This is a genomic window from Pseudomonas defluvii (assembly GCF_001695625.1).
GTDB lineage: Bacteria > Pseudomonadota > Gammaproteobacteria > Pseudomonadales > Pseudomonadaceae > Aquipseudomonas > Aquipseudomonas defluvii.
Map to the genome: position 1 here is coordinate 1 of NZ_MBPN01000024.1, position 54,869 is coordinate 54,869.

General features: G+C 60.6%; 59 protein-coding genes and 1 pseudogene (1 of these 60 running past the window's edge). 25 read left to right on the top strand and 35 right to left on the bottom strand.

What is annotated here, in order from left to right; translation table 11 throughout:
- Positions 1-52: 52 nt before the first annotated feature.
- The 10 genes and pseudogenes from EKA13_RS28315 to EKA13_RS09050 form a co-directional block, all read right to left on the bottom strand.
- Positions 53-145: pseudogene (locus EKA13_RS28315) on the bottom strand (hypothetical protein); the annotation flags it as partial.
- A 109-nt stretch (positions 146-254) separates the two neighbouring features.
- On the bottom strand, positions 255-1,586 hold the full coding sequence (gene gltP / locus EKA13_RS09010) for a glutamate/aspartate:proton symporter GltP (protein WP_065759051.1): 1,332 nt from the start codon (positions 1,584-1,586) through the stop codon (positions 255-257).
- Between the two features lie 576 nt (positions 1,587-2,162).
- Positions 2,163-2,321, bottom strand: coding sequence for a DUF1328 domain-containing protein (locus tag EKA13_RS09015; protein ID WP_065759052.1), 159 nt, complete (start codon positions 2,319-2,321; stop codon positions 2,163-2,165).
- A gap of 30 nt (positions 2,322-2,351) precedes the next feature.
- A complete protein-coding gene (locus EKA13_RS09020; RefSeq protein ID WP_065759053.1) occupies positions 2,352-3,971 on the bottom strand; it encodes an EAL domain-containing protein in 1,620 nt (539 codons plus the stop codon).
- Positions 3,972-4,046: 75 nt separating this feature from the next.
- On the bottom strand, positions 4,047-4,823 hold the full coding sequence (locus tag EKA13_RS09025) for an N-acetylmuramoyl-L-alanine amidase (protein WP_065759054.1): 777 nt from the start codon (positions 4,821-4,823) through the stop codon (positions 4,047-4,049).
- A 90-nt stretch (positions 4,824-4,913) separates the two neighbouring features.
- Positions 4,914-6,887, bottom strand: a complete 1,974-nt coding sequence (locus tag EKA13_RS09030; RefSeq protein WP_065759055.1) for a GGDEF domain-containing protein — start codon at positions 6,885-6,887, stop codon at positions 4,914-4,916.
- A 28-nt stretch (positions 6,888-6,915) separates the two neighbouring features.
- Entirely contained in the window at positions 6,916-7,770 is an 855-nt protein-coding gene (locus tag EKA13_RS09035) for an endonuclease/exonuclease/phosphatase family protein (RefSeq protein ID WP_065759056.1), read from the bottom strand.
- 12 nt (positions 7,771-7,782) lie between these two features.
- Positions 7,783-8,412 (bottom strand): thiol:disulfide interchange protein DsbA, encoded by a 630-nt coding sequence (gene dsbA, locus EKA13_RS09040; protein ID WP_065759057.1) that lies wholly within the window; start codon positions 8,410-8,412, stop codon positions 7,783-7,785.
- 200 nt (positions 8,413-8,612) lie between these two features.
- Positions 8,613-9,230, bottom strand: coding sequence for a c-type cytochrome (locus tag EKA13_RS09045; RefSeq protein ID WP_065759058.1), 618 nt, complete (start codon positions 9,228-9,230; stop codon positions 8,613-8,615).
- A gap of 46 nt (positions 9,231-9,276) precedes the next feature.
- Complete coding sequence (locus EKA13_RS09050; RefSeq protein WP_065759059.1) at positions 9,277-9,567, bottom strand: c-type cytochrome; 291 nt, start codon at positions 9,565-9,567, stop codon at positions 9,277-9,279.
- Between the two features lie 194 nt (positions 9,568-9,761).
- Here EKA13_RS09050 and yihA point away from each other — a divergent pair, with 194 nt between their 5' ends.
- Positions 9,762-10,394: a ribosome biogenesis GTP-binding protein YihA/YsxC gene (yihA, locus tag EKA13_RS09055; RefSeq protein ID WP_065759060.1), complete on the top strand. Its 633-nt coding sequence runs from the start codon at positions 9,762-9,764 to the stop codon at positions 10,392-10,394.
- Between the two features lie 293 nt (positions 10,395-10,687).
- Here yihA and polA read toward each other — a convergent pair whose 3' ends face one another.
- Entirely contained in the window at positions 10,688-13,450 is a 2,763-nt protein-coding gene (polA, locus tag EKA13_RS09060; protein WP_065759061.1) for a DNA polymerase I, read from the bottom strand.
- Positions 13,451-13,524: 74 nt separating this feature from the next.
- On the opposite strand from polA, the gene EKA13_RS09065 reads away from it, so the two are divergent.
- Together EKA13_RS09065 and EKA13_RS09070 are read left to right on the top strand one after the other, a co-directional pair.
- Positions 13,525-13,809, top strand: coding sequence for a DUF2782 domain-containing protein (locus EKA13_RS09065; protein WP_065759062.1), 285 nt, complete (start codon positions 13,525-13,527; stop codon positions 13,807-13,809).
- A gap of 64 nt (positions 13,810-13,873) precedes the next feature.
- Entirely contained in the window at positions 13,874-14,824 is a 951-nt protein-coding gene (locus EKA13_RS09070; RefSeq protein WP_065759063.1) for a homoserine kinase, read from the top strand.
- A gap of 26 nt (positions 14,825-14,850) precedes the next feature.
- Here EKA13_RS09070 and EKA13_RS09075 read toward each other — a convergent pair whose 3' ends face one another.
- Complete coding sequence (locus EKA13_RS09075; protein WP_065759111.1) at positions 14,851-15,768, bottom strand: zinc ABC transporter substrate-binding protein ZnuA; 918 nt, start codon at positions 15,766-15,768, stop codon at positions 14,851-14,853.
- 66 nt (positions 15,769-15,834) lie between these two features.
- On the opposite strand from EKA13_RS09075, the gene zur reads away from it, so the two are divergent.
- The 7 genes from zur (at position 15,835) to EKA13_RS09110 (ending at position 21,465) form a co-directional block, all read left to right on the top strand.
- The gene (gene zur, locus EKA13_RS09080; RefSeq protein WP_065759064.1) at positions 15,835-16,317 is read left to right on the top strand and encodes a zinc uptake transcriptional repressor Zur; all 483 of its coding nucleotides are present in this window, start codon (positions 15,835-15,837) and stop codon (positions 16,315-16,317) included.
- Complete coding sequence (gene znuC / locus EKA13_RS09085; RefSeq protein WP_065759065.1) at positions 16,317-17,096, top strand: zinc ABC transporter ATP-binding protein ZnuC; 780 nt, start codon at positions 16,317-16,319, stop codon at positions 17,094-17,096. Before zur ends, znuC begins: the two co-directional genes overlap by 1 nt.
- Positions 17,089-17,871, top strand: coding sequence for a zinc ABC transporter permease subunit ZnuB (gene znuB, locus EKA13_RS09090; RefSeq protein ID WP_065759066.1), 783 nt, complete (start codon positions 17,089-17,091; stop codon positions 17,869-17,871). Before znuC ends, znuB begins: the two co-directional genes overlap by 8 nt.
- A gap of 144 nt (positions 17,872-18,015) precedes the next feature.
- The gene (locus EKA13_RS09095; RefSeq protein WP_065759067.1) at positions 18,016-18,729 is read left to right on the top strand and encodes a PA5502 family lipoprotein; all 714 of its coding nucleotides are present in this window, start codon (positions 18,016-18,018) and stop codon (positions 18,727-18,729) included.
- Positions 18,730-18,952: 223 nt separating this feature from the next.
- A complete protein-coding gene (locus EKA13_RS09100) occupies positions 18,953-19,960 on the top strand; it encodes a methionine ABC transporter ATP-binding protein (RefSeq protein WP_065759068.1) in 1,008 nt (335 codons plus the stop codon).
- Positions 19,960-20,631 (top strand): methionine ABC transporter permease, encoded by a 672-nt coding sequence (locus EKA13_RS09105; protein ID WP_065759069.1) that lies wholly within the window; start codon positions 19,960-19,962, stop codon positions 20,629-20,631. Before EKA13_RS09100 ends, EKA13_RS09105 begins: the two co-directional genes overlap by 1 nt.
- A gap of 60 nt (positions 20,632-20,691) precedes the next feature.
- Positions 20,692-21,465, top strand: a complete 774-nt coding sequence (locus EKA13_RS09110; RefSeq protein ID WP_065759070.1) for a MetQ/NlpA family ABC transporter substrate-binding protein — start codon at positions 20,692-20,694, stop codon at positions 21,463-21,465.
- Between the two features lie 46 nt (positions 21,466-21,511).
- On the opposite strand, the gene EKA13_RS09115 is transcribed toward EKA13_RS09110, so the two are convergent.
- From EKA13_RS09115 to EKA13_RS09135, 5 genes are read right to left on the bottom strand one after another with little or no spacing between them, the layout of a single operon-like run.
- Positions 21,512-22,144: an SCO family protein gene (locus EKA13_RS09115; protein ID WP_065759071.1), complete on the bottom strand. Its 633-nt coding sequence runs from the start codon at positions 22,142-22,144 to the stop codon at positions 21,512-21,514.
- Positions 22,141-23,040: a heme o synthase gene (gene cyoE / locus EKA13_RS09120; protein WP_065759072.1), complete on the bottom strand. Its 900-nt coding sequence runs from the start codon at positions 23,038-23,040 to the stop codon at positions 22,141-22,143. The genes EKA13_RS09115 and cyoE overlap by 4 nt, the downstream gene beginning before the upstream one ends.
- A complete protein-coding gene (locus EKA13_RS09125) occupies positions 23,025-24,107 on the bottom strand; it encodes a COX15/CtaA family protein (RefSeq protein WP_065759073.1) in 1,083 nt (360 codons plus the stop codon). The genes cyoE and EKA13_RS09125 overlap by 16 nt, the downstream gene beginning before the upstream one ends.
- 9 nt (positions 24,108-24,116) lie before the next feature.
- The gene (locus EKA13_RS09130) at positions 24,117-24,710 is read right to left on the bottom strand and encodes a hypothetical protein (RefSeq protein WP_065759074.1); all 594 of its coding nucleotides are present in this window, start codon (positions 24,708-24,710) and stop codon (positions 24,117-24,119) included.
- A complete protein-coding gene (locus EKA13_RS09135; RefSeq protein ID WP_065759075.1) occupies positions 24,676-25,416 on the bottom strand; it encodes an SURF1 family protein in 741 nt (246 codons plus the stop codon). Before EKA13_RS09135 ends, EKA13_RS09130 begins: the two co-directional genes overlap by 35 nt.
- A 60-nt stretch (positions 25,417-25,476) precedes the next feature.
- On the opposite strand from EKA13_RS09135, the gene EKA13_RS09140 reads away from it, so the two are divergent.
- Positions 25,477-25,680 (top strand): twin transmembrane helix small protein, encoded by a 204-nt coding sequence (locus tag EKA13_RS09140; RefSeq protein WP_065759076.1) that lies wholly within the window; start codon positions 25,477-25,479, stop codon positions 25,678-25,680.
- A 6-nt stretch (positions 25,681-25,686) separates the two neighbouring features.
- Here the strand turns inward: EKA13_RS09140 and EKA13_RS09145 are convergent, their stop codons facing one another.
- The 4 genes from EKA13_RS09145 to coxB all read right to left on the bottom strand — a co-directional run bounded on the left by EKA13_RS09145 (position 25,687) and on the right by coxB (position 29,978).
- Positions 25,687-26,574: a cytochrome c oxidase subunit 3 gene (locus EKA13_RS09145; RefSeq protein WP_065759077.1), complete on the bottom strand. Its 888-nt coding sequence runs from the start codon at positions 26,572-26,574 to the stop codon at positions 25,687-25,689.
- 12 nt (positions 26,575-26,586) lie between these two features.
- Positions 26,587-27,156, bottom strand: coding sequence for a cytochrome c oxidase assembly protein (locus tag EKA13_RS09150; RefSeq protein WP_065759078.1), 570 nt, complete (start codon positions 27,154-27,156; stop codon positions 26,587-26,589).
- 31 nt (positions 27,157-27,187) lie between these two features.
- Entirely contained in the window at positions 27,188-28,780 is a 1,593-nt protein-coding gene (gene ctaD, locus EKA13_RS09155) for a cytochrome c oxidase subunit I (RefSeq protein WP_065759079.1), read from the bottom strand.
- A gap of 70 nt (positions 28,781-28,850) precedes the next feature.
- Positions 28,851-29,978 (bottom strand): cytochrome c oxidase subunit II, encoded by a 1,128-nt coding sequence (gene coxB / locus EKA13_RS09160; RefSeq protein WP_065759080.1) that lies wholly within the window; start codon positions 29,976-29,978, stop codon positions 28,851-28,853.
- A gap of 363 nt (positions 29,979-30,341) precedes the next feature.
- Between coxB and EKA13_RS09165 the strand changes: the two genes are divergently transcribed.
- Positions 30,342-30,989: a hypothetical protein gene (locus EKA13_RS09165; RefSeq protein ID WP_065759081.1), complete on the top strand. Its 648-nt coding sequence runs from the start codon at positions 30,342-30,344 to the stop codon at positions 30,987-30,989.
- A 48-nt stretch (positions 30,990-31,037) separates the two neighbouring features.
- Here EKA13_RS09165 and EKA13_RS09170 read toward each other — a convergent pair whose 3' ends face one another.
- From EKA13_RS09170 to prlC, 4 genes are all read right to left on the bottom strand, one after another.
- Positions 31,038-31,757, bottom strand: coding sequence for a carbonic anhydrase (locus EKA13_RS09170; protein ID WP_065759082.1), 720 nt, complete (start codon positions 31,755-31,757; stop codon positions 31,038-31,040).
- Positions 31,758-31,873: 116 nt separating this feature from the next.
- Positions 31,874-32,932, bottom strand: coding sequence for a PA0069 family radical SAM protein (locus tag EKA13_RS09175; protein ID WP_065759083.1), 1,059 nt, complete (start codon positions 32,930-32,932; stop codon positions 31,874-31,876).
- Positions 32,933-33,021: 89 nt separating this feature from the next.
- Complete coding sequence (locus EKA13_RS09180) at positions 33,022-33,309, bottom strand: YheV family putative zinc ribbon protein (protein WP_065759084.1); 288 nt, start codon at positions 33,307-33,309, stop codon at positions 33,022-33,024.
- A complete protein-coding gene (gene prlC, locus EKA13_RS09185) occupies positions 33,306-35,357 on the bottom strand; it encodes an oligopeptidase A (protein ID WP_065759085.1) in 2,052 nt (683 codons plus the stop codon). The genes EKA13_RS09180 and prlC overlap by 4 nt, the downstream gene beginning before the upstream one ends.
- 99 nt (positions 35,358-35,456) lie before the next feature.
- On the opposite strand from prlC, the gene EKA13_RS09190 reads away from it, so the two are divergent.
- Positions 35,457-36,005 (top strand): gamma carbonic anhydrase family protein, encoded by a 549-nt coding sequence (locus EKA13_RS09190; RefSeq protein WP_065759086.1) that lies wholly within the window; start codon positions 35,457-35,459, stop codon positions 36,003-36,005.
- A 28-nt stretch (positions 36,006-36,033) separates the two neighbouring features.
- Positions 36,034-36,678 (top strand): HAD family hydrolase, encoded by a 645-nt coding sequence (locus EKA13_RS09195; protein ID WP_065759087.1) that lies wholly within the window; start codon positions 36,034-36,036, stop codon positions 36,676-36,678.
- A 27-nt stretch (positions 36,679-36,705) separates the two neighbouring features.
- Here the strand turns inward: EKA13_RS09195 and EKA13_RS09200 are convergent, their stop codons facing one another.
- Positions 36,706-37,791 carry an aminopeptidase gene (locus EKA13_RS09200; protein WP_176717413.1) on the bottom strand — a complete coding sequence of 362 codons (1,086 nt, stop codon included), beginning with the start codon at positions 37,789-37,791 and terminating at the stop codon, positions 36,706-36,708.
- A gap of 65 nt (positions 37,792-37,856) precedes the next feature.
- On the opposite strand from EKA13_RS09200, the gene EKA13_RS09205 reads away from it, so the two are divergent.
- Entirely contained in the window at positions 37,857-38,270 is a 414-nt protein-coding gene (locus EKA13_RS09205) for a PA0061/PA0062 family lipoprotein (RefSeq protein WP_065759088.1), read from the top strand.
- Positions 38,271-38,322: 52 nt separating this feature from the next.
- On the top strand, positions 38,323-38,733 hold the full coding sequence (locus EKA13_RS09210; RefSeq protein WP_065759089.1) for a PA0061/PA0062 family lipoprotein: 411 nt from the start codon (positions 38,323-38,325) through the stop codon (positions 38,731-38,733).
- Positions 38,734-38,736: 3 nt separating this feature from the next.
- Here EKA13_RS09210 and EKA13_RS09215 read toward each other — a convergent pair whose 3' ends face one another.
- Positions 38,737-38,970 carry a DUF1161 domain-containing protein gene (locus tag EKA13_RS09215; protein ID WP_065759090.1) on the bottom strand — a complete coding sequence of 78 codons (234 nt, stop codon included), beginning with the start codon at positions 38,968-38,970 and terminating at the stop codon, positions 38,737-38,739.
- Between the two features lie 182 nt (positions 38,971-39,152).
- Here EKA13_RS09215 and EKA13_RS09220 point away from each other — a divergent pair, with 182 nt between their 5' ends.
- The gene (locus tag EKA13_RS09220; protein WP_065759091.1) at positions 39,153-40,160 is read left to right on the top strand and encodes an LLM class flavin-dependent oxidoreductase; all 1,008 of its coding nucleotides are present in this window, start codon (positions 39,153-39,155) and stop codon (positions 40,158-40,160) included.
- Between the two features lie 73 nt (positions 40,161-40,233).
- On the opposite strand, the gene EKA13_RS09225 is transcribed toward EKA13_RS09220, so the two are convergent.
- From EKA13_RS09225 to EKA13_RS09235, 3 genes are all read right to left on the bottom strand, one after another.
- Positions 40,234-40,458, bottom strand: coding sequence for a DUF1161 domain-containing protein (locus EKA13_RS09225; protein ID WP_065759092.1), 225 nt, complete (start codon positions 40,456-40,458; stop codon positions 40,234-40,236).
- A gap of 113 nt (positions 40,459-40,571) precedes the next feature.
- A complete protein-coding gene (locus EKA13_RS09230) occupies positions 40,572-40,787 on the bottom strand; it encodes a dodecin (RefSeq protein ID WP_065759093.1) in 216 nt (71 codons plus the stop codon).
- A 72-nt stretch (positions 40,788-40,859) separates the two neighbouring features.
- Positions 40,860-41,759, bottom strand: a complete 900-nt coding sequence (locus tag EKA13_RS09235; RefSeq protein ID WP_065759094.1) for a LysR family transcriptional regulator — start codon at positions 41,757-41,759, stop codon at positions 40,860-40,862.
- A 111-nt stretch (positions 41,760-41,870) separates the two neighbouring features.
- Between EKA13_RS09235 and trpB the strand changes: the two genes are divergently transcribed.
- Together trpB and trpA are read left to right on the top strand one after the other, a co-directional pair.
- Positions 41,871-43,097 carry a tryptophan synthase subunit beta gene (gene trpB, locus EKA13_RS09240; RefSeq protein ID WP_065759095.1) on the top strand — a complete coding sequence of 409 codons (1,227 nt, stop codon included), beginning with the start codon at positions 41,871-41,873 and terminating at the stop codon, positions 43,095-43,097.
- Positions 43,094-43,906 carry a tryptophan synthase subunit alpha gene (gene trpA, locus EKA13_RS09245; protein WP_065759096.1) on the top strand — a complete coding sequence of 271 codons (813 nt, stop codon included), beginning with the start codon at positions 43,094-43,096 and terminating at the stop codon, positions 43,904-43,906. The genes trpB and trpA overlap by 4 nt, the downstream gene beginning before the upstream one ends.
- A 58-nt stretch (positions 43,907-43,964) precedes the next feature.
- On the opposite strand, the gene EKA13_RS09250 is transcribed toward trpA, so the two are convergent.
- Positions 43,965-44,300 carry a DOPA 4,5-dioxygenase family protein gene (locus EKA13_RS09250; protein WP_065759097.1) on the bottom strand — a complete coding sequence of 112 codons (336 nt, stop codon included), beginning with the start codon at positions 44,298-44,300 and terminating at the stop codon, positions 43,965-43,967.
- 114 nt (positions 44,301-44,414) lie between these two features.
- On the opposite strand from EKA13_RS09250, the gene EKA13_RS09255 reads away from it, so the two are divergent.
- Positions 44,415-45,986, top strand: a complete 1,572-nt coding sequence (locus EKA13_RS09255) for a SulP family inorganic anion transporter (RefSeq protein WP_065759098.1) — start codon at positions 44,415-44,417, stop codon at positions 45,984-45,986.
- On the opposite strand, the gene aroE is transcribed toward EKA13_RS09255, so the two are convergent.
- A complete protein-coding gene (aroE, locus tag EKA13_RS09260; RefSeq protein ID WP_065759099.1) occupies positions 45,983-46,807 on the bottom strand; it encodes a shikimate dehydrogenase in 825 nt (274 codons plus the stop codon). The genes EKA13_RS09255 and aroE overlap by 4 nt on opposite strands.
- A gap of 68 nt (positions 46,808-46,875) precedes the next feature.
- Positions 46,876-47,805: an oxygen-dependent coproporphyrinogen oxidase gene (gene hemF / locus EKA13_RS09265; RefSeq protein ID WP_065759100.1), complete on the bottom strand. Its 930-nt coding sequence runs from the start codon at positions 47,803-47,805 to the stop codon at positions 46,876-46,878.
- A 134-nt stretch (positions 47,806-47,939) separates the two neighbouring features.
- Between hemF and EKA13_RS09270 the strand changes: the two genes are divergently transcribed.
- Entirely contained in the window at positions 47,940-48,917 is a 978-nt protein-coding gene (locus tag EKA13_RS09270; RefSeq protein ID WP_065759101.1) for an NADPH:quinone reductase, read from the top strand.
- Between the two features lie 99 nt (positions 48,918-49,016).
- Here the strand turns inward: EKA13_RS09270 and tsaC are convergent, their stop codons facing one another.
- Together tsaC and dprA are read right to left on the bottom strand one after the other, a co-directional pair.
- Complete coding sequence (gene tsaC, locus EKA13_RS09275) at positions 49,017-49,574, bottom strand: L-threonylcarbamoyladenylate synthase type 1 TsaC (protein ID WP_065759102.1); 558 nt, start codon at positions 49,572-49,574, stop codon at positions 49,017-49,019.
- A 37-nt stretch (positions 49,575-49,611) separates the two neighbouring features.
- The gene (dprA, locus tag EKA13_RS09280) at positions 49,612-50,715 is read right to left on the bottom strand and encodes a DNA-processing protein DprA (protein ID WP_065759103.1); all 1,104 of its coding nucleotides are present in this window, start codon (positions 50,713-50,715) and stop codon (positions 49,612-49,614) included.
- Positions 50,716-50,947: 232 nt separating this feature from the next.
- Here dprA and def point away from each other — a divergent pair, with 232 nt between their 5' ends.
- The 4 genes in view from def to trkA are tightly spaced (at most 58 nt apart) and all read left to right on the top strand, a layout consistent with a single transcriptional unit that may run on beyond the window.
- Complete coding sequence (def, locus tag EKA13_RS09285) at positions 50,948-51,454, top strand: peptide deformylase (RefSeq protein ID WP_065759104.1); 507 nt, start codon at positions 50,948-50,950, stop codon at positions 51,452-51,454.
- Between the two features lie 58 nt (positions 51,455-51,512).
- A complete protein-coding gene (gene fmt / locus EKA13_RS09290; protein ID WP_065759105.1) occupies positions 51,513-52,445 on the top strand; it encodes a methionyl-tRNA formyltransferase in 933 nt (310 codons plus the stop codon).
- Positions 52,442-53,752 carry a 16S rRNA (cytosine(967)-C(5))-methyltransferase RsmB gene (gene rsmB / locus EKA13_RS09295; protein ID WP_065759106.1) on the top strand — a complete coding sequence of 437 codons (1,311 nt, stop codon included), beginning with the start codon at positions 52,442-52,444 and terminating at the stop codon, positions 53,750-53,752. Before fmt ends, rsmB begins: the two co-directional genes overlap by 4 nt.
- Before the next feature lie 23 nt (positions 53,753-53,775).
- Positions 53,776-54,869, top strand: partial view of a Trk system potassium transporter TrkA gene (gene trkA / locus EKA13_RS09300; protein ID WP_065759107.1) — the 5' portion only. 280 nt of this gene lie beyond the right edge of the window; 1,094 of the gene's 1,374 nt are visible here — the first part of the coding sequence; its start codon is at positions 53,776-53,778; its stop codon lies off the right edge, out of view.

Here is a 54,869-nt window from a genome sequence, read left to right on the forward strand (position 1 = left end):
CGGTGCCTGCTCACGCGCCTGGCTGGCAACGCCATACAGCTTGACGCCAAAGGGCAAAGATCCCGGCGTTGCCGCCCACTAACCATTGCGCCAGCGCCGACACGGCAGCGACCACGAAAAATCCAAGCCAGAGGCCGTTGAGCATCAGTTATTCCCCCACACAGTGGGCCGAATGATAGCGGGCCAGGCTGGGGGCACGCCAGAAAAGCAAAAGCCCCGACACGTCGGGGCTTTTAATCAGATCATGCAGCGACTTACTTGGTCGCCACTTTGCCGACAGGTACTGCTTCCTTGCTGCGCCAGTGCGGCAGCGAGTTCCAGTAGCGCTGGCCTTTGGCATCGTCGTACATGCCTTCCCAGCGAGCGATAACCAGTACCGCCAGAGCGTTGCCGATCACGTTCAGCGCGGTACGGGCCATGTCCATGATGCGGTCTACACCGGCGATGAAAGCCAAGCCTTCCAGCGGAATACCGACACTGCCCAAGGTGGCCAGCAGTACCACGAAAGATACGCCCGGAACGCCAGCAATACCTTTGGAGGTGACCATCAAGGTCAGTACCAGCAGCAGTTGCTGGCTGATCGAAAGGTCGATGCCGTAGAGCTGAGCGATGAAAATCGCAGCAATGCTCTGGTACAAGGTCGAACCGTCGAGGTTGAACGAGTAGCCAGTCGGGACGACGAAGCTGCAGATGGCCTTCGGTGCACCGTAGGCTTCCATCTTCTCGATTACGCGCGGCAATACCGTTTCAGAGCTGGCAGTGGAGTAAGCCAGAACCAGCTCATCCTTGAAAATGCGCATCAGCTTCAGGATCGAAAAGCCGAACAAACGAGCGATCAGGCCCAGCACCATGAAGCCGAAGAAGGCAATCGCGAAGTAAACCAGCAGTACCAGCTTGGCCAGCGGCAGCAGCGAAGCAAAGCCGAAGTTGGCAACAGTGACCGCGATCAGCGCAAACACACCGATTGGCGCGTAGTTCATGATCATGTGAGTGACCTTGAACATGGCTTCGGACACGCCCTGGAAGGTTTTCACCAACGGATCACGGATATCCGCCTGCAAGCTCGAAAGGCCCAGACCGAAGAGCACGGAGAAGAAAATGATCGGCAGCATTTCACCGCGCATCAGCGCTGCGAAAATGTTCGACGGAATCAGGTTGAGGATCGTCTCGATGAACGCGTGCTCATGCTGCACTTCAGCAGCGGTTGCCTGGTACTTGGAGATATCCACCGTACCCAGCGTGCTCATGTCGATGCCGGCGCCTGGGTGGAACAGGTTGGCCAACAGCAGGCCGACCACGATCGCGATGGTGGTGACCACCTCGAAGTAGATGATGGTTTTCAGGCCAATACTGCCCAGTTTTTTCGCATCGCCAACCCCGGCGATACCCACGACCAGTGAAGAGATCACGATCGGGATAACAATCATCTTGATCAGGCGAATGAAGATGTCACCGGCTGGCTGAAGAACGTTACTGATCCACCATGCCTTTTCTGCACTGAAATGATTCAGCACTGCACCGATTGCAATCCCGAGAATCAAACCGATGAGGATCTGCCAAGCGAGGCTTAGTTTTGCCTTCTTCATGTCGTTACCCTTTCTTCAAGTGGTCACGGGCATTGCGCTGAAAACCCCGACCTAGAGCTATTGAAAGCCTTCAAGAGTCGATTGATCGCAGCAGGCAATAGCGCCGTAGAAGGTCACCGCAGGCGAGCGAAAGAACGCTCGGGTCAGCGAAAAAAGGCGCAACTATTCCGACGCGAGAGGGTAACGTCTAATGCCGTAAACGATTGCCCTATGCCGAATCGGCATGATGATTAAGGCTAAAAACGAACGTCTGAAAGGGTTGAAATAGAGGCGTTCGGAATTCCGAAGATGGCCAAAGCGCCATATTTAGGCCAATTCAGCCATATCCGCTTGGGTGATGAATGCCGTTGTTCGACAATCCGAATGCGTGAAACGCCCCAAATTTGTCGGAGGGGTCAGCTAAAAAAATATCGATGTACGGTCAACAAGACACACACTTCGACATCCGCTGTAGGAAACAACCCAAAAAAGCCGAAGTGATGCCCATTACCTCTACAGGCATTTCGGATATCCACTCAGTACCCGGGCCAACACTGAAACGTACAGAACCCTAAACAGAGCGCCTGACTGGCTTCGTCATCCACGTCGACCGAAAAACAGGGACACAGCGAACAGCACAAGGAAAATGATGAAGAGGATCTTGGCGATGCCGGTCGCTGCACCCGCGATACCACCGAAGCCCAGTACAGCAGCGACAATGGCGATAATCAGGAAAGTAATAGCCCAACTCAACATGATGATTCTCCGTCGTATATTGGAGGAGGTTCAGGCCTCATCATCGATCCGTCGCGGCCCCCTGCGCCGACCTCGGGTCACCAACTCGGCAAATTGCCTGGCGCTGAGGGGGTGCGCAAACAGCCAACCCTGTCCGTAGTTCACACCCTCGCTGTTCAGCAACAGCGCCTGATCCTCATACTCGATACCTTCGGCGATAACCCGCAACTGCAAGGCATGCGCCATGCGAATGATATGCGGCGCAACCCCGCTACTGGCGGCATCGTGGCCCAGAGCATCGATGAACGCCTTGTCGATCTTCAGGCAGTCGACCGGCAGTGTCTGCAGGTAGGCCAGGCTGCAGTAGCCCGTGCCAAAATCATCGATCAACACTTGGTGACCAACCGAGCGCAGTGCTTGCAGGTTATCCCGTGCGACTACCACATCAATCAGCCCGCGCTCAGTCACCTCGAAAGCGATCTGGCTGGCCGCGACGCGGTGCAGTGCCAGTAAACGAGCAGCCACACGACCAATGCGTGGCACCATCACATCGCACGCTGCCAGGTTAATCGAGATGTACAACTGAGGGTTGGCGCGCAACAACTGCCCCAACTGCTCCAGCACGCGCTGCAACACAAAGTCGGTGATCTGGCGAATTTGGCCGGTGTTTTCCGCCAAAGGAATGAATAAGTCCGGACTGGTCAACGTGCCATCGGGATGGCGCCACCGTACCAGCGCCTCGGCCCCCACGCATCGTCGGCTGTTGAGTTCGAGAATTGGCTGATAGAGCACCTGCAACTCACCTCGCCGCAACGCCCCCTGCAGCTCCGAACTCATTGATTGACGTTGACGTACCAGCTGCAGTACCAACCAGCCGATGCACCAGGCCAGCAGCAGGCTACCTGGGAACAACAACCAGATGACGCCATTCATTTTCAGCGGCAGGCTGGTTTTGGGGGTAATCAGCACCAGTTGATAGTCCGGAGACTTGGTCGGCATCCGATAGACCAGATGATCGGGCAACTCCAGCATGGCGTTTGCAACGTCGAGTGCCCCATCAGAGGAGGGTGGCCATGCCTGCGCCGGCCCCAACACGGGTACTGCGCGCATGCCGTTGTCGAGCACCACCAACAGGCTGCCGCCTGGTGGCAGATCAACAACATCGCTCAGGTGCCCACGAGAAGTCGAGATACGGAAATGCCCACGCCCCAGCATCAATGCCGCCAGGTTATCGTTCGGTTCGGCACTGGTGTTCAACCAATAGCTGTAGGTCGGCCCCTGAATGTCCGGGGGCCGTACAGGCTCTGTGCTGTGCTCGCCCAAGCGGTTGGAGCAGCGGGTGTCTCCATCTATATAGGCGGCTTCAAAGACAAAGCGATTGTTGAAGCCAACCTGCTGCAAGGCTGCCAACATCTGCGGAGTGCACCCTCGCAGCGGTTGAGCCTGAAGATGATCCACACCTTCACGCAGCTGACTGAAGATCTGCTCCAGCCGCTCCAGAAAGCGCTCCCCCTTCGCATTCATCTGCTCGCTTTCACTTTGCTGAATCTGGTGCATGGCCACACCAAGGCTGGCACTCAGCAACAGGATCGCACTGGCCGAGGCCGCGAGAGCGGCCAGTAGCCAGGGGCGAAGGAAAAAGCTGCGCAACGCGGCGAAGGCAGATGACATCAGGCGATATCCCGTTGAATACCACAAGGTATAGCAACTGCCTGACGAATCAGCCTGCCCGTTGGGCGGCGCCCATCAGCGGGAGCGGTTGAGCACCTGCAAGATTGCCGCCGTCTGCGCATCGGGCACGCCATCAAAACGTTGCGGGCGGAATCGCATCTGGAAGGCAGCCAACACGTGCCGGGTACTGACATCATTGACCCCGGTTTGCTCGATGGCATAGCCGAAACGTGCCAGTTGCTGCTGGTACCAGGCAATACTCGGCGGGCTCACATCGAAACGGGCACGCTGCTGTGCAACGGCAGCGGCATCAGGCCATACACCAACACCGGCATCGGCCAGGCGCTTCCAGGGAAACAGAGGGCCGGGGTCGAGTTTGCGTGATGGCGCTATATCGCTATGCCCAATGATATGCCGTGGGTCGATGTTATTGCGTTTTACGATGTCCTTGAGCAACAGGATCAGCGCCTGTATTTGCGCCTCGGAGTAGGGGTGCCAGACACGTCCAGACGGTGTATCGGTAAAACCTGGGTTTACGATCTCAATGCCAATAGAGCTCGAGTTGAGCCAGGTACGCCCCTGCCATTGACTGTCACCGGCGTGCCAGGCACGGCGGTTCTCGTCTACCAGTTGGTAGATGGTCGCTGGTTTATCACCGATCAGGTAGTGGCTGCTGACTTCACCATGGGTCAACAACGCCAGTGAACGCTCCAGCGAAGCGTTGGTGTAGTGCAGGACAACAAACTGGATACGACTGTCCTGGTTGACGGATGGGTGGCTTCGGTCAATCTGGAGGGTGTTTGCACAACCGGCCAGAGACAGAAGCAGCAGGGCGCAGAAGAAGGCTTTCATGGCAAGAGGGCACATCTATGGGTATCAGTAATGCAATAGCATAACGTACCCTCTCTAGCGATGGCGCAAACGGTGATAACTATATAGTGCTCATCCTTGTTCGACGCGGTTACGGCCTTGGTGCTTGGCGCGATACAACGCCTCGTCGGCGCGCTTGAGAGCAATGTCGCTGCGCTCTCCATCACGTAGCGCAGTGACGCCTATCGAGAGGGTGATCGTTACCCGCTCGCCCTTGAAGTGGAATGGGCAGGCCTCGACCGCCGCCCGCAGGATTTCGGCCTGCTGGCATCCACTGAGCAGATTGCTCTGCGGCATCAACAACACAAACTCTTCACCACCAAACCGGGCGATAAAGTCACGCCCGCGCAAGCGCTTGCGCAGTTCGTTGGCAACGATCTTTAGCACCTTGTCGCCAGCGAGATGCCCGTAGTTATCATTGATCCTTTTGAAATGGTCCAGATCAAGGATCGCGACCAACAAGTGACCACCCTGTGCCTGCCAAGCCTGCATCTCACGCTCCAGATGCTCGGACCAGGCCGCACGGTTTGGCAGGCCGGTCAGCGGGTCGATCAAGGCCTTCTGCCTCTGCTCTTCCAGGTGCTCCCGATAGCCTTGGGCTTCCTGCTCCATATGCGTAACCCGTTCAGCCAAGCCACGCAACCGCTCGGCCATTTCCTGTTCACGCTGATCGCGCTGCTGCTGGTGTATGTCAATCGTTCCCAGCAATCCTTCCAGTCGGTTATCCAGAATGTGTTTGAGGCTTTCCAGATCCGCAGCCCCCTGCACGCTGCTTTGCAGGCCATCAACCTGTTCACGCAACTGGCTATCCAGATCGCGGGCAGCTGTCCGGCTATCGGCATGCCCTTCACTGGCTTCCTGCAGATGACTCTGGAAAGACTCAAGGCGTTCATTGACCTGCTGCAGATAGGCTTCAAACTCATGCTGGCCGCTGCTGGTGATAGCCAGCATGAGCACGACCAGATCGTCCAGGACCGGCAACAGCTCATACCAGTTCAGGCCATGCTGCAGGCGCTCGCGCATGGATTGCGCCTGGGCCTTGTGCCGCTCGGGAAGCGTCAGATCATCCAGCAAGCCCAGCAGGGTCTCTTCAATATGACTGGCGACCGAACTGTAGCTAGGCTCGGTGTTTTCGGGCAGTGCGTACGCCTCTTCGGCGGGCGTGGCCTGATCCTCCGGGATATCGGCAGCGAGCGGTGGAGCATCGGCCCCGGTCTCCGGTGCTTCAGGACGCTCAGGTTCAGATGCTGGCTCCGCTGCCAATGCCTCAAGCGGCGCAGCGACTGGAGGAGAGGGCACCTGCACAGGCTCGGCGGCCGCGGGTTCGACCTGCACGGACGTCACCGCCTCGCTGGCCGCCTCGGCAACGGGCTCAGGCAGCGGATGCAGCTCATCTGCATCAACCTCGGCAGGCGATGCAACAGGCGCTGATTCAACAACAGCGGCCTCGAACTCAACCTCAACGGCCTTAGAGGCTGTGCTGGCAACCGTTGTCGGTACTGCGGGCGCCTCTGATGCCGCTTCGCGGTTACCGAACAACCGTTGCAAAAAACCTGGGCGGCCGGCTTCCTCTGGCTTGTCCAGCGCAGCAATCGCCTGGCCTTGCAAGCTACTCAGCTCGCCCAGCAGCAAAGGCATCTCACGAGGCTGACTCGCGCGAGCATCCAGTTGTTTGGCAAATTTTTTCAGTGGCCGAGTGACCTCACTCGGCAACGGCAACGCTTGCAACTGGCCCACTAATGCCGCCAACGCTGTGCCGATCTGTGCCGTTCGGGTTTCCCGACGCTGCTCGGAGTCCAATACGGCTTTTTCCAACCGCGGAATCAAGCCTGCCAGTGCAGCGTCCATATTGTCGGTGCGGATGACATCGCGCATCTCTTTCATGCACTTATCAACAGCCAGATCGCTGCCTTCGGCCGCCAATGTGCTGCGTACCAAGCCCCGGCGCAGAAGGTCAAGGCGAGCTTCCCAGCGGCGCTCGAGCTTTTCTTGTTGCTCAATACTCTTGAGGTATTTCTCTTTCCAGCGCTGGGCTTCTTCGGTCATGCCTGATTTCGCAAAGGAGTAGGGGCAGTTAGCTCACGGCCGGAAGCGTATCCATCGCAAGGGCATCAGGCAAACGAATCTCAACCGCGACCGGAAGATGATCGGAAATGGGCTGGGCAAGCACCTCGAAGCGCTCCAGCGTGAGGCTGGGGCTGAGCAAGATATGATCAAGACAACGCTGCGGTCGCCAACTGGGGAACGTGGCTTGCACCTGCGGGGCAACCAAACCGAGATCACGCAATGGCGAGTGTTCCAGCAGGTCGCTGGCATGGGTATTCATGTCGCCCATCAATACCTGATGACGATAACCACCAATCAGTTCACGAATGTAGGCGAGTTGACGCGCACGGGTCCGTGCACCCAGCGCCAGATGCATCATCACCACTACCAACGCATCGTCCCCTTCACCAAAACGCACCAGAATCGCACCACGACCCGAAGGACCGGGCAGCGGATGGTCTTCCAGCAACTGCGGCTTCAAGCGACTGAGTACGCCATTGCTGTGCTGAGCGAAACGGCCAAGGTTGCGATTGAGCTGTTGATACCAGTAAGGGAAGGCACCCAGTTGCGCCAGGTACTCGACCTGATTGACGAAACCTGAACGCAAGCTGCCACCATCGGCCTCCTGCAGGGCGACGAGATCAAAGTCGCTGAGCAGGTCACCAATTTTCTGCAAGTTACCGGCACGGCCGGTGGTAGGCAAAAGGTGCTGCCAACTACGCGTCAGATAGTGGCGGTAGCGCTCGGTACTGATCCCCACCTGGATATTGAAACTGAGCAGGCGCAGACGACCGTCCTTCGGGAGGCTACTGGTCTGCAAATGGTGTTCGTTGACCTGCGGATCATGCAGGCCAACACACCGTTCAGTTTTCCAACGCCGCATGGCAATCGCCGCTTACTGGGCGGCGCGCTCCTTGGCAATCAACTGGTCAGCCACGTTGATGGTTTCCTCTGGACCGCCGGCAGAGCCCAGGTCAAAACGGTACTTACCGTTGACAACCATGGTCGGAACACCGCTGATTTCATATTTTTTGGCCAGATCGCGAGCTTTCTGAACCTGGCCCTTGATCGCAAAGGAATTGAATGTCGCCAGGAACTTGTCCTTGTCGACGCCCTGAGTCGCTAGGAAGTCGGCCATTTCCTCAGGCTTGGTCAGACGCTTGTGTTCCACTTGGATCGCGTTGAATACAGCACTGTGCACCTTACCCTCGACACCCATGGCTTCCAGGGTCAGGAACATCTGGCCATGGGCATCCCAGGCGCCGCCAAACATGGCAGGTACGCGCACAAAGTTGACGTCCTTTGGCAGCTTCTCGACCCATGGGTTGATGGTCGGCTCAAAGCTGTAGCAATGCGGGCAGCCGTACCAGAACAGCTCCACCACCTCGATCTTGCCAGGCACAGCAACCGGCACAGGATTGTTCAGCTCGACATACTTACCGTCTGCAGGCGGCTCGGCGGCCTGGACGGACATGCCAAAGACGCTGGCGGCGACCAACGCGGCGCTGAGAATCAGATTACGCATGCTTTACTCCTGAGCAGTGATGAGTCGCCACAACGCGACCTGCCTTCAGACAGATCGACACAGGCCTGAGTTCGATAGTGTAACGGTAGCAGGTACAAAAAAGGGCGGCCCTAGCCACCCTTTTCATGCTTTCGCAGCTGCATTAACGGCACGTTAACATTGCGAGAGATGTAGCCCCGCACAACGTTACGCCGCAAGGATCAGTGCAGACCCTGAATGTAGCTCGATACTGCCTCGATGTCCTTGTTGCTCAGCTTGGCAGCGATGGAACGCATGGTCATCGCGTCGCCGTCGTTGGTACGGTTGCCTTCACGGAAGTCGGTCAATTGCTTGGCGACGTACTGCGCATGCTGGCCACCCAGGTGCGGGAAACCGGCAGCAGCCAGGCCAGCGCCATTAGGCGAGTGGCAACCGGTGCAGGCTGGCATGCCTTTTTCAAGGTTGCCACCGCGGAACAGGGCTTCACCGGCCGCGACCAGTTTTGGATCGGCGGCGCCGACACTGCCTTTCTGGCTAGCGAAGTAGGCCGCGATATCTGCCATGTCCTGATCACTCAGGTTGGTCAGCAGACCGGTCATTTCCAGCACGGTGCGCTTACCCGACTTGATATCATGCAGCTGTTTCTCCAGGTATTTCTCACCCTGGCCAGCCAGTTTCGGGAAGTTCGGCGCCATGCTGTTACCGTCTGGACCGTGACAAGCGCCACATACAGCAGTTTTGCCCTGACCGGCAGCGGCATCGCCAACAAGATTGCCAGCGGCATTTGCAGCGCCGGTGACGCCCAAGGTCAACAGCAGACTCACGAGTAGTTTGTTCATCAGCTAATCCAACTACGGCTAAGGGTGAAAGAGTTATGTATCGATACTATCGGATCATCCACTGAATGATCGCCCGGTAGTCTTCGGCACTGCAGTCCATGCACAATCCACGCGGCGGCATAGCCTTGAAACCCTGGGTGACATGCACCACCAACGTCTCCATACCCTGCGCCAGTCTCGGTTCCCAGGCTGCACGATCACCTGGTTTCGGTGCCTGTGGCAGCTGACCGGCATGACACGCCGCGCATGCGCGGTTGTACAACGCCTCGGGATCCTGTGTAGCCTGAGCGCTGAAAAACGGTACCAAGACAACGGTAACCAACAGCCATTTCGTCATGCGAACGACCTTTCAGGGCTGGGGGCCTGCACTGCGTTCTAACGCGCAAGCTTGAATCGGGTCCCCCCGTGAACCTCATCCTACGCTGGGATAAAGCGCACACAAAATCTGCGGCATTATATACTCCCGTTATCGAAACGGAAACGACACCCCTTGCCGAGCCTGCCTCGGACAAGCCCCCAAGCGGATACCCCATGCACGTAAAAAACCCCATTCTCGGCCTCTGCCAACAGGCCAAATTTGCGCTCAGCGCCGCCAAAGTCGACCAGTGCCCAGACGACCAGGGCTATGAAGTGGCCTTTGCCGGGCGCTCCAACGCCGGCAAGTCCAGCGCCCTAAACACGCTGACCCACGCCAGCCTGGCACGCACCTCGAAAACACCCGGTCGCACCCAGTTACTCAATTTTTTCAGTCTGGACGAAGAACGGCGTTTGGTCGACCTGCCAGGCTATGGCTATGCAAAGGTCCCGATCCCGCTCAAACAGCACTGGCAGCGCCACCTGGAGGCCTACCTGGGCAGCCGCGAAAGCCTGCGGGGCGTGATTCTGATGATGGATGTGCGTCACCCCATGACCGACTTCGACCAGATGATGCTCGACTGGTCAGTGGCCAGTAACATGCCGATGCATATTCTTCTGACCAAAGCCGACAAACTCACCTATGGCGCGGCAAAAAACACCCTGCTCAAGGTGCAAGCGGAAATCCGCAAGGGCTGGGGCGAAGGGGTGACCATTCAGCTGTTCTCCGCCCCTAAGCGCCAAGGGCTGGAAGAAGCCTACGGCGTTCTGGCGAACTGGATGGAGTTGGCCGACAAGCCCGCAGAATAAGGGCCAGGCGCCAAACGCAAGGCAAAAAAAACCCCGGACTTCGTATGGGGAGGGGGAAGTTCGGGGTTCAAGTTCCGGACCGCTAGGGCGGGGTCCAGATATCTGCCAACACTTAACACAACATAGGAGCATCGAAGGGCTTCACCACCCATTCAGTTACTCTGAGTCGTGGTTCACCCAATTAGTTCCGGGCGTTTAGAAACTATTTGCGATAGCACATAGAATCTCCACGACTAACGGCGTGTAACCAGCCAAAAAGCCGCGACGATATGCCGCAGCTTTTTCAGGGCTATTTAGTGCGCTTCATCCCAATTCGAGCCCACACCTACCTCCACCAGCAGCGGAACATCCAACTGCGCGGCGCTGCTCATGTACGGACGGATCTGTTCACGCACCTGTTCGACCAGGTCTTCACGTACTTCCAGCACCAATTCATCGTGAACCTGCAGGATCACCCGAGCATCCAGCCCGGAATCGTTCAGCCAGTTGTCTACCGCTACCATGGCCCGCTTGATGATGTCGGCTGCAGTACCCTGCATTGGTGCGTTGATCGCCGTGCGCTCCGCGCCTTTGCGCAGTGCCGGGTTCTTTGCATTGATGTCCGGCAGGTACAGGCGGCGACCGAACAGGGTTTCGACAAACCCTTGCTCGGCAGCCTGAGCACGCGTGCGCTCCATGTACGCCAGCACGCCTGGGTACTGTGAGAAATAGCGGTCGATATAGGCCTGGGACTGCTTGCGATCGACACCAATCTGCTTGGCCAGACCGAAAGCGCTCATACCGTAGATCAAACCGAAGTTGATCGCCTTGGCACTGCGCCGCTGGTCGCTTGTAACGTCTTCCAAGGCAACGCCGAAGACCTCGGAGGCCGTAGCCCGGTGAACGTCCAGGTTGTGCCGGAACGCATGCAACAGGCCTTCGTCCTTGGCCAGATGAGCCATGATGCGCAACTCGATCTGCGAATAGTCCGCAGCCAACAGACGGTAACCGGGTGCAGCAACAAACGCCTGGCGAATACGCCGCCCCTCTGGGGTGCGAATCGGAATGTTCTGCAGGTTTGGATCACTTGAGGACAAACGACCGGTGGCCGCCACGGCCTGATGATACGAGGTATGGATACGCCCGGTGCGCGGGTTGATCTGCTCGGGCAGACGGTCGGTGTAGGTGCTTTTCAACTTGCTCAGCGAGCGGTACTGCATCAGCACCTTGGGCAGCGGGTAGTCCTGTTCGGCCAGTTCCGCCAGCACGGCCTCAGCCGTGGAAGCCTGGCCCTTGGCGGTCTTGCTGAGGATCGGCAGGCCGAGCTTTTCGTACAGAATCACCCCCAACTGCTTGGGCGAACCCAGGTTGAACTCTTCACCCGCGATCGCAAAGGCTTCACGCTCCAGCGCGACCAGTTTCTCACCCAGCTCCAGGCTCTGGGCACCGAGCAGCTTGGCATCGACCAGTGCACCCTGACGCTCGATCTTCGCCAGCACCGGCACCAGCGGCATCTCGATCTCGTTCAACACCGGCAGCACGCTCGGTGTCTTGGCCAAGCGTGCCTGCAATGCCTGATGCAGACGCAACGTCACATCGGCATCTTCGGCCGCGTAGGGACCGGCCGTTTCAAGCGAAATCTGGTCGAAGGTCAGTTGCTTGGCACCTTTCCCGGCAATGTCCTCAAAGGAAATAGTGGTGTAGTCCAGGTACTTGAGCGCCAGGCTGTCCATGTCATGACGGGTCGCGGTGGAATCCAGCACGTAGGACTCCAGCATGGTGTCGAAGGCCACACCACGCAGCGCGATACCGTTTGCCTGATCACCGCCAATCGCGCAATTGGCCAGAATATTCATGTCATATTTGGCGTTTTGGCCGACTTTCAGCGTATTCGGGTCTTCCAGGATCGGCTTGAGCGCCAACAGCACGGCGTCTCGATCAAGTTGCTCGGGCACGCCCATGTAGGAGTGAGTCAACGGCACATAGGCCGCCTCAAAGGGCTCCACAGCAAACGACACACCGACAATTTGCGCCTGCTGAGCATCAAGACCTGTGGTCTCGGTGTCGAAAGCAATCAGCGTGGCCTTCTTCAGTTTTTCCAGCCAGACGTCAAAGCGCGCCTGGTCAAGGATGGTCTCATACTTCACTTCGACCGCTGGCTGCTCTGCCACCTCGGCAACCGCCACGCCTTCACGCTTGGCCTCACGCTGAAGCTCCTCGACCCAGCTCTTGAACTCCAACTCGGTGTACAGCGCCAGCAAGGCTTCGCGGTCGGGTTCACCACACACCAGTGCATCAACCTCGATATCCAGAGGGACGTCGAGCTTGATCGTCGCCAGTTCATACGAGAGGAACGCGGCATCGCGATGCTCCTCAAGCTTGGCCGGCAGGGTCTTGGCCCCACGGATAGCCAGGCTGGGTACCTTGTCGAGGTTGTCGTAGAGATCGCGCAGACCGCCACCAACGCCGGTCAGCAGGCCCAGCGCGGTTTTCTCGCCCACCCCTGGAACGCCAGGAATGTTATCGACCTTGTCACCCATAAGAGCCAGGAAGTCGATGATGTGTTCGGGACCGACGCCGAATTTCTCCTTCACGCCAGCCACGCCCAGCACACTACCGGTCATGGTGTTGACCAGCGTAATGTGGCCATCGACCAGTTGCGCCATGTCCTTGTCGCCTGTGGAGATGATCACCGGGCGTCCGGCAGCCGCACTGCTGCGGGCCAGGGTGCCAATCACGTCATCGGCCTCGACGCCCTCCACACAAAGCAGCGGATACCCCAGTGCACGCACGCTGGCATGCAGCGGTTCGATCTGCACCCGCAAGTCATCCGGCATACTGGGCCGATTGGCCTTGTACTCGGCGAACATTTCGTCGCGGAACGTGCCGCCTTTTGCATCGAAAACAACTGCAAACAGGCTGCCTGGATACTGCTTGCGCAGGCTCTTCAGCATGTTCAGCACGCCCTTGACCGCACCGGTTGGCAGGCCCTTGGAGGTGGTCAGTGGCGGCAGCGCATGGAAGGCGCGGTACAGGTAGGAAGAACCGTCCACCAGGACGAGGGGAGCTTGGCTCATGAGCAGAATCAACCTTTTCGGCGGGCCCGGCGCTAGAATGTCCGGATCATTGACGACAAAGGGACAAGGTTATCATGCGCACACTAAATCGCCTGTTGCTGCTAGGGCTCCTGGCTACTCCGTTCGCGGCGATGGCTGCGGATGATGCACCATCGCCCGATCCGGAAGTCACCATTCGCCAGGAAGGCGATAAAACCATTCAGGAGTACCGCCAGAATGGTTTTCTGTATGCCATCAAGATTACCCCCAAGCATGGCAAACCCTACTTCCTGGTTCGCGCCGATGGCACCGAAGCCAACTTTATCCGCTCAGATCAACCGGACATGCTGATTCCATCCTGGAAGATTTTCGAGTGGTAACACGCGACCTCTAACATCAACCCGGCACTTCCTGGCCGAAGTGCCCGAACGAGCAGTTTTGACCATGTCTGTGTTCACCCCTTTGACCCGGCCTGAGCTGGAAACCTTTCTGGCCCCTTATGGCCTGGGCCGCCTTCGGGATTTCCAGGGCATTGCCGCCGGAACCGAAAACAGCAACTTCTTCGTCAGCCTCGAACAGGGTGAGTTTGTGCTGACGCTGGTCGAGCGCGGGCCAATCCAGGACCTGCCGTTCTTTATTGAACTGCTGGACGTCCTGCACGAAGCCAACCTGCCTGTGCCATACGCATTGCGGACCACGGACGGCGTGGCATTGCGCGAGTTGGCCGGCAAGCCGGCCTTGCTGCAACCGCGACTGCCAGGCAAGCACATCAAGGAGCCGAACAACCAGCATTGCCATCAGGTTGGCGAACTGCTTGGCCACCTGCATGTGGCGACCTGCGAGCATGTGCTGGAGCGTAAAACCGACCGCGGCCTGGACTGGATGCTGCAAACCGGTGCCGAGCTGATGCCGCGCCTGAACGCGGATCAACGCCAGCTGCTGCAAGCCTGCCTGGAGGAAATCAGAACGCACCACGCGCAGATCATGGCCTTGCCGCGCGCCAACCTGCACGCAGACCTGTTCCGTGACAATGCGCTGTTCGAAGGCACGCACCTGACGGGCCTGATCGACTTCTACAACGCCTGCTCCGGGCCGATGCTCTACGACCTGGCCATTACGCTGAACGACTGGTGCTGTGACGATGCCGGGCAGCTCGACGGTGCGCGCTCCAGGGCGCTGCTGGGTGCCTATGCGGCACTGCGCCCCTTCACGGCGGCAGAAGCGCAACTCTGGCCGGTCATGCTGCGGATAGCCTGTGTACGCTTCTGGCTGTCCCGGCTTATTGCGGCAGAGTCCTTCGCGGGCATGGATGTATTGATTCACGACCCTGCCGATTTCGAAGTGCGCCTGGCAGCGCGTCAGCAAGTCAGCGTGGCGTTGCCGTTCGCGCTCTAAGCCGGTTATTGCACGGAGGCGGCTGTCTAGAGCGCCTCCAGGCAACCCGCCAGGTCATTGCCAAGCTTCTCCAGCACCTGCTCATAGCCCTGGGCGGTCACTGGGGTATTGCCCCCTAGTGCATCCAGTTCGGCCAGACGTACCGGCAAGCCGGCCGTCAAGGTCTCGGCCAGTCGTGGGCGCAGCGGCGGCTCACTGAAGACGCACGTCTTGCCGACTTCCTGCAAACGCTTGCGCATGGCAGCAACGTGCTGGGCACCGGGCTGCACTTCGGCGGCGACACTGAATACGCCAGTATGCTGCAAGCCGTACGCCGCCTCGAAGTAATCAAACGCTTCGTGGAAAACAAAGTACGGCCTGCCGGAAACACCCGCCAATCGAGCCTTCAAGCGCAGGTCGAGGGCATCCAGGCGCTGCTCGAACGCGCTCAGGTTGCTCTGATAGCGGGCAGCATTGGCCGGATCGGCGGCCACAAGGTCAGCCGCCATTTTCGCGGCGATCACCCGGGCATTGGCCGGTGCTAACCACAGGTGCGCATCCAGGCTACCCGGACGATGATCGTGATCATGCTCGTCCGTCGACTCGTGGGAGTGGCTGTCTTCGCCAAAATGGCGCAACTGCAACCCCGGCACAGCCTGCAAGGCCACGCTGGGCTTGTTGCGGCTGCTCAGCACGCGCGGCAGAAAACCTTCCATATCAGGGCCAATCCAGTAAAGCAGGTCGACCTCGGCAACCCGCCGCACGTCCGAGGGACGAAGGGCGTAATGGTGAGGCGAAGCGCCCGGTGGAAGCAGCACCTCGGGCGTACCAACACCGTCCTGGACCGCAGCCGCAATCAACTGCAGCGGCTTGATGCTGGTCAATACACGGACCTCGGCCTGCGCTGGCGCCAAGACGACAAGACTGGAGACAAAAGCGACAAAAAGGGCAAAAAATCGGGACACGATAGCCACTCAACGGTTCAGGAACAGGTAACATAATAACGTCTCTCACAAGAACCGTCGCTGCTCATGCCTACTACACCGCTGGCCAATCGCCCCCACGACCACTCCCACTGCGTCCACAGCGCCCTGGCCGAGGCCGACGCGCTGTGTGTCCGCCAGGGCCTGCGCCTGACCGCCTTGCGTCGACGCGTGCTGGAGTTGGTCTGGCAGAGCCATAAACCCTTGGGCGCCTACGACATCCTGGCCGTGCTGAGTGAGCAAGACGGTCGCCGCGCCGCGCCACCGACGGTGTACCGGGCACTGGATTTCCTCCTGGAAAACGGCCTGGTTCACCGAATTGCGTCGCTCAATGCCTTCATGGGCTGCAGCCATCCAGAGCATGTCCATCAAGGGCAGTTCCTGATTTGCCGCGAATGCCATGTCGCGCTCGAACTGGAACAGTCGTCGATCAGCGATGCCATCGTTGCCAGCGCCAAGGAGGTCGGTTTCACGGTTGAAACGCAGACCGTCGAAGTGGTTGGGCTCTGCGCCAGTTGCCGGAGCGCGTGATGAGCAATGCCCTGATTCGCCTGGAGCAGGTGAGCGTCGGCTTCGCTAGCCAGTCGGTGCTCGACAACATCGACCTCAGTGTCGAGCCTGGCCAGATCGTCACCCTGATCGGCCCCAACGGCGCAGGCAAAACGACCCTCGTACGCGCGGTGCTCGGGCTGCTCAAGCCCGACAGCGGCAAAGTCTGGCGCAAACCCAAGCTGCGTATTGGCTACATGCCACAGAAGCTGCACGTCGATGCGACCTTGCCGCTTTCGGTTCTACGGTTTCTGCGCCTGGTGCCCGGCGTAGACCGCAATACAGCCTTGGCAGCCCTCAAGGAAGTGGGTGCCGAGCAGGTGATCGACAGCCCTGTCCAGAGCATTTCCGGCGGTGAAATGCAGCGCGTACTGCTGGCCCGGGCGCTGCTGCGCGAGCCCGAGCTGCTGGTGCTCGATGAACCGGTACAGGGCGTCGACGTGGCGGGCCAGGCCGAGCTGTACAGCCTGATCACCCGGCTGCGCGACCGCCACGGTTGCGGTGTACTGATGGTCTCCCATGACCTGCACCTGGTAATGAGCACCACCGATCAGGTTGTCTGCCTGAACCGGCATGTCTGCTGCTCCGGGCATCCCGAGCAAGTCAGCGGCGACCCGGCCTTTGTCGAGCTGTTCGGCAACAACGCGCCAAGCCTGGCGATCTACCACCATCACCACGACCACGCCCACGACCTGCACGGTTCCGTGGTTGCCCCGGCCAAAGCCGGTCATGTACACGGAGACCACTGCAAGCATGGCTGATTTTCTGCTCTACGCCCTGCTTGCAGGTTTGGCGCTGGCGCTGGTTGCAGGCCCCTTGGGATCGTTCGTGGTCTGGCGGCGCATGGCCTACTTTGGCGACACGCTGTCCCACGCAGCACTGCTGGGTGTGGCACTGGGCTTCGTACTCGACATCAGCCCCGCCCTGGCGGTTACGGTGGGTTGTCTGCTGTTGGCGTTGCTGCTGGTCACCCTGCAACAGCGCCAGCCGCTAGCGTCCGACACCCTGTTGGGGATTCTCGCACCCAGCACCCTGTCCCTCGGCCTGGTCGTGCTCAGCTTCATGCACGATGTGCGAATCGACCTGATGGCCTACCTGTTCGGTGATCTGCTGGCGATCAGCCCGGGCGATCTTGCCTGGATACTCGGCGGCAGCAGCGTGGCCTTGCTGCTGATCGTGGCCCTGTGGCGGCCCTTGCTGGCCGTGACCGTCCACGAGGAGCTGGCCATGGTCGAAGGCTTGCCGGTGGCCGCGTTGCGCCTGGCCCTGATGCTGCTGATCGCGGTAGTCATTGCCGTGGCCATGAAGATCGTCGGCGTGCTGTTGATCACATCACTGCTGATCATCCCGGCAGCCGCTGCCCAGCGTCACGCCCGCTCACCCGAGCAGATGGCCCTGGGTGCCAGCCTGCTAGGCGTGGTGGCAGTATGCAGCGGGCTCGCCCTGTCCTGGTTCAAGGACACGCCGGCCGGGCCGTCAATCGTGGTCTGCGCTGCAGTGCTATTCTTGATTAGCCTGGCGCTTCCCCGGCGCTGAACGGCGGCGCAGTCGCGCAGGGTACAACCACAGAGGTTGCACCCTGCGACATTTTAATCGCGCATACACTCTGAAGAGTTATTTTCGAGTCAGCGAGCTGGGTGTAGACTTGCTCGTTTTTTGCGCAAATAGAGAGTCGCAGGAATGAAGCCGTTCGCCTCCCGTTATCTGCTCCTTGCCGCGTTTTCCCTGGCCTTGGCCGCATGCTCAAGCAACCCGGCGCAGAGCACCGCCGTGCCTGCGGCGCCAGACGCCTGGCAGCAGCTGGAACAAAGCATCGCCAGCAGCGAACTGGCCACCGCCGAAGATCAGCTCGCAGCGCTACAAACTCAAGCACCGGGCGACAGTCGCCTGGAGCAATATCAGCGGCAACTGGCCGAAGCCTACCTGCAACGCAGCCAGATCGTACTGCAGAAAGGTGATGTGAATGCTGCCGCCACAGCCCTTAGCCGCGCCCGTGCGCTGATGCCCAAGGCGCCAGCACTGACCGGCGGCGTCAACGGTGCCATTACCCAGGCGCGAAGAGCTGAGCTCGACAAGGCTGAAGCCGCCCTCAAGGCCGCGGAAGCACGCCCTGCGGCCAAGCTCATCGACCCGTCTGCGGCCAGCACGGTCATCGCCCTGAAGATTGGCAAGATGAGCGAACTTCGCCGCCAACTCGATGATATTGCCAGCGATACCGTCAACTATGACTGCGACGTGCTGTTTCAGGTACCGCGCAAGCAGGACTATCCGTGGCTTGCCACCCTGCTCAGCAAACGCGTACACAAGCTTGCACCTGACTTCGCGCTGCAGCAGCGCCATGAGATACACCGCAATCAGCCGGCCCAGGTCGTACTGACACCGCGCCGCCCCTAAGACCAGCTGCCGGGCCGCCCCTCGGGTATCCCGGCCGGCTCCGGGCCCGCCCAGGCTCACGGACCGTCTTGGCAAGCATTTCGCTCAACTGACCACTGATCGCGTTATTCCCGTATCGTTGGTTGTTTACGAAATAAATGCTAAGAACCTCTATGTGAACAGGCTAAAATGCGCGCCCGGCCATCCGCTGACCCTAATTCATGCGCCCCACAAGGTTCGCTACGTGATCGAGTTTCAAAACGTCCATAAAACCTACCGCGTTGCCGGTAAGGATATCCCCGCCCTGCATTCGACCGACCTGCGTGTCGAGAACGGGCAGGTATTCGGCCTGATCGGCCATTCCGGTGCAGGCAAAAGTACCTTGCTGCGCCTGATCAACCGCCTGGAAGCCCCTAGCGGCGGGAAAATCATCGTCGACGGTGAAGATGTCACCGCGTTCAATGCCAACGAGCTGCGCCGCTTCCGGCAACAGGTCGGGATGATCTTCCAGCACTTCAACCTGCTGGCGTCCAAGACGGTTGCTGACAACGTTGCCCTGCCATTGACCTTGGCCGGTGAGCTGTCGCGCAGTGAAATCGACACCCGCGTCAGCGAGCTGCTGGCCCGTGTCGGCCTGAGCGAACACGCCAGGAAATACCCGGCGCAACTGTCTGGCGGGCAAAAGCAGCGCGTTGGCATTGCCCGCGCCCTGGCGACCAAGCCGAAGATCCTGCTGTGCGACGAAGCCACCAGTGCCCTCGACCCGCAGACCACCGCCTCGGTGCTGCAACTGCTGGCCGAGATCAACCGTGAGCTAAACCTGACCATCGTCCTGATTACCCATGAAATGGATGTAATCCGTCGCGTCTGCGATCAGGTGGCCGTGATGGACGCCGGGCAGATCGTCGAGCATGGCCCGGTGGCAGACGTGTTCCTGCACCCCAAGCACCCGACCACAAAGCGTTTCGTTCAAGAAGACGAACAGATCGACGAAAACGAACAGCGCGACGACTTTGCCCATGTACCGGGCCGGATCGTGCGATTGACCTTCCAGGGCGATGCCACCTATGCGCCGCTGCTGGGTACCGTCGCCCGTGAAACCGGGGTGGACTACAGCATCCTGGCCGGACGCATCGACCGCATCAAGGACACTCCCTATGGGCAACTGACCCTGGCCATCACCGGTGGTGATATGGACGCGGCGTTTGCCCGCTTCCACGCGGCTGACGTTCATATGGAGGTACTGCGTTAATGGACGCCCTGAATTTCTTTGCCAACGTCGACTGGAGTGAAATCTGGTTGGCCACCGTCGACACCATGACCATGCTCGGCGGTTCGCTGTTCTTCACCGTGCTGCTCGGCCTGCCGCTGGGCGTGCTGCTGTTTCTCTGCGGCCCGCGCCAGCTGTTTGAAGAAAAGCGCGTGTATGCGCTGTTGTCGCTGATCGTCAACATCCTGCGTTCGCTGCCGTTCATCATTCTGCTGATCGTGATGATCCCGATCACTGTACTGATTACCGGCACCTCGCTGGGCGTCGCCGGGGCCATTCCACCGCTGGTGGTCGGAGCCACACCGTTCTTCGCGCGCCTGGTGGAAACCGCCTTGCGTGAAGTCGACCGGGGCATTATCGAAGCCACGCAAGCCATGGGTGCCACCACGCGACAGATCATCGTCAACGCGCTGCTGCCAGAAGCTCGGCCAGGTATTTTCGCGGCAATCACCGTCACCGCCATCACCCTGGTGTCGTACACCGCCATGGCCGGCGTCGTCGGCGCTGGTGGGCTGGGTGACCTGGCTATCCGCTTTGGCTATCAGCGGTTCCAGACTGATGTCATGGTGGTCACCGTGGTCCTGTTGCTGGTACTGGTTCAAGTACTGCAGAGCGTCGGCGACAAACTGGTTGTGCATTTTTCCCGTAAATAACCCCATGGGTCGGCCATGCCGACACCCGGGGGCCGTAACGGCCCTCACAAGGAGTGATGAATGAAAAAACTGCTTGCTGTTGTCGCCGCCGTTGCGGCCTTCTCTGCCCAGGCGGCCGAAACCCTGACCGTCGCTGCGACCGCCGTGCCGCACGCCGAGATCCTTGAGTTCGTCAAACCGAGCCTGGCCAAAGACGGCGTGGACCTGAAAGTGAAGGTCTTCACCGACTACATCCAGCCTAACGTACAGGTTGCCGAGAAGCGTCTGGACGCCAACTTCTTCCAGCATCAGCCGTACCTGGATGAATTCAACAAGGGCAAGGGCACCAACCTGGTCAGCGTCGCCGGCGTGCACCTGGAGCCACTGGGCGCCTACTCGAGCAAATACAAGAAGCTGGACGAGATCCCGTCGGGCGCCAACGTGGTGATCCCTAACGACGCCACTAACGGCGGCCGTGCATTGCTGCTGCTGGAGAAAGCGGGCCTGATCAAGCTCAAGGATGCCAAGAACATCCTGTCCACGCCGAAAGACATCGCCGAGAACCCGAAAGGCCTGAAGATCCGCGAACTGGAAGCCGCGACCCTGCCGCGTGTCCTGACCCAGGTCGACCTGGCACTGATCAACACCAACTACGCGCTGGAAGCCAAGCTGGACCCAGCCAAGGATGCGCTGATCATCGAAGGCAGCGACTCGCCTTACGTCAACATTCTGGTTGCCCGCCCGGACAACAAGGACTCCGACGCCATGAAGAAACTGGTTGGCGCACTGCATAGCCCAGAGGTGAAGCAGTTCATCCTTGATAAGTACAAAGGCGCTGTCGTACCAGCGTTCTAAGTCCTACCTGCTGGAGCCGGTTTGACCGGCTCCAGCACATCCCCCCTCAATCACGCTTGACCAACCCCGGCAACTGGACAATCAGTTTCTGGTTGTTGAAGGGCGCGCGAATGAAACCACGTTGCTTCCCGTCCGGCCCCAGCAGGGCCAGGTTGCCGCTGTGGTCAACCGTGTAGTTCGGCTTGCTGGTGTCGGCCGGAATGAACGGAATGCTCAGCGCATTGGCCAGCTTCTGGGTCGTATCCAATGAGCCTGTCACGCCACGAAACTCCGTATCGAAGTACCCCAGGTACTGCTTGAGCTGAGTTGGCGTGTCGCGGTTCGGATCAACACTGACCAGAACCACCTGCAAGCGCTCGGCCGCTTCTTTTGGCAATTCGCTCTTTACCTGACGCAGTTGCGCCAAGGTGGTCGGGCAAACGTCCGGGCAGAAGGTGTAGCCGAAGAACAGCAATGACCATTTGCCTTTCAACTGGTCCATCGTCACAGGCTGGCCATTCTGGTCGGTCATTTCCAGCGCAGGCACACTGCGACTTTGCGGCAACAGAATGATCCCGGCATCAATCAGCTCGGCGGGGTTGGCCTGGCCTTTGGTAGTGATCACTTTGTTGATGGTAAGCCCCAGTACGATGGCAACCAGGGCAACGAGGATAAAGACTGTTTTCTGGGTTCGGGTCATAGGTTCAACAGTAGGTAATGGTCTACAAGCAGCGCGATGAACAACAGGAACAAGTAGTAGATAGAGTACTTGAAGGTCTTGATCGCCGCGTGCGGCCGACTGCCACGGTACAACACCCACGCCCACTGCAGGAAGCGCGCGCCCAACAGCAGGGCACAACCGAGATAGAGCGGCCCACTCATATGGATGGCATAGGGCAGCAGGCTGACCGCCAGTAGCATCAAGGTGTAGAGCACGATGTGAACCTTGGTGTAGTGCTCGCCATGGGTCACGGGCAGCATGGGAATATCTGCCAAGGCGTACTCGTGCTTGCGGTGAATGGCCAAGGCCCAGAAATGCGGCGGGGTCCAAGCGAAGATGATCAGTACCAGCAGCAGGGGCTCAGCACTGAGGTGCCCACTGACGGCCACCCAGCCCAGCAACGGTGGCGCCGCACCGGCCAGGCCGCCGATAACAATGTTCTGCGGTGTTGCGCGCTTCAGAAAGCCGGTATAGATCACGGCATACCCCAACAGTGAGGCCAGGGTGAGCCAAGCGGTGAGGGCATTGGTAAAGGTCAACAGCAGGACCATGCCCAGCACGCCGAGCAAGAGGGCAAATGCCAGTGCGGCGGTAGGCGCCACGCGTCCCGCAACCAGCGGACGTTTATGGGTGCGGGCCATCAATGCATCAATGCGCCGGTCCAGCACATGATTGACCGCTGCCGCTGCACCCGCACAAAACGCAATTCCGAGATTGCCAAAGATCAGCACCGTCCACGGTACGCCTGCCCGGGTGGCCAGAAACATGCCGACCAGCGAGGTGATCAGCATCAGCAGCACAACCTTGGGTTTGGTCAACTCAAGGTAGTCACGCCAACCTGCCTGGCTACGACCCTCAGTCAGAAGCGTTGCCATGGATTATCCCCCAGATAGTGCACAACGCCCCCGGCACTGAGAGGCCGCAGTCGCCATTCGCGGCCCACACGACGCACTTTCGGTTGAGCCACACGGCGGGTGCTGTAGTTGACCAGAACCAGGGTCAGAAGCAGGGCTGCCCCCCCGGCGTTATGGGCCACGGCCACGGCCAATGGCAGGTGGAGCAGCACGTTACTGATACCCAGGCTGATCTGTACCGCCAGCACCGCCAGCACCAGAGCCGCCAACCGCGTGAGGCCAAACCGGCGCAATTGCCAGGCCAGTGCCAGCAGGGTACCGGTCACCAACAAGGCGCCGAGGCGGTGAGTAATATGGATGGCCGTACGCGCATCGCTGTCCAACTGCCCACCCAGGTAATTCGGACCGATATGCTGGGTCAGGTGGAAACCATTGGCGAAGTCAGCCGTCGGCCACCACTGGCCATGACAGGTAGGCACATCGATACAGGCCATGGCCGCATAGTTGGCACTGACCCAGCCACCCAGGGCAATCTGACCTATCACCATCACTAACGACAAGGCCGCAAGACGGCGTAAACGCACGGGCAAAAGCGGTAGCGGGGCAAACGCGTGTGACAGGCGCAGGCTCAACAGAAACAACAGGCCAAGGGTGGTGAAACCGCCCAGCAGATGCGCCGTCACGACCTGCGGCCACAATTTGAGGGTGACGGTCCACATGCCAAACGCCGCCTGTGCCACCACCACCCCCAGCAGCACCAAGGGCAGTTTGAAAGGCTGGCCATCGCGCCCATGACGACGGATCGCCTGCACAGCAAGCATCGAAATCACCAGCGCCAGGGTCCCGGCAAAATAGCGGTGGATCATTTCGTTCCAGCCCTTATGGGCCTCCACCGGCACATCGGGATAATGCAACTCGGCATGCGCCAACTGCGCTTCGGTCTTCGGCACGCTGAGGAAACCGTAACAGCCCGGCCAGTCAGGGCAGCCAAGCCCGGCATGGGTCAGGCGGGTATAGGCACCGAGCAAGATGACCACCAGTGCCAACAACGTAGCAAACACTGCAAGGCGATAACCGGGTCTGGCCATGACCATCTCCTAACCAATGTTAGAAAGCTTCAACAACTGGCGCAGGTCGTTGAGCACGTCCTTGCCGTTGGCCCTGGCGTCGTAACGCAGCACCAGGTTGCCGTGAGGATCGATAATCCACAGTTGAGCGTCCGGTTTGCCCTGGCTCATCCGGCCATACTGGGCAAGGTCCAGCGGGTAGCGCTGCAGTTGCGGGTATTCACGTGCAAGCTTGGCCTGATAGTCCGATGCCAACGCTTGTCCGACGGCCAAGGCATGGCTTGCGCGGCTGGCATCGCGCCCCAGGCCAATTTGAATCTGCCGGGCCAGATAGACCAGTTGCTGGCAGTCCATGGCGCAATCATTCGGCGCGCTGACCAATAGCTGCCAGCGTTGCTCGTCAGCCTGCACGCCAAGGTCGGCGCGGCTCTGACCATTGCCGATCAGCTCCCCGTGGTAGATACGGCTGTCGGGCACCCAGAACTGAAACTTGTACATGCCGGTAGCGAGAATCATCGGCCCGATCGTCAGCAACAGGATCAACAGCAGTTGCAACCGACCACGACCACGCCCTTGCGGAGCCTTGAGGTCAGAGGTGCTGGATGGATTCATGACGGTCCCCATGGCGTTTCTCCTTGTTGTTATGCCAGCCGAAGTAGAGGTAGAGCGCGATCAAGGCCAGCGCCAGGGCAAACCACTGCACGGCGTAGCCCAGGTGTTTTTCCGGGCCCATGACAACCACCGGCCAGTCCAGCCTGAAGGCTGCCGGACCAGGCTCAAGGCGTAATTCGTGGGCAAAACCTTCGCGTTGCAGTTGTGACCAGAACTGCGTGGCGTCTACGGCGGTCACCAAATGCGGCCAGGCACCGCCCTGTGGATCGACCTGCAGTTGAAATGCCGCACCGGGCGACACATAGACCCAAGCCTCCAGACTCAAGGGTTGATCCGGCGTGCTGAAGGACACGGGCGTACGTCGATCAGGCCACGGCAACCAGCCACGGTTGACCAGCAGCCACAGCCCACTGGGCTGGTCATGGAACGGTTGCAGCACCTCGACGCCCGGGCGGCCATCACGCATCCGGTTATCCAGCAACAGGCTGTACTGCGCGTCGAAACGGCCATAGAGCCTGACCCGCCGATAGGCTGCATCCTCAATCAGCGGCAACCGCGCAGCGGCCACCGGATCGGCGCTGCGGCGCTCGGCATACGTGGCCAGCAACTGACGCTTCTGCTCGGCACGGCTCAATTGCCAACAGCCAAGCGCCACCAGACCGGGCAGTAGCAAAAGCACTACCAGGGTCGGCAGTACACCGGGCCGGAACGGCTTCACCCGGCCACCCCACGGTCAGTCGCTATACTGAAAGTCATCGCATCCCCCCGGAGTTTCGCCATGCTAAAAGCCGCGATTGTCCTGATGCTGCTGGCGACCATCGCCAGCCTGTTCAGCGGCCTGGTCTTTCTGGTCAAGGACGAAGGACACTCGACCCGCCTGCTCAAAGCACTCACCATTCGGGTGAGCCTGGCCGCCGCCACCCTGCTGCTCATCACATGGGGCCTCTATAGCGGCCAACTGGTTTCCCACGCCCCTTGGTAAGCCCGACTAAAGCACGTACACGAAGATAAACAGACCCACCCAGACCACATCGACGAAGTGCCAGTACCAGCTGGCGGCCTCGAACCCGAAGTGCTTGTCGGCATTGAAGTGCCCACGCAGGATGCGGATGAACATCACCAGCAGGATCACCGTGCCCAGTGTCACGTGGGCACCATGGAAACCGGTGAGCATGAAAAAGGTTGCGCCGTAGATCCCCGACCCCAGTGTCAGACCGAGCTCGGTGTAGGCCTCGTGATACTCGTAGGCCTGCAGTATCAGGAAAGAGATCCCCAACAGGATGGTCAGGCCAAGCCACAGTTTGAGCGGTCCACGATGGTCCTTCCTCAACGCGTGGTGAGCGATGGTGACAGTGACACTCGAGCTGACCAGCAAGATGGTGTTGATCAGCGGCAGATGCCAAGGGTCGATGACCTCCCTGGGCGGCGGAAACAATTTCGGATCAGGGGTCTGCAGCAGCGGCCAGGCAAACTCGAAGTTTGGCCACAGCATGTGTGTCACGCCCTTGGCGCCATCACCGCCCAACCATGGCCCGGCCAGCGTGCGCACGTAGAACAATGCGCCGAAGAAGGCGAGGAAAAACATCACTTCAGAGAAGATGAACCAGGACATTCCCCAGCGGAATGAGCGGTCCAGTTGTGGGCTGTATAGCCCCGCTCGACTTTCCCTGACCACCGAACCGAACCAGCCAAACAGCATGTAAGCCAGAAACAGCGCCCCGACGAAGAAAATCAGCGGCCCATGGGAATCAGGACGACCAGCCTTCATGTCGTTGAACCAGGTACCCAGGCCGAACACAGTGATCAACATCCCGATCGTGGCAATGATCGGCCACTTGCTCTGCGCCGGTACGTAGTAGTGCTGATGTGAAGCCATGGGGTGTTCTCCTTATCGAGCGCCCTGGTAAGCCTGGCCGGCCACCTGAGCCACCGGCGGCTGACGAGCGGTGATATCGAACAGCGTGTACGCCAGTGTCAGGTGCTTCACATCCTTGGGCAGGTCACGGTCAACAATGAACCGCACCGGCATTTCGATGCGCTCACCCGGTTGCAACACCTGCTGGCTGAAACAAAAACACTCGGTCTTGTGGAAATACGCCGCCGCCTCGGCCGGCGAAATACTCGGAATCGCCTGGGCCGTCATCGGCCGGTTGCTGGGGTTGCGGGCCACGAAAATCATCTGGTTCACCGCGCCAGGATGCACATCCAGCTGATCGGCCTTGGAGTAGAAGTCCCAGACCATGTCGCTGGCATTGGTCGACATGAACTGCACCTTCACCGTACGGCTCGGATCACTGACCTGGCTGCCCTCGTACTGCCCGCCGGTCTTGCCGTTGATGCCGAAGGCCTTGCACATGACGTCGTAGATCGGCACCAGGGCAAAACCAAAGACGAACATCACCACCGCCAGCAGCATCAGCCGGACGATCAGTGTCCGCATGGCGAGTTGCCCGCTCATGGCTCGCTCCCTGAACCGCCCAAAGCGCTGTTCATTTGACCTCCGGCGGGGTCACGAACGTGTGGTAAGGCGCAGGCGAAGGGATCGTCCACTCCAGGCCGTCCGCTCCGTCCCAGGGTTTGGCCGGGGCCGGTTTGCCGCCCCGAATGCACTTGATGACGATGAACAGGAAGAAGAGCTGCGTGGCGCCGAAGGTGAACGCACCAATCGAGGAGATCATGTTGAAGTCGGCGAACTGCAGGTTGTAGTCCGGAATCCGCCGGGGCATGCCCGCCAGGCCAACAAAGTGCATCGGGAAGAAGGCCATGTTCATGCCAATGAACGACAGCCAGAAGTGCAGCTTGCCCAGCGTCTCGTCATACATGTGCCCGGTCCACTTCGGCAGCCAGTAGTAGGCCGAGGCGAAGATCCCGAAGATCGCCCCCGGCACCAGCACGTAGTGGAAATGCGCGACCACAAAGTACGTGTCGTGGTATTGGAAGTCCGCCGGGGCGATGGCCAGCATCAGCCCGGAGAAACCACCGATGGTGAACAGAATCACGAAGGCCACGGCAAACAGCATGGGCGTCTCGAAGGTCAGCGAGCCCTGCCACATGGTGCTCACCCAGTTGAACACCTTCACCCCGGTAGGCACTGCGATCAACATGGTGGCGTACATGAAGAACAGCTCGCCGACCACCGGAATACCGACCACGAACATGTGGTGCGCCCAGACAATGAAAGACAGGAAGGCAATCGCGCCGGTGGCGTAGACCATCGAGGTGTACCCGAACAGCGGTTTGCGCGAAAAGGCCGGAATGATCGAACTGACCGCGCCGAAAGCCGGCAGGATCATGATGTACACCTCGGGATGGCCGAAGAACCAGAACACGTGCTGGAACAGCACCGGATCGCCACCGCCAGCGGCGCTGAAGAAGCTGGTGCCAAAATGGATGTCCATCAGCATCATCGTCACCACCCCGGCCAGCACCGGCATCACGGCGATCAGCAAGAACGCGGTAATCAGCCAGGTCCAGACGAACAACGGCATTTTCATCAGAGTCATGCCGGGTGCGCGCAAGTTGAGAATGGTCGCGATGACGTTGATCGCCCCCATGATCGAGCTGATACCCATCAGGTGGATAGCGAAGATGAAGAAGGTCACACTCTCTGGCGCATAGGTGGTCGACAGCGGCGCGTAGAAGGTCCAACCGAAGTTCGGTCCGCCACCCGGCATGAACAGGGTCGAGACCAGCAACAGAAAGGCCGCGGGCAACAGCCAGAAGCTGAAGTTGTTCATCCGCGGCAGCGCCATGTCCGGCGCACCGATCATCAGCGGAATCATCCAGTTGGCCAACCCGACGAAGGCCGGCATCACGGCACCGAAGACCATCACCAGGCCGTGCATGGTGGTCATCTGGTTGAAGAACTCCGGCTGGACGATCTGCAGACCCGGCTGGAACAGTTCGGCGCGGATCACCATGGCAAACGAGCCGCCCAACAGGAATGCGCAGAAGCTGAACCACAGGTACATCGTGCCGATGTCTTTATGGTTGGTGGTCAGCACCCAACGCATCAGGCCCTTGGCCGGGCCGTGGGCGTGGTCAGCGCCGGCATGACCGTGGTCGTCGATCACTGCACTCATGTCCTGTCTCCTGCAATCCGCTGTACGTGGCTGGCCACGCGGCCAACGCGAGTTCCGACGAAGGGCCGGTTCATTGGCTTTCTGCCTGCTTGAGCGCCAGTACATCCTTGGGTGTGACCATGTCGCCCTTGTTGTTGCCCCAGGCGTTGCGCTCGTAGGTCACCACCGCAGCAATATCCACTTCCGACAGCTGCTTGCCGAACGCAGCCATCGCCGTGCCGGGCTTGCCGTGGAACACGATATTCAAGTGCCCCTCCTTAGGCCCGGTGGCGATTTTCGAGCCCTTGAGCGCCGGGAACATCGGCGGCAGGCCTTGCCCCTCGGCCTGGTGACAGGCCACGCAGGTGGTGTGGTAAACCTTGTCGCCGCGCTCCACCAGTTCCTGCAGCGTCCATTCCTTACTGGTCAGCTCCTTAAGCTTGGCGCTCTCAGCCTTGCGTTCGGCCAGCCAGGCATCGAAGTCGGGCTTGGACTTGACCTCGACCACGATCGGCATGAAGCCATGGTCCTTGCCACACAGCTCCGTGCATTGGCCCCGGTAGATTCCGGGCTTCTTGACCCGGGTCCAGGCCTCGTTGACGAAGCCCGGAATCGCATCACGCTTCACGGCGAAAGCCGGCATCCACCAGGAGTGAATGACATCGGCTGCGGTCACCAGAAAGCGCACCTTGGCGTCGACCGGCAGCACCAGCGGCTGATCCACTTCGAGCAGGTAATGCTCGTCCTTGGGTGACTTGTTATGGATTTGATCGGCGGGCGTGGCCAGGTTGCTGAAGAACTCGACATCCTGGCCCAGGTACTTGTAATGCCATTTCCACTGGTAGCCGGTGACCTGAACATCCAGGTCTGACTCACTGGCATCGTAGATATCGATCAGCGTTTTCGTGGCCGGAATGGCCATGGCCACGAGAATCAGAAAGGGCACTACGGTCCAGAGGATCTCCACCCAGGTGTGCTCATGGAAATGAGCCGGCTCCTGCCCGGTGGAACGACGGTGGATGATCATCGACCAGAACATCGCGCCGAAGACCACCAGGCCGATGATCACGCAGATCCAGAAGATGGTCATGTGCAGGTCGAAGACTGCGTTGCTGACCTCAGTCGCACCCGGCGCCATATTCACAGTCCAGGCGGCGTGTGCCTGACCGAATACCGACCACAACAGGAGGCCCATCCAGACATGTGGATGTCGCATCATTGCGGGTTCCCCTTATCGTTCTTGTTATCCCGGAGGCATGGACCTACGGCTAAGGGTACGGCGGCCAAGACTGCACACTTTGGGGCCGAGCCCCTGCTGCAATGCAGTCGGGCCTCGTCAGCCAATCACTTTCAACCGGAGTATAGACAGCGACCCTGACCGCGCAATCGACAGGAAAAATTCAGCACAAGGGGCAAATGATCGGCGTGTCGTCCACAACCAACGACCAATACCAGCGTGTTGGCAGGTCAATATAACCTCAGACTATAAGTGTCCTCTGATTATGAAAAATGCGTCTTAATCGCTCGCAGAACCGAGCTACCTTATGTCTTCCGTTTGTAATCCTTTGTCCCTGGAGTTGTCATGAACATCGCCGCATTGCGCGAGCAGATCACCCGTGCCCATCAACATGAAGCCGAAACCGGCCAGCTGAAACAGCAACTCGCACAACAACTGCCACACCTGCACCCGGCGATCCAACTGCCGGAACAGGATGCTCAAGGCGTACTGACACGTTTCGTCAGCGCCTACATCGATCAGGTGCCAGAGGTATTGGAAGCCGCCCACGACGTTGCTCGTGAAGCGGGCATCGAATCGCAGATCAAACCGGTGTTGATGATTGCCGAGGCGTATTTCGTCACGCCGCCAACGATCCTGGAGGGCCATGTCGGCCTCGACAGCCTGCTCGATGAAGCCTACCTGGCCCATCGCCTGGTCGAGGAAGTGAACGACGTCTACATCAAGCACTTCCAGCAGCCACTGATTCCGCTGGACACCACGGTCGCCAACCTGATCGCCCACCAACTGATCGGCGAAAGCTTCGCCAACCAATTGGACGAAGTGGTACACCACTCTGTGGATAACCTGCTCAATGAGGAAAGCTTCGCCCTGGAGTCGGTGGAAGCCTACCGAGAGAAACTCAGCAGCCCGGATACCGGTGCCGCCTGGAAGCGCTGGCCATGCCTGTCTCGCCAATTGGGCGTGGGCCTGGATCTCGACCAATCAGCCTGAACACACGCCTGAGCTGCCGGACTTGCCGGCAGGGTCAGGCGCACGTAGCTAGAAACGCCCCTTGGGGGTCGCGCAGGGAATAGGTTGCCCGACGGTCAACGGCAGGAACGCGTCGTGCTCGGCATCGTAAGCACTGATCTCGCTGGTCTCGATGTTGTAAATCCAGCCATGGATGAACAGCTGGCCGGCCGCCATGCGCGAGGCTACCGAAGGATGTGTGCGCAAATGCTGCAATTGCGCAATCACGTTTTCCTTGGTCAGCACCTGCATGCTTTCATGCTCAGTGCTGCAATGGCAGTTGTCCTCGACAACCGTCCTGGCGACCTCGGCATGGCGCAACCAGGCCTTTACGGTCGGCATTTTCTCCAGGCTCTGCGGGTTCAGTACCGCACGCATCGCACCACAATCAGAGTGGCCACAGACGATGATGTGGTGCACACCAAGCGCCATGACAGCGTATTCGATCGCGGTGGAAACACCGCCGTTCATTTGCCCGTAGGGCGGCACCACGTTACCAACATTACGGGTTACGAACAGGTCGCCCGGCGAGCTCTGAGTGATCAGTTCAGGGACAATCCGCGAGTCTGCACAGGTGATGAACATCGCTCGTGGTTTCTGCGCGGTGGCGAGCTTCTTGAACAGCTCTTCCTGTTGCGGAAAGACCTCATGATGAAAACGCAGAAAGCCGTCGACGATATGCTTGAGTGCCGCGTCGGCATCGTTGGCATCAACCACCGGGCCGGACGGAGAGGGTTCCTTGTCTTGCATGATTTATCCTCTTTGACGGTTTGAACGTTAAAGCCATATTAACGGGATATTGATTCAGGCAAAGCGTAACGATTAGATGACGTCACTGACTCACCCATCACAACCGCAAGCATCATTCACAGCAAAGACAATTGCCCACCAGGGGGGCAAAACGCGCTGCAATCCAGCCCAGGCCCTTCGCGCCGGTTCAGCCCCAGACGACGGATCGCCGTGCTGAAGCGTTGCGCCAACAGTTCGGCAAACACCCCCTCACCACGCATCCGCGCACCGAATCGGCTGTCGTACAAGTCACCGCCTCGACTCTGACGAATCAGGCTGAGCACATGGGCAGCCCGTTGCGGGTAGTGGTCGTGCAGCCACTGCTCGAACAGCGGCGCGACCTCCAAGGGCAAGCGCAACAGCATGTACGCAGCGCTCAAGGCCCCCGCACCCTTGGCCGCTTCCAGCAGCCGTTCAAGCTCACTGTCATTGATCATCGGAATCATTGGCGAGCACAGCACGCCCACCGGAACACCTGCCTCGCGCATGACCCGAATGGCCCGCAAGCGGGCCTTCGGTGCCGCCGCCCGGGGTTCCAGAACACGCTTGAGCTCATCGTCGAGCGTGGTGAGGCTGATCATTACCCTCACCAATCGCTGCTGGGCAAGCTCGGCCAACAGGTCCAGGTCACGCAGGATCAGCGAACCCTTGGTCACTATCGTGACCGGATGGCGGTAGCGCAACAGCACCTCCAGCAGGCGACGAGTCAGCTTCTGCTCGCGTTCGATCGGCTGATAGGGGTCGGTATTGGAACCCAGGTTGATCGGCGCACAGACGTAACCCGGCTTGGAGAGTTGCTGTTCCAGCACAGCAGCCGCATTGGTCTTGGCGATCAACTTGGTCTCGAAGTCCAGCCCTGGCGACAGGTCCCAATACGCATGACTGGGCCTTGCATAGCAGTAGATGCAACCATGCTCACAGCCCCGGTAAGGGTTGATAGAGCGGTCGAAGGGCAGGTCTGGCGAGCTGTTGCGGGTGATGATGGTCTTGGCTGTTTCGATGCAGACTTCAGTACCCTGCGTGAGCGGGACTTCCTGATACCAGCCGTCATCCTCGACCACCGAGCGGTTCGGCGCGAAGCGGTTGTGCGGATTGCTCGCAGTACCGCGGCCACGCACGGGGAGTGGAGTGGACATAAAAACGCCCTCTATACTGTTTTTATATACAGTATAGAGGGCGATAAACAATTACCAGAGCCGCCTGGCGCCTGGCACTGCCGAACCGATTACTCGGCTGGCTTCTTCAGCTTCGGGTTCGGAAAGAACTGAACCGTCTGCACCGCAGGCCTGGCCGGCTTGAGCTCGACATGATTGACCCGCGTGCCGAGCTCCTTCGGTACCGACAAGCCCTGTTCATTGAGGGTATCGGTGAAGCCGCAGGCTACGCATTCACGGTGTGGGACGCTGTCTTCGCTCCACATCATCAACTTGTCCGGCTCACTGCATGCCGGGCAAACAGCACCGGCGATAAAGCGTCGTTTCGTTACATTCACATTCACATGCGCTTCGCTCATGCCGCCACATCCTCACTCAGACCACTGTGACGCAAGAGTGCATCGATTGACGGCTCACGGCCACGGAAGTCGACGAACAGCAGCATCGGCTCCTGCGAACCACCACGCGCCAGCACCGCCTCACGGAAAGCACGTCCGGTTTCAGCGTTCAGTACACCTTCCTCTTCAAAACGCGAAAACGCGTCCGCCGAGAGCACTTCGGCCCACTTATAGCTGTAGTAACCCGCGGCATAGCCGCCAGCAAAGATGTGCGCAAAGCTGTTGGGGAAGCGGTTATACGCAGGGGGACGCATGACCGAGACTTCGTCACGGATGCTCTCAAGCACCTCCATCACGCTGCGACCATCGCCATGGTGAGCATGCAGTTCAAAGTCGAACAGCGAAAACTCCAGTTGGCGCAGCATCATCAGACCGGACTGGAAGTTCTTCGCCGCCAGCATTTTTTCCAGCAGGTCCTTGGGCAGTGCTTCGCCGGTTTCGTAATGCCCGGAAATCAGCGCCAGGCTTTCAGGATCCCAACACCAGTTTTCCATGAACTGGCTCGGCAACTCGACCGCGTCCCACGCCACACCATTGATACCGGAAACACCTGCATGCTCGATGCGCGTCAGCAGGTGGTGCAGGCCGTGGCCGAACTCGTGGAACAGCGTGGTAACTTCATCGTGGGTCAGCAGCGCTGGCTTGCCGGGCGCTGCCGGGGTGAAGTTGCACACCAGGTTGGCGACCGGGTTCTGCAGCTCACCCGTCGCGGTGCGCCGACGGTCGCGAGCGCCGTCCATCCAGGCACCACCGCGCTTGTTGGCGCGTGCATACAGGTCGAAGAAGAAGCGCCCGACGTGCTGGCCGTGCTCCTTGATTTCGAAAAGACGCACGTCCGGGTGCCAGCTGTCGAAACCTTTGAGTTCGGTAATTTCGATGCCGTACAAACGCTGAACGATGGCGAACAGGCCGGTCAGCACCTTATCGATCGGGAAGTAGGCACGCAGGGTTTCCTGGGAAACGCTGTAGCGCTGCTCACGCAGCTTCTCGCCAAAGTAACCGCTGTCCCAGCTCTGCAGATCGGCACACCCTTGCTCGGCCGCGTAGGCCTTGAGCTGAGCCAGATCCTGAGCCGCGAACGGCTTGCTGCGTTTGGCCAGATCACGCAGGAAACTCAACACCTGATCGCTGGACTCGGCCATCTTGGTCGCCAGGCTCAACTCGGCGAAGTTGGCGAAACCAAGCAGGCCGGCCAACTCCTGACGCAGGTCGAGGATTTCGCTCATCACCGGGCCATTGTCGAACTGGCCAGCATTGGGGCCCTGGTCGGACGCACGGGTGCAGTACGCGGCGTAGACTTCTTCACGCAGGGCGCGATCCTGGGCGTAGGTCATCACGGCGTAATAGCTTGGGAACTCCAGGCTGATCAGCCAACCATCGAGGCCCTTGGCCTGGGCTGCTGCGGCCATTTGCGCCTTGGCCGAATCGGTCAGGCCAGCCAGAGCCGCTTCGTCAGTAACGTGCTTGGTCCAGGCCTGGGTCGCGTCCAACAGTTGGTTGGAGAACCGGCTGCCCAGTTCCGACAACTTGCTCTGGACCTCGGCATAACGCTGTTGCTTGTCTGCAGGCAGGTCGATACCCGACAGACGGAAGTCACGCAGGGCGTGTTCGATGATGGTTTTCTGCGCCACATCGAAGTGTGCTGCCGCCGGGCTGGCGGCCAGGGCCTGATAAGCCTGGAACAGCTCGCGGTTCTGCCCAAGCTCGGTGGCGTAGGCGCTAAGTGCGGGCAAACAAGACTCGTAGGCCTCACGCAGTTCGGCACTGTTGCACACTGCATTGAGGTGGCTGACCGGGCTCCAGGCCGCGCCCAGACGGTCGTTGAGTTCATCCATGGCCAAGACCAGGCCTTCCCAGGTGGGGTTCTCACCCTGGGATTTCAGAATGGCGGCGATGGCACTACGGTTGTCGGCCAGGATCTGTTCAATCGCCGGCAGCACATGCTCGGCACGGATCGCCGAGAAGGGCGGCAGGTCGTAGGACTGCAGAAGCGGGTTGTTCGCACTCACGGTTAAACACCTTGGCAGAAGAAACACAGGCCCATCTTAATTACAATCAGCGCTCCCCGCAGCTATCCAAAGTTATACATGCCATACAAGGAAACGATCATGGCCATCCGCAGTTTCCAGAACCACACGCCACGCCTGGGCGAACGGGCCTTTGTCGACCGCTCGGCGGTCGTGCTGGGTGATGTCGAGATCGGCGACGACAGCTCTGTCTGGCCACTGACCGTGATTCGTGGCGACATGCATCGTATCCGCATCGGTGCGCGCACCAGCGTGCAGGATGCCAGCGTGTTGCATATCACCCACGCAGGCCCCTTCAACCCGGACGGCTTCCCGCTGCTGATCGGCGACGACGTGACCATCGGCCACAAGGTCATGCTGCACGGCTGCACACTTGGCAACCGGATCCTGGTGGGCATGGGCAGCACGATCATGGACGGTGCGGTGGTCGAGGATGAGGTGATCATCGGGGCAGGCAGCCTGGTGCCCCCGGGCAAGCGCCTGGAAAGCGGCTTCCTCTATGTTGGCAGCCCGGTCAAGCAGGCACGCCCGCTGACCGACAAGGAGCGCGCCTTCTTCCCTTACAGCGCCGCCAACTACGTCAAGCTCAAGGACCAGCACCTGGCTGAAGGCTACGATCGCCCGGAATGACGTTATCCACAGCCCAACAGAGATTGCCATGCACTATCAGAACATTCTCTTCGACCTGGACGGCACCCTGACCGATCCGCGCGAAGGCATCACCCGCTCGATCCAGTATGCGTTGAGCAAACTGGGCATCGACGAACCAGACTTGAGCCGCCTGGAGCACTTCATCGGCCCGCCATTGCTGCAGGCCTTCATGCAGTTCTATGACTTTGACGAAGCGCGCGCCTGGGATGCGGTGAATTTCTACCGCGAGCGTTTCAAAGTCACCGGGCTTTACGAGAACCGCGTCTTCGAGGGTGTGGGCGAACTGTTGCAGGCGCTGGAAGGACAGGGCAGGACGCTGTACATCGCGACCTCAAAGCCTTGGGTGTACGCCCGCGAAATCGCCAGGCACTTCGAGTTCGATCGCCACTTCAAGGTGATCTACGGCAGTGAACTGGACGGCACCCGCACCGACAAGATCGAACTGATCGCCCACCTGCTTGAGCAAGAGCAACTGGAGCCGGCGCAAACCCTGATGATCGGTGACCGCAAACACGACCTGATCGGCGCCCGTCGCAACGGCCTGGACGCAGCAGCCGTGGGGTATGGCTTTGGTAGCTTCGAGGAGCTCAACGCCGAACAACCGGCCTACCACTTCGCCACGCTGAGCGAACTGCATCGAGCCTTTCTGTAACGCGCGCAGATGGCAAGGCCGTGTCCGTCAGTGCAAGGCAGTCACCAGCGCCTGCTTGCGTTGCACTGGCGGCAACCGCCCCCACGCCTCCGCAGCGGCGTAAAAGGCCGTCCAATCGCCATTCAACTGCTTGAACAACGCGGCAAACGCCGGCACCCACTGGTCATACAGGCCGAAGGGCAAAAGCTTGGCGTTGTTCAGCGGTGACTCAACCCAGGCATCAAACCGGCCAACACCGCCCCACGCAGTATCGCGCAACGCCCGGTACTCCCGACGCAAGCGCTCGAATTCGGCCGCTTTCGCCGCACGTTTGGCCGGTACTGCCAGTGGTTCAGCGTACAGTGCCTTCAAGCGCTCACGGCTGGCCAACACCAGGCCCGTGAACTGGTCGCGCTGTTGGCTGGCACTGTCCTGCAGCGGCGGCAGGTTGCGCGCCTTGCGCCATTGGCGCGTGCCTTCCTGCTCGACGAAGGTGGCAAAAGATTCGTTGAACTCGGTGTCATCCTTCACATACACGCGCTGGTGGGCCAGTTCATGAAAGATCAACGTGGCCAAACGCTCATCACCCCAACCCATCATCGAACTGAGGATAGGGTCATCGAACCAGCCCAGTGTCGAATAGGCTTGTACGCCGCCAATGTAGACATCCTGCCCTTGCTGTCGGGCCAGTGCCGCAGCACCGCGCGCCGCGCTCTGGCTGTAGTAGCCGCGATAGGCCACACAACCGGCAACAGGAAAACAATGAGTGAGGGGTTCGAGGTCAAACTCGGGGGTTGCGAACACGTTCCACACCACAAACGGCCGACCAATATCGGCGTACACCCGATAACTGCGGTTGTCCGGCAGCTTCAGTTGCGTACTGGCGAAGGCCCGGGCCTGCTCTGCCTGCGCCAGATGCTTGCGCAAGGTCGCATCGCGCGCGGGGTCGGCGATGATCTCGGCCACAGGCTCGCGGGCTTGCAGCAGGTGCCACTGGCCGCTGGCCAACTGGCTGTAGTAGCCGAGGCTGGAACAACCGCTGAGCAGCAAAAGCGCTGACAGGGGAACCAACAGTCGGCTGCTGCGGTCGAGTACCCGGAGACCTGAGCGCAGCAAAAAAATCAGTCGAATCATGACGCCAGGCGTCCCGCTCAAGTCCTTGTCGCCCCAAGACTATCCTGCCAACCCGGAGTTTTGCCATGCGTACGATGTTTGTTGCCTGCAGCCTGCTGATTCTGTCCGGTTGCGCAGGCCTTCCCGCACCCGACCCCAACCAGGCCTGGATCGACCTGACACCCCATCCGGACGAGTCACTGCATGCGGTAGAAGTGGACGAGCGTAGCTGGGCCGACAAACGCTACTTTGAAGTCTCCCCCGGCAGCCATGAGCTGACGGTGCGTTATCAGTTCCCGGTCGCGCCCGGTAACATCGGCCCGGTCAGCGAGCCGCTGTGGCGCGATTGCCAGCTGAATGTGAAATACAAGGACTTCAATGCCGGTCAGCGCTACCAGCTAAAGGCGGGGAGTACCGGCTTGAACCCCTGGGTGAAACTCTATGATGAGCAACATCGGGTGGTTGGCAAGGGGCTACCGGCAGGCTGTCAACGCACCTGAAGTGCCTAATGGCGCTATGCTTGAACTTTGAAACCTGCCATTGGAGACCATCATGCGCCAGCCGCTGATGTTGCTCACCGTCAGTACCTTGGCCGCCTGCAGCAATCCCTTGCCCCCCATCGATACCAAGCAGGCCTGGGTCGACCTCTACACTATTACCCCTGGCCGACTGGTCATGGCTGATCGTCTGGACGGCACACGCCTGATCGATGGTCGCTACTTCCAGGTACCGCCAGGGCCCCACGAGTTGATCGTGCGCTTCGACTACGAGGTTTATGCCGGCGGTTTCACCAGCGAACCGGTCGAAAGAACCTGCTACCTCACCGTTCGCTACGATAATTTTCAAGCAGGCCAACGTTACCGCCTGGAAGCCCGCGCACTGAGCATGACCCCCAATGCGTGGCTGTACGACGCCGACCGCAAGGTACTCGCGGAGGAGCGAGACGTGCACTGCATTCCTTGAGACCTAGCGATCATTCTTCTGGTAAATGATCTTTCGGGTTCCGCCATCGCAGCTACCCACCACCATGTTCTGGTCGTGGACTTCGTTATTGGGGACGATTTCCAGGGTATAGGAGGTGACGCCACGCGCCTGGATCTTGGCCTCGATTTCGGCCTTGAGTTCCTCACAAGGCTTGGGCGCAGCCAGTACTGCCGATGCCATCAGCATGCCCAGTACAGTAAATGCAAAACGAATCATGGGACTACTCCTGGGTGGTGGCACGAAGGTTCGCGCCTTGTCTGCTTTCAGAGGCCGATACGGCAAGCAAGTTCAGCTCGATTTCATAGGCGGGCATTGAATCTCTGGAATATGCCCATACAGAGCCAGCAGGGTCGTCGCTCGACGCCGGCCAAACGACTGCCCAGGAGCCCCAACAGCCCATGAAGCGACTTGCCGATATCAAGATTTCCACACTCGACCTGGTGCCAGTACGCCAGGACGGTGGCCCGGCACAAGCCCTGAGAAACTCCCTCGATCTTGCGCGTAACGTCGAGAGATTCGGCTATAACCGCTTTTGGGTCGCCGAACACCACAACATGGACGGCATTGCCAGTTCGGCCACGGCGGTACTGCTCAGTTACCTGGCGGGAGGCACCTCGACGATCCGCGTCGGTGCCGGTGGCGTCATGCTGCCAAACCACGCGCCACTGGTGATTGCCGAACAGTTCGGCACCCTGGCCAGCCTCTATCCAGGCCGTATCGACCTGGGCCTGGGGCGTGCGCCAGGCTCCGATCAACTGACAGCCCGTGCCCTGCGCCGTGAGCGCTCCGGCAGTGCCGACGACTTCCCAGAGGATGTCGCCGAACTGGTGCGCTACCTGGGCCCACGTACGGCTGATCAAAAAGTGATCGCCGTGCCTGGCTATGGCACCGAGGTGCCGATCTGGCTGCTCGGATCAAGCCTGTTCAGCGCCCAGCTAGCCGGTCAGCGTGGCTTGCCCTACGCCTTCGCCTCGCATTTCGCCCCCCGCTACATGCACGAGGCGATTCGCGTGTATCGCAACCATTTCCAGCCCTCTGCGGTGCTCGAAAAACCTTACGTGATGCTCGGCGTACCGCTGGTCGCCGCCGATACCGACGAGCAGGCCGACTACCTGGCCACCTCGGTGTACCAGCGCATCCTGGCGTTGATGCGCGGGCAAAGCCTGATGCAACGCCCACCGGTAGCGTCAATGGACGGCCTCTGGTTGACTCACGAGCGCGAAGCGGTGGGCAGTTTCCTTGGGCTGGCAATGGTCGGTGGGCCGGAGAAAATCCGCGCCAAACTGGAGGTATTGCTGGAGCAGACCCAGGCCGATGAGCTGATCTTCACCTGCGACCTGTATGAGCATGCTGACCGGATACGGTCTTACGAGTTGTTGGCGCAGACGGTGCTGGGCGACCGATAACGGTATCCAGACATTCGCGTGGCAACGCCGGCTCCTGCGCAGGTATAAACCGCGGGAGCCGACGCTTACTGGCTTAACCGCGTTTGTAGACGATTTCCTTGGTACCGCCCTCGCAGGTACCTACGACTTTTCCACCCGCAGCGGCGCCTTTGGCAACGATCTCCAGCGAATAACCGGAAACACCTTTCGCCTTGAGCTTCGCGTCGATCTCGCTTTTCAACGCTTCGCACGGTTTGCCGGCTGCCAACGCCGTTCCGGCGAGCATCATCAAACCGAAAGCCATCACCACCTTCTTCATCGATCGCATTCCTTGTTCAGATCAAAAAGAAACGGGTACCGGACGCTGCCCGGCATCATTACCTATTTACCCCAAGCTGCGCGTTCAAGCCAGCACTGTGGCATCAGGACGCATCAACTGTTGGCAATCCGAAAGCCCACCTTGAGCGTCACTTGAAAGTGCGCGGCCTTGTTGTCCTTGATATGCCCACGGGTGTCCACCACCTCGAACCACTCCAGGTGCTGAATACTCTTGCCAGCCTCGGCCAGCGCATTGTTGATGGCCTCTTCGATGCTGTTGGGGGATGAGCCGACAAGCTCTATTTTCTTGTAGGTGTGATGATCGGACATGGCGTTTCTCCTGACTAGCCTGACTCCAGAGCCTAGCAGCGCCACACGGATTTACCTGCCGAACAGGCCCGGCTATCGCACGACCTGCTGTGCCAGTTCAGCACGCAGCCAACCGGCAAGCTGTTCGGCACGCCCATCGGCGGCGCGGCGTGGCACCCATAGCACCAACGCGGCCTGGGTCTGACAAAAGCCCCACGGCGCAGCCAGACGCCCGGCACGCAGGTCATCGGCTACCAGGGGTTGTGGCGCAATGGCAACGCCAAGGCCTGCGACAGCCGCCTCCAGCAGGTAATACAGGTGCTCGAAGTCCTGCCCATACCTCAACGCCTGCGGGTCGAGCCCCTGCTGCCGAGCCCAACTGGGCCACGCCTGTGGGCGCGAGGTGGTTTGCAGCAACGCTTCACCCAACAAGGCGCTGGCCGGCGCCTGCTGCAAACGCGCAAAGCCGCTGCAATGCGGGCTAAGCACCGGGCCGATACGTTCCTCGGCCAACACATGTACCTGCATGTCGGCTGGCCACGGCGGTTCCGCGAACACCAGAAGGGCATCCAGGCCCGGGCGACGCGGATCAAGGTCACCTTCGCCCGCAGACAGGTGCAGCCGCAATTCCGGCAGGTCGGCCTTCAAGCGGCCCAACCGCGGTATGAACCAACGCGCCAACAGGCTGCCCGAACAGCCCAGAACGAAGGGCGCCTCGGCACTGTCGCGGCTTAATTCGGCGCACACGGCACGCAGGCGCTCGAACGCATCGCTACTGGCATCCCGTAGCCGCACCCCGGCATCTGTGAGTTTAATGCCACGCCCATCCTTGACGAAAAGGCTCACCCCCAAGTGCTCCTCCAACACCTTGAGCTGACGGCTAACCGCGCCATGGGTAACGTGCAGCTGCTCGGCAGCCTGGCTGACGCTGTTCAGCCGGGCGGTCGCTTCGAACGCCCGCAAGGCGTTCAACGGAGGCAAGTCGTGGGCCATTTGATTTGTGAGTTTTCCTGACAGGTTATGGCGATCTTATCGGTTTTCAGATGCGCGTGTCGTGGTTAGAGTAGAGCCAATCCCAGTCTAGATAACGCCTTGGAGCGACTCATGACCCAGACCCACTACCGCAGCGGCCCTGATGCCAACGGCCTGTTTGGCGATTTCGGCGGCCGTTACGTCGCTGAAACCCTGATGCCACTGGTGCTTGACCTGGCCAAAGAATATGAAGCTGCCAAGGCCGACCCGGCGTTCATCGAAGAACTGGCCTACTTCCAGCGCGATTACATCGGTCGCCCGAACCCGCTGTACTTCGCAGAACGCCTGACCGAGCACTGCGGCGGCGCGAAGATCTACTTCAAGCGCGAAGAGCTCAACCACACCGGCGCGCACAAGATCAACAACTGCATCGGCCAGGTACTGCTGGCCAAGCGCATGGGCAAAAAGCGCCTGATCGCTGAAACCGGCGCCGGCATGCACGGCGTGGCCACCGCCACCGTAGCGGCACGCTTTGGCCTGCCTTGCGTGATCTACATGGGCGCCACCGACATCGAACGCCAGCAAGCCAACGTGTTCCGCATGAAGCTGCTGGGCGCCGAGATCGTCCCGGTCACTGCCGGCACCGGTACGCTCAAGGACGCGATGAACGAAGCCCTGCGTGACTGGGTGACCAACGTTGATGAAACCTTCTACCTGATTGGCACTGTTGCAGGTCCGCACCCGTACCCCGCCATGGTCCGTGACTTCCAGTCGATCATCGGCAAGGAAACCCGTGAACAGATGAACGCCAAGGAAGGTCGCCTGCCAGACAGCCTGATCGCCTGTGTTGGCGGTGGCTCGAACGCCATGGGCCTGTTCCACGACTTCCTCGATGACGCCAGCGTACAGATCATCGGCGTCGAAGCCGGTGGCCATGGCGTCGACACCGACAAACACGCGGCCAGCCTCAACGGTGGTGTACCGGGCGTATTGCACGGCAACCGTACCTACCTGTTGCAGGACGCGGACGGCCAGATCACCGACGCCCACTCGATTTCTGCGGGCCTCGACTACCCGGGCATCGGTCCGGAACACGCTTACCTGCACGAAGTGAAGCGCGTCGAGTACGTCAGCATCACCGATGACGAAGCCTTGGCGGCGTTCCACACCACCTGCCGCCTGGAAGGCATCATCCCGGCGCTGGAGACCGCCCACGCCCTGGCTGAAGCAATCAAACGCGCACCGACCCTGCCCAAGGATCACCTGATGGTGGTGTGCCTGTCCGGGCGCGGCGACAAAGACATGCAAACCGTAATGAGCCATATGGCCGCGACCGCACAGCAGGAGAAGCAGGCATGAGCCGTCTTGAACAACGTTTTGCCACGCTCAAGGCCGAAGGCCGTGCGGCACTGGTCACCTTCGTCACCGCAGGCGACCCAGGCTACGATGCCTCGCTGGCGATCCTCAAGGGCCTGCCCGCCGCTGGCGCCGACGTGATCGAACTGGGCATGCCCTTCACCGACCCGATGGCCGATGGTGTGGCGATCCAGCTGGCCACCCTGCGTGCCTTGGACGCTGGTCAGACCCTGGCGAAAACCCTGCAGATGGTGCGCGAGTTCCGCGTCGACGACAGCACCACGCCCATCGTCCTGATGGGCTACTACAACCCGATCCACCGTTTTGGTGTCGAAGCCTTCGTCGCAGACGCCAAGGAAGCCGGCGTCGATGGCCTGATCATCGTTGACCTGCCGCCAGAGCATGATGCCGAACTGGCGACCCCGGCCCAAACCGCCGGGATCGACTTCATTCGCCTGACCACTCCGACCACCGACGATGCGCGTTTGCCACGCGTGCTCGAGCGCAGCTCGGGCTTTGTCTACTACGTCTCGGTTGCCGGTGTGACCGGTGCCGGCTCTGCCACCACCGATCAGGTCAGCAGCGCCATCGAGCGCCTGCGTCGGCATACCGACCTGCCAATCAGCGTTGGCTTCGGTATCCGCACACCCGAGCAGGCGGCGGCCATTGCCCGTCTCGCAGACGGCGTGGTGGTAGGCTCGGCACTGGTAGACAAGATTGCCCGCGCAACCAGTGCTGAACAAGCCGTAGGCGATGTGCTGGAGCTGTGCTCGGCACTGGCCGAAGGTGTGCGGGCAGCGCGCAAGGCCTAAGTATCAATCGCAGGCAAGCCTGCTCCTGCACCTTGTGTGGGGGCTTGCTTGCGACACCTTAGGCTTGGCTGAAGATCGACAGGTCGAGCGGTCGCACCGCCCCCATCCAGATCCCATGATCACGATGATCGGCCAATTCGTCACCGGTCAGCGGGTGCAGGAACACCACCAGCCCGTTGCGGTACAACGCTAGCCAAGGCAGCACTACGCCAACCACTTCCGGACCAAACGCCAACTGGCAACTCCAGTCCGGGTGCGGCCCCACCGGTTGCTGATGCATCCGCCCCATCGTCACCGGAAACAGCTGCGAAGCTTCCTCGCACAGCGCCCGGGCCTGCGCCATGGTGCTGGCATCGTAATAGACATGGGCATGATAGCCCTTGATTCTTTGCACACGAGCTCCTGACCCCAAAGAACGTTCACAACTATAACCCGCCCGCTCAGGAACGGCTTGCACCACCGCGCAGGAAATCGCACCCTGTGTACTGCTCAGCCGACCGAGAACCCCATGGCCTGGCCCGACCGCCACACACTCCTGCCTTTCCTTTCCTGGCTACCTCGGCAGACCCGTGCCAGCGTCGGTCGCGACCTGCACGTGGGCCTGAGCGGGGCAATCCTCGCCCTGCCGCAATCCATTGCGTATGCCCTGATCGCTGGACTGCCCGCCGAGTACGGCCTATATGCAGCCATCGTCCCTGTACTGATCGCATGCCTGTGGGGTTCATCCTGGCACCTGATCTGTGGGCCCACCGCGGCGATATCGGTCGTGCTGTATGCCAGTGTCAACCCTTTGGCCAGTGCGGGCAGCAGCGATTACATCACGCTTATCCTGCTACTGACGTTCCTCGCCGGCGTGTTTCAGTGGTTGCTGGGCATGCTCAGGTTCGGTGCGCTGGTCAATTTTGTCTCCCTGCCTGTGGTACTCGGCTTTACCCTCGGCGCCGCCGTGGTCATTGCCTTAGGGCAACTGCCAAGCCTTCTGGGGCTGGACCTGCCCAGCCAGACAACGGCCTTGAAAGCCCTGCAGGGCCTGCTTGAGCATGCGAAAAACGCCGACCTGCGTTCACTCGCCCTAGGCCTGGGTACGCTGCTGCTAGGCATTGCCCTGAGGCAGCTGCGACCGCGCTGGCCGGGCCTGCTGATCAGCCTGACCAGCGCCAGCCTGCTGTGCGCGTTATGGCCCTCCGTCTTCGGTCAGGTAGCGCGGGTACAGGGTTTCGTCGGCCAACTACCACCCTTGAGCCCACTGCCGCTATGGGACCTGGAACTGCTGCTGCGGCTGCTGCCCGGTGCCGTGGCGGTGGGTATGCTCGGTCTGGTGACGAGCCTGTCGATTGCCCGTGCCTTGTCAGCACGCTCGGAGCAACTGATCGACGTCAATCAGGAAATCCGTGCTCAGGGTCTGTCGAACATGGGCGGGGCGTTCTTCTCCGGTTACCTGTCCTCAGGCTCTTTCACCCGCTCGGGATTGAGCCTGGAAGCAGGTGCCCGCTCGCCGTTGGCCGGGGTGTTTTCCGCGCTGTGGGTCGCGCTGTTCGCCGTGACCGGTGCCACGCTGATCGCCCACATTCCGCTACCGGCCATGGCCGGCAGTATTCTGCTGATTTGCTGGGGACTGATTGACCACCGGGCGATTCGGGCGCTGTTCCGCGTCAGCCGGGCGGAATTCCTGGTGATGGCAGTGACCTGCGCCGCCACGCTGCTGCTGGAGTTGCAGACCGCTATCTATGCCGGCGTACTGGTATCGCTGTTCTTCTACCTCAAGCGCACATCGCAGCCTAGTGTCCAGCACAGCCGGGAAGGTGATGTGGATATCCTGCGGGTCGGCGGGTCGATTTTTTTCGGCGCCAACCATTACCTGCAGGTGCGCCTGCAACGCTGCCAAGGCCCGAAGGTGGTGATCGATGCCCGACAGATCAACTTCATCGACTATTCCGGAGTCGAGATGCTGCATCGCGAAGCCCGCCGCCTGCGTCGGCAGGGCGGCAGCCTGACCCTGCGTCGCGCGCGACCGCAAGTGGTTGAAGAGTTGTACAAGCTGGAAGGGGCAGCGCACTGCCCCATTCGTTTCGAGGATTAGCCGCGCGCCAGCTGACGGCGCAACTCGTCGAGGACAGGCGCAGTATCAGGGTGCACACCACGCCAGATGAAAAACGCTTCGGCGGCCTGCTCAACGAGCATACCCAAGCCGTCCAGCACCTGCGCCGCGCCCTGTTCGCTGGCCCAGCGGCAGAACGGGGTTGGTTCCTTGCCATACATCATGTCGTAGCACACGGTATGCCCCGGCTGGATCAGGCTGGCATCAATCGGCGGTACCTCACCGGCCAGGCTGGCCGAGGTGGCATTGATGATCAGGTCGACCGGCTCTTTCAGCCAAGTAAACCCACTGGCCGCCACCGGGCCCAGGTCAGCGAACTCACGCGCCAGTTGTTCGGCCTTTTCCACCGTACGGTTGGCAATCACCAGCGACGCCGGGTTGTGCGCCAACAACGGTTCCAGCACACCACGCACAGCCCCACCGGCGCCGAGCAGCAAAATGCGCTTGCCCGTCAGTTGTACACCGGCATTCACGGTCAGGTCACGGACCAGCCCGGCACCATCAGTATTGTCACCCTGCAGGCTGTCATCAGCCAGTTTACTCAAGGTGTTCACCGCACCGGCCCGGCGCGCGCGCGGGGTCAGGCTATCGACCATTCGGAAGGCTTCTTCCTTGAACGGCACGGTGACATTGGCCCCACGCCCCTGCTTGAAGAAGCCCAGAGCACAGTTACTGAAGTCGTCCAGCGGCGCAAGCAAGGTGCTGTATTCCAAGTGCTCGCCGGTCTGGTCGGCAAACAGCCGGTGGATCAAAGGCGACTTGCTGTGGCCAATCGGGTTGCCGAAGACGACATACTGGTCCATTCACGCGATTCCTGAGTCAGGCCCGAGGCTCGGGCAAGTTATCCACTGCGAGTTATCCACAACGCGGCTCAATGACCGGCTTTGGCAGCCTCGCCAAGCCAGTCGCGATCCTGCAGGAAGTACTCGGTCAAGCGCGCTTCCTCGCTGCCGGGTTCAGGCTTCCAGTCGTAGCCCCAGCGAACCTGCGGCGGTAGCGACATCAGGATCGACTCGGTACGCCCACCCGACTGCAAGCCGAACAGGGTGCCACGGTCATAGACCAGGTTGAACTCCACATAACGGCCACGACGGAACTCCTGGAATTCACGCTGCTGTGCCGTATACGGCTGAGCCTTGCGGCGCTGCACGATGGGCAGATAAGCCTCGACGTAGGCATCGCCGATAGCCCGCATGAAGGCGAAGCAAGTGTCGAAGTCCCACGCATTCAGGTCGTCGAAGAACAAGCCACCGATGCCGCGAGGCTCATTACGATGCTTGAGGTGGAAATAGCGATCACACCAGGCTTTGTAACGCGGGTAAACGTCAGCGCCAAACGGTGCGCAGGCCTGCTCGGCGACCCGGTGCCAATGCACGCAATCTTCTTCGTTGGCGTAGTACGGCGTCAGGTCAAAACCACCACCGAACCACCAGACCGCTTCCTCGCCTTCTTTCTCGGCGATGAAAAAGCGCACGTTGGCGTGAGACGTCGGTACATGCGGGTTGTGCGGGTGGATCACCAGCGACACACCCAGCGCTTCAAAGCCACGCCCCGCCAGCTCTGGCCGATGGGCACTGGCCGAAGGCGGCAAACCGCTGCCGAACACATGGGAGAAGTTCACCCCACCTTTCTCGATCACCTTGCCATCGCTGATGACCCGGGTTCGCCCGCCACCGCCCGCTTCACGCGTCCAGCTGTCCTCGACGAACCGTGTACCGCCGTCTTCGTTCTCAAGGGCAGTGCAAATCCGGTCTTGCAGGTCAAGCAGGTAGGCTTTCACGGCCTCGGTGCGGCTAGTCATCAGGTCACCTGGAAACGGGCTAAGGCAAATTCGGCGCGTAGCATACCACCGGCCATGGGCCTGCCGCAGTTGACGGCGATCAAGCAACGGAGTCCGATAGCAGCTTTCCCCAGGATCAATACAGGAGAGAGCAGATGGCCAAGCGTATCCAGTTCAGCCAGCATGGAGGTCCAGAGGTCCTGCAGTGGGTCGATTACGAGCCACAGGCACCCGGACCACAGCAGGTCAGCGTGCGCAACCAGGCCGTTGGCCTGAACTTCATCGATACCTACTTCCGCAGCGGCCTCTATGCACCGCCCTCACTGCCTTCGGGCCTGGGCACGGAAGGGGCAGGCGTAGTTGAGGCCGTTGGCGAGGGTGTCGAGCATTTCAAGGTCGGCGACCGCGTGGCCTATGCTGTCGGCCCGCTGGGCGCCTACAGCGAGGTGCATGTGCTGCCAGCGGCCAACCTGGTGAAACTGCCAGACGCCATCAGCTTTGAGCAGGCCGCAGCCGTCATGCTCAAAGGCCTGACCGTGCAGTACCTGCTACGCCAGACCTATGCCGTGCAACCGGGCCAGACCATTCTGTTCCACGCCGCCGCCGGCGGTGTCGGCTCGCTCGCCTGCCAATGGGCCAAGGCCCTTGGGGTCAAGCTGATCGGTACCGTGAGCTCGGCGGAAAAAGCCGAACGGGCCAAGGCGCTGGGTGCCTGGGCGACCATCGACTACAGCCATGAAGACGTCGTGCAACGGGTTCTGGAGCTGACCGATGGCAAGAAATGCCCGGTGGTTTATGACGGCGTTGGTCAGGATACCTGGCTGACATCTCTCGACTGCCTGGCCCCCCGTGGCCTGATGGTCAGCTTCGGCAATGCCTCCGGGGCGGTCAGCGGCGTGAACCTGGGCATTCTGGCGCAGAAAGGCTCGCTGTATGTCACCCGACCAACGCTGGCGGGCTACGCCAACACCCCAGCCAACACGCAAGCAATGGCCGATGAACTGTTCGGGATGATCGCCAGTGGCAAGCTGACGGTGGATATCCAGCAACGCTACCCGTTGAGCGAAGCTGCCAAGGCCCAAACCGAGCTGTCGGCACGCCGGACAGTGGGGTCCACGGTACTGTTGCCTTGACACCCACCCGGTAGGCACCCGCCTTGCCGGCGATAACCGCAGCGCCGTGCCTGTTCCTGCACGGCACGCGAATCGCTGGCAAGGGCGGTTTAGCGCTCCTCAGCCCGGTCGGACAACATCGCCGGTCATCAGGTCGCGAATCACACTCGGGTTCTTGCGACCGCCCAAGGCACCACCAAGCACCAGATCCAACTGGCCATGGAAGTACTGCTCAACCCGCAGCCGCGTGCGGGCTGCAGGCCGCCCCTGAGGGTTGGCCGAGGTCGACACCAGCGGCCCGACCAGCGCACACAGGTCACGCACCACCGGGTGATCGCTGACACGCAGGGCGACGGTGTCGTGCATGCCGGTGATCCACTCCGGGAGCATTCCCTGATGCGGCACCAGCCAGGTGTTCGGACCCGGCCAGGTACTGCCCATGCGGTCGAGCCAGGTTTCCGGAAAATCCTCGAACAGAAAATCGAACTGGCGAATATTGTCGGCGATCAGGATCAACCCCTTGTCTACCGAACGCGACTTGATCGCCAGTAACCGATCAACCGCTTCCTCGTTCCAGGGATCACAGCCCAGACCCCAGACGGCTTCGGTGGGATAGGCAATCACCGCACCCGCCCGAATCTCGCGTGCAGCTTGTTGCACGCGCCAATTGCTCACCATTGCTGTCACTCCGCTAAAAGGCTGACGAGCAGTGTACTTAGCCCGGCCGAGCAAACCAACGGCCTGCTTCATTACAAACCTGCCCGGCCAGCTCAAGCTCGGTCAGTGCCGCCAAGACACGCGACAGCGGCCAACCACTGGCGTGCGCCAGGCTTTCGCTGCTTTGCGGCGCAGCCAGGAGCAGCGCCAGCAAAGGGTTGGAGGGTACCTGCAACACTGGCTGGGTCACCGGCAGGTTCTGCCACCCACTCAGGGTTTCCAGTATGTGCTCAATGCGCTCGACCAGCAGCGCGCCATCGCGGATCAATTGATGGCAGCCCTTGGCGCCCGGATGATGGATAGACCCCGGGATGGCATAGACCTCTCGCCCTTGCTCAGCGGCCAGGCGCGCGGTGATCAACGAACCACTGGCCAGGCTGGCCTCAACCACCAGCACACCCAGCGACAGGCCGCTGATGATGCGGTTGCGCCGGGGAAAATTTCCGGCGACGGGCCCGGCGTCCAGCGGAAACTCTGACACCACCGCGCTACCGCGCTCTGCCATTGCCGCCGCCAGCGCTCGATGGCGCTGTGGATAACATTTTTGCAGCCCGGTACCGACCACCCCGATTGTCTGTCCACCGACGTCCAGCGCGGCCTGGTGAGCCACACCATCAATGCCCGCCGCCAAACCACTGGTGACGACAAAACCGGCCTGTGCCAGGCAGCGGGAAAACGCCGCCGCTGTCGCCAGGGCGGGGGGCGATGCACGCCGACTGCCGACGATGGCCAACTGTGGTTTCTCCAGAATGGCCGGGTCACCGGCCACGAACAGCAGCGGCGGGGCATCGTCCAGTTCGGCCAGCAAGGCCGGGTAGGTGGCGGCGTCCCACATCAGCAAATGCTGGCCTGGGCGCTCTAGCCAGGCCATTGCGGCCGCCGCACCATCACGGATCTCTGGGCTGCGCCGCGCCTCCACTGCGGTGGCTGGCACGCCCAGCGGACGCCAGGCGGCAGCCGGTGCGCTGAGCGCTGCCGAGGCACTACCAAAGGCTTCGATCAGTTTACGGAAACGCCGAGGCCCGAGCTCCGGCAGCCGATGCAAGCGCAGGCGCGCCTCCAGTTCGGCGGGTGGGCAGGTCGAAAAATCATTGCACATCATCTGATCATCCTTGATTCAGAGGCCTGGCGAAGCCAACAACAAGCTGTGGATAACTCTGTTGATAATCGATTGACAACATGTGCGTCAGTCAACACCGCTCCGCTCACCAGGCCGATGCATGGGGGTGGCTGCTAAACGTTAGCTGACCTTTTCACAGGTGCCGAACGCGTCGAATCCCTTTATTATGTGCATTCATGTTTGTATTACTTCGCACAGTGCAGCTCATACGCTTATGGCCATTCTGAACATCCTCGAATTCCCTGACCCGCGTCTTCGCACCATTGCCAAACCGGTAACGGAAGTTGACGACGCCGTACGCCAGCTGGTCGACGACATGTTTGAAACCATGTACGAAGCGCCGGGTATCGGCTTGGCCGCAACCCAGGTCAACGTACACAAGCGCATCGTGGTCATGGACCTGAGCGAAGACCGCAGCGAACCTCGGGTGTTCATTAACCCCGAGCTGGAAATGCTCACCGACGACATGGGCCAGTACCAGGAAGGCTGTTTGTCGGTGCCGGGCTTCTACGAGAACGTCGACCGCCCACTGCGCGTCCGGGTCAAGGCCCTGGACCGTGATGGCCAACCGTTTGAACTGATCGCCGAAGACCTCCTGGCCGTGTGCATTCAACATGAGTGCGATCACCTCAACGGCAAGCTGTTCGTCGATTACCTGTCGACCCTGAAACGCGACCGGATCAAGAAAAAACTGGAAAAACTTCACCGCCAGCAAGCTTGATCCCCTCATCCAGAAGGCTTGCTCCGGCAAGCCTTTTTCTTTTTTAAGCGAGAACTCCATGCGCATCGTCTTCGCGGGCACTCCTGAGTTTGCCGCCGAACACCTCAAAGCCCTGCTCGACAGCCCCTACGACATCGTCGCGGTCTACACCCAGCCGGACCGTCCCGCCGGGCGCGGACAAAAACTGATGCCCAGCCCGGTCAAACAATTGGCCGCGCAGCACGGTATCCCTGTGTTGCAACCGCCGACCCTGCGCGATGCCGACGCCCAGGCCGAACTGGCCGCGCTGCAACCGGACCTGATGGTAGTGGTGGCGTACGGTTTGATCCTGCCGCAGGTCGTGCTGGATATTCCGCGCCTGGGTTGCATCAACAGCCACGCCTCCTTGCTGCCGCGCTGGCGCGGTGCGGCGCCGATCCAACGGGCCGTGGAAGCAGACGACCCGGAAAGCGGCGTGACCGTCATGCGCATGGAGGCAGGCCTGGACACCGGGCCGATGCTGCTCAAGGTCAGCACGCCGATCAGTGCCACCGATACCGGTGGCAGCCTGCACGACCGCCTCGCCGAAATGGGCCCGCCCGCCGTCCTGCAAGCCATTGCCGGCCTCGCCGACGGCACGCTACAGGGCGAAGTGCAGGACGATGCACTGGCCACCTATGCACACAAGCTGAACAAGGACGAAGCACGCCTGGACTGGAACCGGCCTGCGGTTGAGCTGGAACGCCTGATCCGTGCCTTCAACCCCTGGCCCGTGTGCCACAGCACCCTGAGCGGCGAAGCCGTGAAAGTGCTCGCGGCAAGCCTGGCTGAAGGCCATGGTCAACCCGGCGAGATCATCAGCGCGAGCAAAGACGGCCTGGTGGTCGCCTGTGCTGATCAGGCGTTGTGCCTGACCCGCCTGCAACTGCCCGGGGGCAAAGCGCTGAACTTCAGCGACCTGTTCAACAGCCGTCGCGAGAAATTCGCCGTCGGCACGGTGCTGGGCCAATGAACCCGCGTCTGGCCGCTGCCCGCGCCCTGGCCGCCGTTCTCAGCGGCAAGGCTTCGTTGAACAGCTCGCTCCCGGCACAACTGGATAAAGTCGAGGCGCGTGATCGCGGCCTGACCCAGGACCTGGCCTTCGGTACTGCCCGCTGGCAGCCGCGCTTGTCGGCGCTGGCCGAACAGTTGCTGCAAAAGCCCTTCAAGAGTGCCGATGCCGATGTACAGGCATTGTTGCTGGTCGGTCTGTATCAACTGCTCTACACCCGTACCCCCGCGCATGCGGCCATCGGCGAGACCGTTGGCTGTGCCGACAAACTGAAAAAGCCCTGGGCCAAGGCCCTGCTCAACGCTGTACTGCGCCGGGCCCAGCGTGAAGGCAATGAGTTGCTGAGCGCATTGGAGCGCGACCCGGTGGTGCGTACCGCCCACCCGCGCTGGCTGCAGAAGTCGCTCAAGGCCTTCTGGCCAGAGCAATGGGAAGCGATCTGCGCCGCCAACAACGCGCACCCTCCGATGATCCTGCGGGTGAATCGTCGTCATCACAGCCGCGACGCCTACCTGCAGTTGCTTGCCGAGACCGGTATTCAGGCCGCGCCGTGTCAGTACAGCCGCGATGGCATCGTTCTGGCCGAGGCCAGCGACGTGCGCAACCTGCCTGGCTTCGACCAAGGCTGGATCAGCGTTCAGGACGAAGCCGCGCAACTGGCCGCCGACCTGATGGACCTGGCCCCTGGGCAACGGGTGCTGGATGCTTGCTGCGCCCCGGGCGGAAAAACCTGTCACCTGCTCGAAGCAGAGGCCGGGCTGCAACAAGTGGTCGCCATTGACCTGGAGGCCAAACGCCTGACGCGCGTACGGGAAAACCTTGACCGTCTGGGCCTTGACGCACAATTGATCGCCTGCGACGCACGGGATACCGCCAGTTGGTGGGACGGCAAGGGCTTCCAGCGCATCCTGCTCGACGCCCCCTGCTCGGCAACCGGGGTCATCCGCCGCCACCCGGACATCAAGCTGACCCGTCAGGCCGAGGACATTCCGGCCCTGGCCAGCCTGCAGGGCGAACTGCTCGATGCCCTGTGGCCAACCCTGGAGGTCGGCGGGATCCTGCTCTACGCCACCTGTTCGAGTTTGCCAACGGAAAACACGGAAGTAATCGACGCCTTCCTCGCCCGCACGCCAGGTGCCCGCGAGCTGGACCTGGCGACTGCCGCTGGGCTGCGTCAACCTCATGGTCGCCAGCTGCTGGCGCAAGAGGGTGGGCACGACGGTTTCTATTACGCCAAGCTGATCAAGATCGCCGCGGCTCGCGGATAACGACAATGGAAAGGGAGTAGCGGATGAAGATCATCATCCTGGGTGCGGGGCAGGTTGGCGGTACGCTGGCCGAACACCTGGCCAGCGAAGCCAACGACATCACCGTGGTCGATACCGATGGTGATCGCCTGCGCGACCTCGGCGACCGCCTGGATATCCGCACGGTCCAGGGCCGGGGTTCGTTCCCGACGGTCCTGCGTCAGGCCGGTGCCGACGATGCCGACATGCTGGTTGCGGTGACCAACAGTGACGAGACCAACATGGTCGCCTGTCAGGTCGCCTACACCCTGTTCCATACCCCGACCAAAATCGCCCGGGTACGCGAGTCGGCCTACCTGACCCGTGCCGGCCTGTTCAATAACGAGGCCATTCCGGTCGATGTATTGATCAGCCCCGAACAGGTGGTGACCCACTACATCAAGCGCCTGATCGAACACCCAGGTGCCTTGCAGGTGATCGACTTCGCCGAGGGCAAAGCCCAACTGGTGGCGGTCAAGGCCTATTACGGTGGCCCGCTGGTGGGCCAGCAACTGCGCCAGATCCGTGCGCACATGCCGAATGTGGATACTCGCGTTGCGGCGATCTTCCGCCGTGACCGGCCAATCCTGCCCCAGGGCGACACCGTGATCGAGGCCGACGACGAAGTGTTCTTCATCGCCGCCAAGGCGCACATCCGCGCCGTGATGGGCGAGCTGCGGCGTATCGACGAAACCAACAAGCGGGTGGTCATCGCCGGTGGTGGGCAGATCGGTGAGCGCCTGGCGGAGGCCATAGAAAGCCGCTACCAGGTCAAGATCATCGAAATGAACCCGGCACGCTGCCGCTACCTGTCCGACACTCTGGACAGCACAGTGGTCCTGCAAGGCAGCGCCTCGGACCGCGACCTGATGGTCGAAGAGAATATCGCCGAAGCCGACATTTTCCTGGCCCTGACCAACGACGACGAAGCCAACATCATGTCTTCGCTGCTGGCCAAGCGCCTTGGTGCGCGCAAGGTGATGACCATCATCAACAACCCGGCCTATGTCGACCTGGTGCAAGGTGGCGAAATCGACATCGCCATCAGCCCGCAACTGGCGACGATCGGTACCTTGCTGGCCCACGTACGTCGAGGTGA

What these genes read in the sequence shown, in the direction of transcription:
- EKA13_RS09170 (WP_065759082.1), bottom strand. Translation starts at nt 31,757, where the DNA reads ATGCAAGACAAGGAACCCTCTCCGTCCGGCCCGGTGGTTGATGCCAAC.
- EKA13_RS09125 (WP_065759073.1), bottom strand. Translation starts at nt 24,107, where the DNA reads ATGGCCAGACCCGGTTATCGCCTTGCAGTGTTTGCTACGTTGTTGGCA.
- zur (WP_065759064.1), top strand. Translation starts at nt 15,835, where the DNA reads ATGCCTACTACACCGCTGGCCAATCGCCCCCACGACCACTCCCACTGC.
- EKA13_RS09065 (WP_065759062.1), top strand. Translation starts at nt 13,525, where the DNA reads ATGCGCACACTAAATCGCCTGTTGCTGCTAGGGCTCCTGGCTACTCCG.
- EKA13_RS09140 (WP_065759076.1), top strand. Translation starts at nt 25,477, where the DNA reads ATGCTAAAAGCCGCGATTGTCCTGATGCTGCTGGCGACCATCGCCAGC.
- EKA13_RS09220 (WP_065759091.1), top strand. Translation starts at nt 39,153, where the DNA reads ATGAAGCGACTTGCCGATATCAAGATTTCCACACTCGACCTGGTGCCA.
- EKA13_RS09230 (WP_065759093.1), bottom strand. Translation starts at nt 40,787, where the DNA reads ATGTCCGATCATCACACCTACAAGAAAATAGAGCTTGTCGGCTCATCC.
- EKA13_RS09025 (WP_065759054.1), bottom strand. Translation starts at nt 4,823, where the DNA reads ATGAAAGCCTTCTTCTGCGCCCTGCTGCTTCTGTCTCTGGCCGGTTGT.
- trpA (WP_065759096.1), top strand. Translation starts at nt 43,094, where the DNA reads ATGAGCCGTCTTGAACAACGTTTTGCCACGCTCAAGGCCGAAGGCCGT.
- rsmB (WP_065759106.1), top strand. Translation starts at nt 52,442, where the DNA reads ATGAACCCGCGTCTGGCCGCTGCCCGCGCCCTGGCCGCCGTTCTCAGC.
- EKA13_RS09235 (WP_065759094.1), bottom strand. Translation starts at nt 41,759, where the DNA reads ATGGCCCACGACTTGCCTCCGTTGAACGCCTTGCGGGCGTTCGAAGCG.
- EKA13_RS09105 (WP_065759069.1), top strand. Translation starts at nt 19,960, where the DNA reads ATGGACGCCCTGAATTTCTTTGCCAACGTCGACTGGAGTGAAATCTGG.
- def (WP_065759104.1), top strand. Translation starts at nt 50,948, where the DNA reads ATGGCCATTCTGAACATCCTCGAATTCCCTGACCCGCGTCTTCGCACC.
- EKA13_RS09045 (WP_065759058.1), bottom strand. Translation starts at nt 9,230, where the DNA reads ATGAACAAACTACTCGTGAGTCTGCTGTTGACCTTGGGCGTCACCGGC.
- EKA13_RS09165 (WP_065759081.1), top strand. Translation starts at nt 30,342, where the DNA reads ATGAACATCGCCGCATTGCGCGAGCAGATCACCCGTGCCCATCAACAT.
- EKA13_RS09255 (WP_065759098.1), top strand. Translation starts at nt 44,415, where the DNA reads ATGGCCTGGCCCGACCGCCACACACTCCTGCCTTTCCTTTCCTGGCTA.
- trpB (WP_065759095.1), top strand. Translation starts at nt 41,871, where the DNA reads ATGACCCAGACCCACTACCGCAGCGGCCCTGATGCCAACGGCCTGTTT.
- EKA13_RS09200 (WP_176717413.1), bottom strand. Translation starts at nt 37,791, where the DNA reads ATGATTCGACTGATTTTTTTGCTGCGCTCAGGTCTCCGGGTACTCGAC.
- znuB (WP_065759066.1), top strand. Translation starts at nt 17,089, where the DNA reads ATGGCTGATTTTCTGCTCTACGCCCTGCTTGCAGGTTTGGCGCTGGCG.
- EKA13_RS09270 (WP_065759101.1), top strand. Translation starts at nt 47,940, where the DNA reads ATGGCCAAGCGTATCCAGTTCAGCCAGCATGGAGGTCCAGAGGTCCTG.
- EKA13_RS09210 (WP_065759089.1), top strand. Translation starts at nt 38,323, where the DNA reads ATGCGCCAGCCGCTGATGTTGCTCACCGTCAGTACCTTGGCCGCCTGC.
- EKA13_RS09110 (WP_065759070.1), top strand. Translation starts at nt 20,692, where the DNA reads ATGAAAAAACTGCTTGCTGTTGTCGCCGCCGTTGCGGCCTTCTCTGCC.
- EKA13_RS09035 (WP_065759056.1), bottom strand. Translation starts at nt 7,770, where the DNA reads ATGCGGCGTTGGAAAACTGAACGGTGTGTTGGCCTGCATGATCCGCAG.
- EKA13_RS09115 (WP_065759071.1), bottom strand. Translation starts at nt 22,144, where the DNA reads ATGACCCGAACCCAGAAAACAGTCTTTATCCTCGTTGCCCTGGTTGCC.
- EKA13_RS09070 (WP_065759063.1), top strand. Translation starts at nt 13,874, where the DNA reads ATGTCTGTGTTCACCCCTTTGACCCGGCCTGAGCTGGAAACCTTTCTG.
- znuC (WP_065759065.1), top strand. Translation starts at nt 16,317, where the DNA reads ATGAGCAATGCCCTGATTCGCCTGGAGCAGGTGAGCGTCGGCTTCGCT.
- dprA (WP_065759103.1), bottom strand. Translation starts at nt 50,715, where the DNA reads ATGATGTGCAATGATTTTTCGACCTGCCCACCCGCCGAACTGGAGGCG.
- EKA13_RS09130 (WP_065759074.1), bottom strand. Translation starts at nt 24,710, where the DNA reads ATGGGGACCGTCATGAATCCATCCAGCACCTCTGACCTCAAGGCTCCG.
- dsbA (WP_065759057.1), bottom strand. Translation starts at nt 8,412, where the DNA reads ATGCGTAATCTGATTCTCAGCGCCGCGTTGGTCGCCGCCAGCGTCTTT.
- gltP (WP_065759051.1), bottom strand. Translation starts at nt 1,586, where the DNA reads ATGAAGAAGGCAAAACTAAGCCTCGCTTGGCAGATCCTCATCGGTTTG.
- aroE (WP_065759099.1), bottom strand. Translation starts at nt 46,807, where the DNA reads ATGGACCAGTATGTCGTCTTCGGCAACCCGATTGGCCACAGCAAGTCG.
- tsaC (WP_065759102.1), bottom strand. Translation starts at nt 49,574, where the DNA reads ATGGTGAGCAATTGGCGCGTGCAACAAGCTGCACGCGAGATTCGGGCG.
- polA (WP_065759061.1), bottom strand. Translation starts at nt 13,450, where the DNA reads ATGAGCCAAGCTCCCCTCGTCCTGGTGGACGGTTCTTCCTACCTGTAC.
- EKA13_RS09180 (WP_065759084.1), bottom strand. Translation starts at nt 33,309, where the DNA reads ATGAGCGAAGCGCATGTGAATGTGAATGTAACGAAACGACGCTTTATC.
- EKA13_RS09225 (WP_065759092.1), bottom strand. Translation starts at nt 40,458, where the DNA reads ATGAAGAAGGTGGTGATGGCTTTCGGTTTGATGATGCTCGCCGGAACG.
- EKA13_RS09205 (WP_065759088.1), top strand. Translation starts at nt 37,857, where the DNA reads ATGCGTACGATGTTTGTTGCCTGCAGCCTGCTGATTCTGTCCGGTTGC.
- EKA13_RS09030 (WP_065759055.1), bottom strand. Translation starts at nt 6,887, where the DNA reads ATGACCGAAGAAGCCCAGCGCTGGAAAGAGAAATACCTCAAGAGTATT.
- EKA13_RS09195 (WP_065759087.1), top strand. Translation starts at nt 36,034, where the DNA reads ATGCACTATCAGAACATTCTCTTCGACCTGGACGGCACCCTGACCGAT.
- ctaD (WP_065759079.1), bottom strand. Translation starts at nt 28,780, where the DNA reads ATGAGTGCAGTGATCGACGACCACGGTCATGCCGGCGCTGACCACGCC.
- EKA13_RS09190 (WP_065759086.1), top strand. Translation starts at nt 35,457, where the DNA reads ATGGCCATCCGCAGTTTCCAGAACCACACGCCACGCCTGGGCGAACGG.
- EKA13_RS09095 (WP_065759067.1), top strand. Translation starts at nt 18,016, where the DNA reads ATGAAGCCGTTCGCCTCCCGTTATCTGCTCCTTGCCGCGTTTTCCCTG.
- fmt (WP_065759105.1), top strand. Translation starts at nt 51,513, where the DNA reads ATGCGCATCGTCTTCGCGGGCACTCCTGAGTTTGCCGCCGAACACCTC.
- coxB (WP_065759080.1), bottom strand. Translation starts at nt 29,978, where the DNA reads ATGATGCGACATCCACATGTCTGGATGGGCCTCCTGTTGTGGTCGGTA.
- EKA13_RS09215 (WP_065759090.1), bottom strand. Translation starts at nt 38,970, where the DNA reads ATGATTCGTTTTGCATTTACTGTACTGGGCATGCTGATGGCATCGGCA.
- hemF (WP_065759100.1), bottom strand. Translation starts at nt 47,805, where the DNA reads ATGACTAGCCGCACCGAGGCCGTGAAAGCCTACCTGCTTGACCTGCAA.
- EKA13_RS09175 (WP_065759083.1), bottom strand. Translation starts at nt 32,932, where the DNA reads ATGTCCACTCCACTCCCCGTGCGTGGCCGCGGTACTGCGAGCAATCCG.
- EKA13_RS09145 (WP_065759077.1), bottom strand. Translation starts at nt 26,574, where the DNA reads ATGGCTTCACATCAGCACTACTACGTACCGGCGCAGAGCAAGTGGCCG.
- EKA13_RS09050 (WP_065759059.1), bottom strand. Translation starts at nt 9,567, where the DNA reads ATGACGAAATGGCTGTTGGTTACCGTTGTCTTGGTACCGTTTTTCAGC.
- EKA13_RS09150 (WP_065759078.1), bottom strand. Translation starts at nt 27,156, where the DNA reads ATGAGCGGGCAACTCGCCATGCGGACACTGATCGTCCGGCTGATGCTG.
- EKA13_RS09020 (WP_065759053.1), bottom strand. Translation starts at nt 3,971, where the DNA reads ATGTCATCTGCCTTCGCCGCGTTGCGCAGCTTTTTCCTTCGCCCCTGG.
- EKA13_RS09015 (WP_065759052.1), bottom strand. Translation starts at nt 2,321, where the DNA reads ATGTTGAGTTGGGCTATTACTTTCCTGATTATCGCCATTGTCGCTGCT.
- yihA (WP_065759060.1), top strand. Translation starts at nt 9,762, where the DNA reads ATGCACGTAAAAAACCCCATTCTCGGCCTCTGCCAACAGGCCAAATTT.
- cyoE (WP_065759072.1), bottom strand. Translation starts at nt 23,040, where the DNA reads ATGGCAACGCTTCTGACTGAGGGTCGTAGCCAGGCAGGTTGGCGTGAC.